The following is a 53,614-nucleotide window of genomic DNA, read 5'->3' on the forward strand; positions in this document are numbered from 1 at the left end:
CCACAGTTTCGAGCATATCCTCTCCTGGAATTACACCATCAACGAGTAAGGGAACAATTGTAACCTTGCCTTCAGACGGAGAATAAGCATGTACATCCAAGATGGCAGCAGATGCAGATTTAGCCCAAAACTCATAAGATCCTTGTGGACCAGCGGTACTATAGGATTCTGGTGCAGTTCGAATGCGTGCACGAAAGGCTTCGTCTGTTTCTATTGCTGCTCCGCCACTGCTCTCGGTAGTGTTGGTAACCGATTGAACAAACGGTAAGGGATCCATCAATACATTGACCTGACCGGGCAAAAATCCGTTGCCTGCCGTGCCTACCGTCGAACACTCGCCTGTCACCATACCAGTTGTAGTGCCTGCCGGAATCTCCAAATACTCGGTTGTTGCAAAATATATGGATCCATCCCCACCTTGCGCCCCGACTCGCGTCCCCGCAGGGATGGTTGTTACTGATGCCAGCGGAATAGAGAGGGTAAAGCGCAAGTTAGTAATTGATGGGGCAGCATCCAACCGGATTAAACCAAAATCGGCACCTTTGTAGTCCAATACAATTCCAGTTGCATAGCGCAACGAATTGCTTTTAGCCGTCTGGTTTATCAATACACGTTGCTGGACGATAACCGTAGCCAAAGACGATAAAAACAGCCTCACCGGATCGGCGGGCTGCAGTGTGCGTAAGGTTAACCCCTCATATACAGTTATAATGTTCTTCTCAATCTTTGCTGCATCTTCCGGAGTAAAAAGGATCTCCGGCAAATCTACATATTCCACCAAGTTACTCCACTCCTTCTGCCAGTGTAAACTTGATCACAGGCTTTAAGTGTCCTGTCAGAGCATCAGACAACGCTCCATTAAAGGATACTTGTACTACTTGTGCTCGCGGCTCTTGTATGGCTATAGCTGTCGTTACCTCTGCAACAGTTCTAGCTTCAGCAATCGGTCCAGGCTCGTCAATAATGGAGTAATCAATCCCGATGTCACGGGCAAGTGGCGAACTTCCGAGAGGAGTGGTTAATATTGTTCGGATGTTCTGAGCCACTTCCTCAGCTTTACTTATTGGTGCAAAATTGATTGTCGATGGCTGAGTCATATCAACGGTATAGATCATTTCACATACTCCTCCAGCGTAATATTCACAGTCGACGCGAGAACGTTGCCGATATTATCCATGGATTCCCAGGCCTGTGACATGTCCGTAATCACCCAAAGACCAGTGCCCACTCCCTACGTCCAATAATCAACGGTAGTGCCTTGCCTGCCCTCTCCAACTCAGTAAGTCGGTCCAGCTCTTTTCGGGGATTCAGTCCGAGCCGCGCATCTAACTGCACCGAAAACGACACCGAGTCAATTCCCGGTCCTAGCCACTCCTTTTTAGGCTTTTTACCGATGATATCATGCTGTGCCCAACGTCCACTAGTATCGCGCCTGAACTCATCAATTGTACGTATTGCCCCTTCTGAAACGACAAATACAACCGGACCAAGACTGCCAATCTTAGACATTACATAATCTTGGCTTCCCATGTCTTACCCCCACTCGCTATCGTGCCTGTTACGTTCAGATTTCCGTCAATCTGTACACCGCTGGCTGCTTTGAGGTTAATAGTCTTAGTAGCGCGATCATAATAGACATAGCTACCATCCTCGAACCATATACCACGCTGATCAGCTGTCCCGGGCATCTTATCCTCTGAACCGTAATAAGTACCTAGACAATAACCAGCGCTACGACTGTTATCCAAAAAGACACATAGCACAGTTTCTCCAGGCTGTGGCACGGCGTTCTCTTGCCCCCAGCCTCCCTGCGTAATAACAGGTAGCTCACCAGATACCAAGCCATCACGATCTGGAAAGGCGACCCGCACACTACCTGTTACTGCATTTGCGTTGAAACTTGACCAATTACAATCATACTACCACCCCAATACCCTTCTAATTTCTAAGTCAGTCGCAAACCCGTTGCCGCCTATAGCGTGATTGGCAGAGACGATAATATATTTACCATCAAATCGCCCCCAACCCTTAATATTGATTGTCAGACCTGCTGCCATTCGAATATCTCCCATGAGGCTTAACGTCCCTCTTCCTGCCTCCTTGTTTTTCTCACGCAGTCTTTTTCGGCCTAACTTGAGAGCCGATGCCTGAGAATCAGCCTGCTCGTTGATCTTAAGTATAGGCCCACTTTTGGGAGCTCCGGGCGGTGTATAGGTTACCTTTACAGTCTTTTTCGTTTTATTGTTTGTATAAGACACTTCACATGCTCGATAGGCTGTATAAGCTGTTCCCCATGAGAATCCATAACCTTTTACGTTATCTTCTCCACGTGTAATCGTTGCAATAACTGGTTTTTTCTCATAAGCGGACTCATCGAATAGCACAAGTGCTCCGTTTGATACTTTAATCGCAACACCTTCCTTGTTTGCTGTTTCTAATAGAAAAGCAAGATCAGAAAGTTGAGACTGTTCAAGGCGATCATAGGAAGGATTGTCTATGGATTCATATAATAATTTTAAACTCGCACGTTTGGCGATTTCCCCAGCTACCGTTTTAAGGGTCACCTTTTCCCAAGATTTTGAGCGCTTTTCTTGCCGAATATTTGCACTCACAGGTAAAGACACAGCTTTTATAGCTACCGTATCTGGAGGGCCGTTAAAATCAAAAGAATCAACTTCAAACGAGCCTAGGGGAAGTTTTTTAATCTCGCCTGGACCATCCCAGTTGATTGTGCGAATCTCTCCTGTAATCCGATCACCTTCAGTCGGTGACCAAGGACCTTGCCAGTTCCGTTCTCTGTCTTCCAAAGTAATAGAGAGATTATCAAGCGTACCTGGAGCCGCATCGTTAAACTGAAAATCAGTTAATGCTTTGGCGATGTCCTTCGTAACATCCTTGCCGTTGTATGATAACACTAGCACTGCTCTGCGAGCGTCTTGCATTAGTTCCATATTAGTTCTCCCTGCGCCACGGCGGAAGCGTCTCAGAGGCATCTGCTGGCATATCTGGCACAACTAAAATTACATTTCCTGAAAATACAACAGTTCCTACATGCTCTGGGTTTGCATTAATAAGCAATGTCATTAACTTTTCATTCTTGTACAACTTAAAAGCGATACCATCCCAGGTATCGCCTTGTAAAGTTCTATATTTGTTCATTGAAAACTCACCCGCCTTTGCTGTTGAACGATTTCATTTAAGCGCCGCTCCAAAGCGTTATTCGCTTGCTTTATCGCATCGTTTACCGATTGCATGATGGATGGATCGACCCCTGGGATGGTAATCGCCGGAGCGTTGTTCACCTGAATTACCGTTTCACCTGAGTTACTGTTATAGCCCATTAAATCATTAGCCATATCGAGTAAGGACCGAGATCGTTGCTTATTGTTAATTGGGATTGCGATTTCTGGACCAGCCTCACCAAAAATACTAGGTTTTGTCGCAATACCTCCTTCTGCATATTGATCCATTCGAAATTGTTTAGGCAATAGAGAGTTTGTTATATCTGTTACGTTTTTGGATGCTTCCGGCACGTATTGACCAGTATGTTTGTACAAAAATTCAATGTTTATTTTTTTCTCTGAAGGGATCAAACTCATTTGGTCATTAAGGTTCTTAGCCGCTGTAACCGATTCGTTAAACTTTAATTTCCCTTCGTCTGCTAGACTGCCGAATTTTTGAGCGTATTCCCCTAAGGTCCCACCTAGATTTAACTCTATTAACTTCCTCTGCTTATCGTAGAGTTCCTGGTAGCTCTGCTTTGTGTTCTCTAATTCTTTGGAAGAAGTTATTAAGGATTCAAGAGCAATCACTTGCTCTGAAGCTAATTGTTTAGAATATGAGTCTAATCCATTCAAATCTGTTGAGTTATTGATAAATATGCCAACTGCTTCGCCAGCTTCCTTCGCTTTCTGAACCAACTCATCAATTTGTTTTTTTTGTTCCTCAGTTCCGGGCATCATCATTAATCGCTCAAATTGCTCTGAGTACTCTTTGAACTTAGGAATAGCTTCAGATATGGCATCATTTTGAGCTTCAGCAGCAGCTACTTGTTTTTCTAAATCTTGAATTAGATTTGAAGTATCAGGCAACTTTTGTTCAGCTTCAGCAATTTCTTTTTCAAGCTGTAGTTTCGCCAACTTTTCATCAGCATCAACTATTTCTTTAGCGAGACCAGCCTTTTCGCGGAGCTTTCCATTCTCAATATCATATTGACTAATAGTTGTCGGATGCAGCTCCTGCAGCTTTTTTGTTATTTCTTCCATTCTTTCTTGCTGTGCTGCCAACTCTTCAGAACTATCTGCGCTGCTACCTATTTTTTGGGATAACTGATCATATTCCCAAATTAGTTCATTTGTAAGCTTAGCCTTATCCTTTGTTTCCTGGTACTGTTCACCTGTCTCTTTGAGTGTTTCGCCCATATGAATTAGTTCTTGTCTTGCATTCTCCTGATGTTTCTTATAAGCCAAAACACCTAAAGAAAGAGCAGCTACACCAGTAACAGCAAGTCCGACAGGATTAGTTAATAGCGCCAACGCTTTTGTGAAGCCTCCTGCAGCCCCTCCAGCTCCGTCAGCCGCTGTCGTAATCGTCCCAAAACCCTTAACGATTTTGGTTACAGACTTACCAATCAACGCCGCTGGTGCTGCAAGTGCAATAGCTTTTAATATTTCGGTATTATCGCCCATCCAGTCAGCGAATCCCTGAAGTGCTGGCATAAGATCCTCGCCGATCGGAATCACAAGCTCAGTCATGAGCTGCCGACCCACTGCCTGAAAGTCTTTGCTCAAGGTATCATATTTGACCTTTGCCACTTCTTCCATTGTGGCTTTAGTCATATCAAACTGTTTACGGGCAGTGCCTAAGGCAGCGATAACACCGGACTCCATGTCCTCAAACTGAGTACCAAACAATGCCACACCGATTGTGCTTTTTTGAATTGGGTCTTCAATCTCGCCAAGCTTATCAATAACTTGTTGCATGGCGTCTTTACCTTTGACTGATCCATCAGAAATTCCATCTAAAATATTAATACCTTGACCCATGATTCCTTGCAAAGCTTCATAAGCCTTTGCTGATTTAGTGCCGCCTTCTTTCAAGTTCTTGACTAATTCAGCAGCAGTATCTTTGGATACATGTTTGAGTAATTCCATGTACTCAGCAGACTTCTTAGATCCTTTTGTCAGCCTTTGCGTAAACTCTTCTATATCATCCGGTGCGAACAACATGGCCATTGCTGTTTGTGTGCTTTCACTGCCATCCTTAATCCGTATACCGAATTCTTTAACTGCATCTCCAACTTTATCTAGGTTAAAAGCACCTGCATCTAGTCCAGCTGCGAATTGGTCAAACATCTCCTCAGCATCGTAACCCAAAGTTTTAAAGTACACACTGTATTCGTTAGCAGTATCAATAAGTTCATCAGACTTATTAAGTCCATTCTGTGCTCCTTGAGCCAAGAGGTTGTACGCTTGCTCTGAGGTGACACCGAAGTTTCTCATCATCGTGTCTGATGCCTTGATACTTTGGGTAATATCCTCGCCAAACACATCTCTAAACACAATGGCGTTTTTAGTCGTACTTTCTAACTCAGCGCCCGTAGCCTGCGTTACCTGCCGAACTGTGGCAAGAGCAGCACCCAGATCGTTGAAATCCTCGCCAAGACGATCATTATAAAGGGATTCAGCGCTATCTTTCATCGCAAGCATTTCTTCAGCAGTTACCCCAGTCGCAGCCTGTAGCTGAGCCATAGCGTCAGACTGATCAGCAATGGTTCCTACGATATTTTGCATACCGCCAGCAGCACCTTGAATCAAGGCAAATGCTCCTGTGTACTCACCCACTTGTCGCAGTGTATCACCAAACCCACCAGCACTGTCCCTCAAATCTCGTAAAGAATCATCTGCTCGATCTGCATCACGCCGTACATCGTCCAAATCTCCGCGCCGAGACATTTCCCTTAATGCGCGTTCTAGTTCCTCGATATGACGCTCAGCATTGCCCATGGATTGACGGAACGAGGGATCCATGAGCCCGTTTAACCGAAAGGCGATATCATATTCTCTGCTTCTTCCTGCCACGGTCTATTTACTCCCCTTCCGTTTCCGTAATCTATTTACCCGCTCCACCGAGTCCCTGAGTTCATCAAGCGGCAAGCTCAAATAGTAAGAGACTGGTGTATAGGTAATCATGGCTAAAGAGACAGCGAGGTCTTTAATTCCCTCACTATCTCCACAGCCTACAGCAGCAAAAAATTTCTAGCCCTCAATGTCAACGCTGTAAAGTCCTTTGCTTTGGATGCAAGAACTAAGCTAACGTGCACACCAGCAGCCTTAGCAACTACATATGCTTGATATACCTTGTCTAATTCAGGAGAAAAGGACGTGCCGCCTTTCTGTTCTGCGCGATATTGCCGATCACACGCGATAATATCGTTTCCTGACAGATCATCGAAATTAAGTGTAATTTCTTTAACCTCTTGCCCTTCAAATGTAAACGGCTTGGTAAAGGTATATACCTCTGCCGCACCTTGTGTTTCTTCTGACATTCCATGTTCCTCCTCAAATTCCCAAGCGTTTGGGATTTATAATTTACAATGCCAGATTAGCTCGTGTTTTGGCTAAGTAATCTACACCAAGTACCTTGTAAATGTAAGCAAGCTTATCAATCTCCAGAATCTCCTCCCCATCAATAAAGACCTTGAGATAATTCACAGAAAATGCATTTGTCGAGCTCATTGCTGTTGCAGCCTCAAGACCACCCAATCCACCACTTAGAGGGCGTCCACGAATGGTGACTTTGAGTGCTGATTCCATATACTCGTTCGTTGCAGTATTAAATTTCTGGATTGATGCTCGAAGGTCAAGTGCGTGAACCACAGGAGCTAAAAGTTTTAGGGATGCCTTCTCCACAGTATTCCAATTCAACGTAAGCGTCATAGCACTTGTTTGCCCTGGAGAAGGAGCATCAATTTCACCTGCAATCCCAGCACCTTTGGTAGTTTCAGATAAAAATGCAATTTCAGGGAGGTCAGCAGTTGCCGTCCCTAAGTATTCTGAACCATTTAAAAACACTGAATAATCAATAACCCGTTCTGATCTTTCTGGCATGTTATTTTCTCCTTTTTACGCTGCGTACATTGCAGCTAGGTAAGTTGTGTCGTATTCAAGCAAGAAATCAATTTCCTGCGCTGGACCTGGCGGCGTGATATATACATGGAAAGCGATTTTCCCAGACATCAGGCTTGTTACAGGATTCTCGGATTCAAGGAATTCAACGCGTGCACCTAGTAACGCACCAGATGCTGAAAGCCCATTTAGCCAAATGTTCGCCGAATCCGTTACAGCAGCGATCAGGCGCTTATTCATCGGGTCATCAACCTTTTGCATGTAGGTCAGAATCAGGCTATTTCCAACCCAGTTAAACATACGGCGAATCGGGATGAAACTATCTTTTGGATCTGTCACGCCTGGAAACGCTCCGGTGTAGTTACCCCAAGACTTCCAACCGCTTACTCCAAGATTCAATGCAGTCATTATGCCTAGACTGTTAAGATAACTAGCTTGATCAATCCCCAGAAAAATGTCTTTTCCGCTAGCTAGTGCCGTTCCATCCGCTTGAAGTGATTTATTCGATGGAGAGGCAAACGGAATACCGCCATTTGCCGCGTCTGTCGCTGCAATTAGTCCGGCAAGTTGAGTAGAGTAATGAAAAACCTTATCTCCCAGCGTAAGTAGAGGGTAGGCTGGAATTTGTAATGGTCCAGTATAATTGTTGTCCGACTTCCAAACTCCTGCGTCAGTGTATGGCTGTGCTGGGTCAATGTCGGTCAAAGCCATTGTCTTAAAATTGCCGTTAATGTTACCTGATTTAGCTTTCATTACGGCTGCCACTGTTGGTTTATGTGACCAACCCGGAGCAACCAGCAAATCAGGTAGAATACCAAAGCGTGGGTATACCTGATTCACTAATTCAAATCCAGTATAGGAACCGTCAAGCGTTACCCCACCAATAATGTCGTCTGCGTCAACGGCTGCAGGGTTGAGTTTGTCATACCCCACTTGTAATGATGCAATTGCTGCCCCGATATCACCACTTGCCTTGGTGGTGATAACCACATGCCCAGCGTCATCAAAAGCCGCTGTATAATCTTTATCTTTGAGAAAGGTTTTGGTCCCATCCGAGGACTTAACTGTCAGTGTTGGAAGCATTACGCCGCTTACAGCTAATGTAGCCACTCGGTTTGCAAGGCTTATCGCAACCGGTTCTACTGTTGTCTTGTGTGTGGCTGGATCAAGCACATTGACCAAGATCATTGGAGCCATGGCATATAACGCAAAGTGAGAGTAAATCAGCTCGCAAAGCGTGTATTCCTTCCAATCGTCCGAGTATCCTAGTGCAGCCACTGCCTCCGCATACGTATGAACTAGTACGGGAGTGTTCACGGGCACTGCTGCCGATGCCAGGTTAACAGGAGCTGTACCTACCGCGAACGGAATTCCGCTGCTCGCCTGCGTTGGCGCAAGTACGGATGTGGCTTGCTCTATAATGCTTATACCGTGTTTAAATGCCATTGTTTTAGTTCACTCCTTTCAAAATCGCTTGATAGGCTACATATTCAGCTGTACCAGTTTTGCCAATGCGTTCTTGTACCTCCGACATAATGTCTACTGGAACAATTAATTCTTCTACATCCGGCAGCTCCTCAAGTAGTGGTTTTAAATACTCCGGAATACCACCACGAAATACGGTGGATTGTAGCAGACGTCCACCTGGGAGATTCGGACCTAAATAAATGCAGGTAGGACTCTGCTTCTCTACCTTTACAGACGCTTTAGGTGCGCTCTCAGGTTTACTCTTGGCTGCTTCTTTAACATCACTCATAAGTGTTTAACCTCCTGTCTAATTTGCGGAAGTGTCCAGGTTGTCACCGCTTGGCAAATCCATTGCGGTTCCGGCTGGTCCTCTAAAAACTGCCACTTCCAATTGGATTCAATCCGGAATTTTTTATCTATAACCCGTTGCCTCATCAGCAATATACGGACCCGCTCCATGAGGTTCAGGACATCAACAAAGCCGGAATCATCATCGGACTGTGTCCCAAACAATAATTTAACTTGAGCTCGGCTTTCTTTATCGTCGCTGTCACCCTCCATGGGGCGAACAATAATAAGAGGGAATACTGGATCATCCCGGTTTTCTGCAGTCTTGCTCGGCAACGCTCCAAGATGAACCGCTGGAATCGTCGCCGCTTCGTCGGCCAGTTCTTTTTTTAAAAACTCCTTGATAGCCATCATCAACATGACTGGCGTCATGACGTTCCACCTCCTAAACGGCGGTTAAGCTCATGCTCCAGCCGTTTGTCCATTTCTTCAATGGCCACATTCTCCAGGTACTCAGTAACTTCTAGATTATTGAGCATGACTGGCACTGCCGGACCATATAATTCCTCCACGGGTAGGCGGCGACGTGCGCTACGTCGGAAGACTCCGATATGCCCGTTTCTCATACGAGCGAGAAATGCACCATCCACTTTCTTGTTACCTCCTGCACGCTTAACCGCAGCTTTTAAGGCACGCGGACGTTTGGAGGAAAGTGCCTTAGGATTTGTTTTGAACTGCATCAGAGGAATGTTACCGCCCTTCCAGCGGAGTTCGCTGGATAGATTACTGACGCTGCCCCGCTTGAGCACCACCTGATCTGTAACCGCTTTGGACTTCACAATGTACGTTTCCTTTGCTTTGCGGCCAGACTCAGTTTTCAGACGTTGAGAGGTCCGGTTGAGCGCCGAATAAAAGGACTTGCGTACATCCGTATCCAATGACCCCACCCTTCTTAGCGCCTCTCGGATGCCTCTTGCCTCTGCTTGAACATCTATCATGCAATGTTCGCCTCCAATGAGATCGTAAGCAGGCCCATATCGTCACCTACGCGGTCCACGCGGTACCGCTGACCGTTAATAACCATCATCTCGTTAGGCTTGGGAGCGTACCCTAATTCTGCCTCACTCACATGTAGCACATGAGTAACCAAAGATACCCCCTCGGCATAGGCCAGGGGGTGATCGCTGTCAATGGCTTGATCAAGTACAGCGATAACTTCTTTTTTGTCGATTACAAATTTGTCTGCAAATTCTTCGCCGTTAAGGAACACGCCGATATCTTGGGAAACGTAATCTTTGAAGCTAACCACGTTTAGTCCCACGCTGTGATTTTGAGTCTTCAGACAAAGTATCTACTTCGTCCTCCGATTTTTCTTCCTCGCGCTCTTCCAGATGCCCCATTTCTTGTAGCTGCTGAGTGAGTTCCAAAGGTAAACGTCCCCTAACGTCTTCACCTACCTCAAACAATCTGCCCCCATAGTTTAGTGGTTCCTTTAAAATCAACACTATTCTCCACCCCCTGGAGCTACGCCAGCATTTTTAAACAAACCTCGGGAATCCAGTAGCGTTACACCGTAATCAAAATAGATACGGAAATCCATACCCAACCGATCAAAAGGAATGTCTGTTTCTAGGGTCGGTTCCTCTTGACCACGTAGATAAGTTACCTCCACAGTATCCGCAATGTTCGCATCAGCAGCTAGATACCAGGCGGTAGAAGAGTATTGATCCAGCTCCGCATCAACAATCACCTCATACGAATTCCGGAATACGTTAACCACACCGCTATGAGCTCCCGCCGGATCAGCTTCAGAACGCAAGTATTGTACGGCTGCAGTCTCCAACTCTGCAGGAGAAAGTAAATACTTTGGAGCGATATTGAGTGTAGAAATGCCTCGCTGATCCTTCTGTGTACGCATTTTTCTGCGGGCTTCACTCATAGAGACAGTATTAATCACGCTTGCCGTCCCCAAGTTATTATGATCTGCATGGAATAGGTTCTTGTTATCAAAAATCAGTGGATTGGATGCCAATAGCTGATAAACAAGTTTGTTTACACCACGCTTAGCCGCAATTACGTAAGCAGCAGGCACCCGGGACAACATGCTCAAATCATCATTAATAAACGCTTCCCGGGTAAAGCCCCACCGTTTGGAGTATGTCAGCACTGCTTTTGTGACCTTATCATCTTTCATCGCTGTATCATAAGGGATAACTCCATTTTGCGATGTCAGCTCCAAGTTCCCAGCTTCGGAAATGCGGTAATGTTCTGCTGCCTTGAAATCGGAGTTGCTACCCTTTCCTGTCCAATACTGGAATGTGGTTGGGGCTTCTTGGTACGACTGAGACAGCGTTTTATTAGCGGCATTAGAGATAATGCCTTGGAAAGTAGTATCTGGGCTCAGCGCACGCTTCAGCAGTTCTTCATCACGCAGCAGATGTGCTCCAGATTCACCAGCACGAATCAAGCATTCGACGGCCAGATCACGCAAGCGCAAACCACGTAGCTCCATTGCCCCCGCTGCTGGTTTTGAAACTGTACGCGCTGCCCGCAACAGCAACGCATCCGTTGCGGCTGCTCGGAACTTGTCCTGATCTTCCGCTCCTACCTGAATGGCTGACCGTTGTGGCGCCTTGTCCGCGATCTGTTTCTGAAGAATCGCATCCTTCACTTTGTCCACGGTGCTGCCGTCTTCAATATATGGTGTTGCGTCCATACCGAAGTTACGACATAGAGAATTAATTTCTGTGACCCGAGATCGTTCTGCTGTCGCCCCTTGTTGTGCAGATATTGCTGGATCAATTCCAGGCGGTGCAGCTGCTCGTTGCCCATCCCACTCTGGTGGTGTAGGCGTTCCAGCGCCGCCGCCAATTCCCGCTCCACCATCTGGTGCATACATTAATCCCTGTGCGGCCAAAGCCAGCATTTTAAGTCCCTTCATTCCTTCATCCTCGCTCTCATTTTGGTTATAACTACGCCCAACACCAACGGACGGATCTGCCGGAGTTGGTTCAATACTGATTTCAAATGGCTGCCACTTAAGTGCCACATAAGCAGGTCCAGCATGGCGGCCATTGGCTGATACCTTTCCGGCTTTAACTTCCTCCCACGAAGACACTTCGTACCCTACAGATACTCCCTTGATGATCCCTTTCTTTACTTTCTGGAATACCTTGTCACTGTCCTCATCATCATCAAACTGGACTAATGCCCTTGCCTTACGTTCGTTGTCGTCCACCCATACCTTTTGAATAACTCCAATCGGCATATTGCCGTATCTAGAATTACGGCCATGTGCAAATAACAAAACCCCGACGTCGGTTAACCTCTGTAGGTCAATCGCTCCGGGGTCATGGCTTAAAATTTCACTACCGAAATAGCGTTCATATGGTGCTTCCGACGAGAACGAAAGCTCAGCAGTACGATCTTCTTCATTAATGCTATCTTTGCTGAAGGTCAGCGTACGAGATAACTGATTCTCAGGCGGTCCAGCAGCTCTATGCAGCGTCGTCGGAAGACTCTTCTTCATCGTCCGGACTCTGTTTCTCATTAGGTTGTTCCTCCTTTCCTGACCGTTCCCCGATCAGCTCATTAATAAGATTAATCTCTGCGGCACGCTGTACCACTACATCCCGCCAATCCTCACCCCGCTCCGCACAAATACGGGCAAGCGTATCCTGGTTAGAGTCAAGCGCCGTCTTATTAGCGTCCGCTTCCTTTTTCGGATCAATCCAGGTGCTGCCCGGCGGAACCCACACATGAGCAGTGTAAATGCTCTTGTCCTTCGTGTATCCCGGGAGATCAATCTTCCCTTTCAGGTACATGGATTCCAAAAATTCCAGATATACGGGCCGCAGCACACGATCAATGATCATTTTCTGCAACTTTTTATACAGTTTACGATCTTCAATCAGTCCCTGCCGGGCTGAGGAATAATTAACTTGTGACAAATCCCTTGAGACCGCTTCATAACTTAATCCAAGACCGGCGGCAATCATGCGGACCAGCGTCGTAATAAACTCCTTGGTATTGGATGCTTGACCTGTTGGTATGACCGTCTGTACCTCGTCACCTGGATTTAGCTCTCCAATCATTCCGGGAGAAAGCGACACTCCACTGTAATCAATCTCTTGACCGCCTCCGCTCCGGACACCACGACCCAAGCCACTCTGCGGTGTACTCTTCTTAATAAATACGGACATGCAGGCAAGCACACGCTCTTTAATAGATACAGCTTCAATAAATTGGTTGGCATCCTTGATGCGCGGCAAGGCTGTAACGAGCTTAGATATTTCCCTCACTTGTCGCGGATCGGTCTTCTCGAAAAGAAAAATTACATCTTTAGCCGGAATGCGAACCGTTTCTGCCGGGTTCATAAAATAGCCATCCGATACCTTTTTGAAGTGATAAGCTAGCGGACGATTGTAGTCGTCTAGCTCAATTCCCTCTACAATTCGTTTACCCTCACTTGGTTGAACTAATGAATTCAGCTCGTCAACCGATCGGATTTGCAACTTAAATGGATACTCACTGTCCTTGACATAAACTTTGACGATACAGATTCCGCCATCAACATAAAAGCGCCGAATTATCATATCGGCCATCTCTTCCAGCGATTGAGTCCCTGTGATATCAATGTTTTCCGCCTTACAATATTCCTTCCAAAGATCTTCAATGTTCCGATTGATCTCACCTTGAGTGTTCCCAAGAACAGTATGAGGGACTTTAGCCTGCAGCATGATCCCGGTCCCGGTCACATTACGCTGAAACGCCTGCAGAATCCCCCCGGCAATATCGCTATTGTGTTCTAAATCCTGTGCTCTTGCGCGGATTAAAGCACGTTCTCCCCGCTTCTGTTGTTCATTTGGAGAAGCAGACGGGTTCCAACCTTGATTGAGCCGCCCGCGCCCCCCTGCATCGAATACGCTTATCCCATTACGCCAAGCCAAACGCTTATAGGCCCACCGTGGGCTTACCGTCGCAATAGATCGGTCTAACCAGTTCAGTTTGTTCACCTCCCTTCAAAATAAGCGACACGGAAAATACCGCCGCCGCCTTCAATGGCGCTAATTTCCTTTTCTAGCCTTGTCTGCTCTTCATAAAGCCGCCCAAGATCCGGCCGCTTAATACTGCGGCTGCCAATACGATATTCCTGTGCACCACCGAGTATAGCGCTGATTGCCTTTCTCACTTCTACCAGCTGTTCACGGAGCAAAGCTAAACGTTCTTCTTCCGTCATAACCACGAATCACCCCCTTGTAGCCAAGACTTTTTACTTTCTGTCGGCTTCTCTGTCTGAGGCTTGGGTGCCTCTTCCGGCTCTTCATACCGCATATACCGGATACCCAAACAATCAGCAGCAAAAGCAGCGTACACTTCGCAGTCAAGATAGTGGTTATCGGCATGGGCTGTTTTCGGGCGCCACACCTCTATTTCAACACGCCCCCGCTTCTCCTTGATCTTCTCCTCAGCGGTGACTTGCTCCGCATATTCCAAATCACAATCTTCATATACAAACCATCCACCAGTTTCATCTGGCTTGCGGACCAAACGATTCGAAATGAAATCTTTATAATATCCGCCATCAACCAGGTATAGGGATATTCCATACATCCCCTTTTCCTCCCGGTCAATCTTTGTCAGCTTGTACTTTGCTGGCAATGGATTGTTTGCACCCTTGATAGAAACGGCCCATTCGCTATTTTTAACACAAAAATCATAGGTGTCATCGGCGTTATAACCCGAGTCAACCGCACAAAGGTTAACGAAATACTCCGTTCCGTCCCGGCTGCAATAAGAAATGTTCATCACATCCTCGACTTGTGGCCATGTTTCAACGACACCATGTCGGATATTGTGACTCGTCATGCCCTCACTCCAAGCACGAATCGAATAATAAAAACGATCCTTCTGAACATCCACACCTCCGGTCAGCAAAATAGTCCTATCTGGAACAATCCCTTCGTCATATCCGCTAGTTTTGTCCAGCACCTTATCGCTATTTAGTTTGATTTGAGTGTTTTCCCAAGGTTCCGCCAGCCAGCTATTAATAAAGTTCATCAGCTCTTCAGGAACGCGTTTGGATGTAATGAATTCAGAAGCAACGTCTCCGAATCTAACCCATGGGCTATATATTGCATTCATCCAAAATCCAGTTTTTCGCTTTCTCATGGTGGAACCTTCCGGTGTTCGCCATTCGCCAGCGCGCAGCATGGTTGGCTTGTGAGCATCACGTATAATCCCATTACAGCTTTCACATTCATAATAGGCGGTAGCCTTGATATCCTCCGGTTCAAGCGCCTTGTCAAACCTAATTTGCTTGAACTTGAACGTGTGAAACTGGCCGCAGTGCGGACATGGGACGTAGTATTGCAGTTTGACGTCTGCCCCTTCCCATGCTTGCCAGATCGGACCATTACGCAATGTCGGCGTCGAAGTCTGCATGATTTTTTTATTGAAGGGAAAGGTCTTCGTCCGCTCGCGAGCAAGCGATCTCGGGTCAGCTTCTTTACCAGATGTTCGCGGGTACTTATCCACCTCATCCATGAATAAAAACCTAATTGGCCTACTGGAAAGGGATGCAGGGCTGTTTGCCCCAGCGATAACGGCGTACATCCCATCAAACTGCAGCTCCAGATCCTTACTCTGATTGCTGTGGAATCTCTCCTGCAGTGCCGGACTCAGCTCCATCATTGGCTGCAGCCTATTCTCTGATGTGAATTTGGCTAATTCAATATGCGGATAAACGACAAGGGCCGGGTTAGGGTCCTGAGCAACCACGTAACCCAACATGTTATTTAGGCATTCAGTTCCTCCGACCTGCGTAGGTTTAAGGAAAATAATCTCCTCCACGCGAGGATCTGTAAAAGAATCCATGATTCCGCGCAGATATGGCGTCCGATCAGTGGACCATTGCCCCGGTTCAGCAGCACTTTTGCTGTCTAAAACTCTGTACCGATCAGCCCATTCAGAAACTGTTAACTTTTCAGGTGGTCGAAGAACCTGGAAGGCTGATGCCAGCCAATCAGGCCATTTACTTTTTGCCTTTTCTGGCACTGTAAACACCCCTGACGGACATCTGCAGAAGGACTGCATTTGTCGTGTCATTGATGCTTTGTTCAATGACGCGCACCTGATCCGGATCAACGAATGGTGCAATCTCCATTGCAATCCGGCGGCTGTAGCCAGTCATAGAACGCTTCAACGTTGTAAAGAAACGTTGAAGTTCACTGACAACTTCTTCCCTAGGGATATATTCACCCTTGGAAATAGCATTCTTCAGCTCTGCCGCTTCCGCTTGCTGCTCCTTTAATTTCGCTTCATAGTGAAGCTTCTTCCCCGCTGTCGTCTTTGGTGTGGCTTCATCTTCATCCTCGGAATCCGAGGTTCCGCGATAGTTCTGCACCCAATCAAAACACTCTTTTAGAGGGTACCAGCCATTGGTAGCTTTAGGCATTCCCAACTTGACCCACTGTGCAAGTGTGTTCCGGTGGACCCCAAACAGTTCAGATGTGTACGATGCGCTGATACATAAGGTTTTATCAATCATTTTCACTATGGAATCCAAGCCAAAAACACCCCCTCAAGATGCACAGTGCACAGTGATTTTTTTCAATAAAAAATAGTCAAAGATCGGGCTCACACGCACCCGCACCCCACCCCCGCCCCGGGAAGGACCCAAATCTTAATTTCCAACCTAAAATCCGATAAATCGGGCTCGTTTATCCCTCCAGCACCCACAAGCACAGCTAAGATCATGAACGGGATGCCGTTTCCCTTGTTTGGGTGGCAGCATAGCCGTGGGTTTTGAGTAAGGTCTGTTTGCAAACTGCAATCTGCCCTCCTGATATTCGATCTCATCAAGAATCTGCCTGATCTGAGCTCGTAGCTTAATCCTTTTGAAGAAGCCTGCAGTGTTCATATCATCTGCAATAACCAGCGCCTCGATCTTTAACTGCACCACATTGACCATCGGCTTCACCTCTCCTAAACTGGTGTACAACAAAAAGAGCCGCATTTCAGCGACCCGCTCCTGCATATTAAATTCCCAAACGCTTGGGATTATTCCTGAGCATTATGCGCTCAGTAAAGGGCTGCTAACCGCGACTCACACACGGCTTGGGTGGATTGTTGCTCTCTTTGCAGCGCCTTACTCAATTCATAATGTAATGCCCGTATTTGCATGGTGACGTCCGGTAGTTGCCGTAACATATCCCCTATGCTCATAACGCGCCCGGGCGGAGCGCGTTGAGAGTGATATTAAACTCTCTTCCCCCGCATCAGGCCGCCGCTATAACTGCTACTGGCTACTTGTGCTTACAGTTCCGCCCCATGGTATCTGCTGCTATTGCAACGGGCATCATCACTGATTCAGCTCTGACGAGTCCTGCCAGCGATAAGGGGCAGCAGGGACACCCGGACGTTGTTCCGTCCTATGTCCCTTACTGTAAGTCTGTTTTTGTATCATATTAGTCTCAACTTAGTATCAATTTAGTATCATAATTTCGCCGTGCATTCGTAATGTTCAATACGCTTGCCCTGCATCCAATTCTCCATACTCTGCCAGTAGGTCGTACTCATAGTGTTCGCAAATTGCTCGTATACCTAGCGCGACATAATACTGCTTTTGCTCTGCTGTCCGGCACTCGTTCGCTTTTTCAATACAGGTACATAATTGGTCAATAAACGAACGTTCCTTTGATTCAGCGTCTTCATTTGCGTTTGCTAGCTTTTCATATCTATCTGCTTTAGTCTTGATAGCTTGGAAACTTTCATAACCGATCGTTACTGTGGCATCTTTCATTTCGTTTATCCTCCTTCGTTATATGCGTCAATCCATTCCCCAAACCTTGTCTTTACCGCATCGTAGACAATAGCTGTGCCAAATACCTCTCTTGTTGAGGATCTTATGTCCTAGCAATTTGCAGATGATTTTACGCATAAGGTAAATGCCCTTTCTTTACAGTTTCTTCGTACTGTGCAATAGAATATTTTTTCTTCTTAAAGAGATACTAATCAAAAATTGTTTATTTCACAGGAGGCAACAATGCTGAAAAAACTAATAATTCTCTTTGTTTTTTGCTTTATAGCCGTTGGAATTTCTCCATATGCTGCCGTAGCATCAAATGATCTCTACAAAACACCTACATCAAAACAATCTGATCAGTGGAAAGTTGAAATCAAAAAAGTTGAGAAATATACCTCCAAGATGTCAAAACCTCGTGAAAATGAAAGTGAAATGTACAACATTATCATCACCAATATCGGAGCTGGATTAGAAAATGTCGTATTTAACTCCTATAGAGATGAACCAAATACCCAAACAAAGTATGGATTAAGCATTTCAGACGATCATCATAAGAATTTTAAACATGGTGAGTTAGTCGACTTTTCTAACTTCCCTATTTCAGTTGATTCAAAGGAACTTCAAATCGAAATTAGCTGGTACGGAAAACCTTCAAACAACGAAACCCATCATAGAAAGTACAAAGAAACCTTTACTTTCACACCAGAAAAATAATAGAAACTTGTTGGGCACTTCGGTGCCCTATTAGTTCACAGTTTGCGTCTAACGCTCATCAAATGATCCCGGCCAGCTTCAGATGATCGGCTATGGTCGCAACACCAACCCTGATCCGCCGGTTTATGGTTGCAGTGCTAGTATTCGCGGTATATTTCAGCAGTGTAAGCTTATGCTTACGGGCGTTTACATAACGATGCTTGATTATGGCCATCACCTCATCGTCTTCAATAAGCTCAAACGCTCTATCGATCTCTCTCACCTTACGAGAAAAGTCCTTAAATTCTCTTGCTTCCAGCTCCGTCAGAGACTCCTTTTTCCCGTAAACACCGATTTTCCTGAGCATTTTCGGATATTTCTTTAGCAATTCTCTTGTGGCCACTTTGTCCGCTGCCGTCACGCCGGGAAAGAACTCCATCTGTACCACCGCCCCCACAAGAACACTCCCCTTCTTGCTTATATACTCCATCTAAGCCCATAGCGAACGTCCGTATGTTGGTTGATATCCAGTGAGCCATGATAGGCGACTTATATCTAACCCATGCGTTCCCCCAAGCAATCACTTCAACCGGATCTTTCAATTTCCAATCTTTAAAAAATCGCTCACCTGCCTTTAATGCAGCTTGAACTTCCTTAACCTTCATCGCGCAGCGCTCTCCTCTTGTTGTATTCAAATATTGGAATTGGCTTCTTAGCATTTAAGAGAGTAGGATTAGCCTGTCTAAATGCTGCCAGCTCCTCCGGTGTAAGCTGAGAACACTTTATCTCTCCCTGTCCTCCAGCTGCCTGCTCTACTGCCTTGTCCTTATTTGCAAAATGCCAGTTATTCATGACTTTGGCCTACAATCTTATCTACCAGCTTTTCCCCTTCAACCCGCTGCCTTAGATAATCTTTGTTGGCCGGGTCATTGTTCCAACCAAGGTACTCTTTAGGCGACTTTTCAAGAGCAGTTTTAAACATATCGAACATGCTTTTTAATTTCATGTCTCGTAGAAATTGCGGCTGTGGTTGGTCTCGCATCAATTCTTCCCGCAACTGACGATGCTCAATATTGAACATGGAGCAGTACACCAACAAAGCGTAAAGGAGTTCATTATTCTCTGGACTTTTACCATCCTTAGCGTCTTCCACAATTTCAAACAGTGTCCGCATTGTTTGTGTCTCCTTCCTTATTTCCTCGGGCTGCACGTGCCTTAGCTCCGCCATCTTTCATCACTTCTGACGGCATTACTTCATCCAGACCGCCAATCCACCAGTTGTTGTTATCCTCTAAAGCGTAGAATTCCAATGCTCCCTGTTGCTGGGCTATGGTCTGCTGTGCCTCTACCAGCTTCCTCTCTGCCGATTCCTTGAATACTCGTTGACGTCCAGCTTCGTAATTTGCCTTTTCCAAAAGCATGCGTTTTATTTCAAGTGCATTACCTGTATCGCCATGCTTACGCTCTACCTCTTCTAGAGCAGTCCGAGCGGTTTTCACATCAGATATTAGCTTTACAATATAGCCACGTGCTATCATCCCTTCGTACTCTGGTTCAATGGCATATCCTTCGCCATCTGTAGGCATCGTCCGATACTCACGACTCAATTCATCTAATTGCTCATTCGTGAAATAGGGCTTGATCTCTTCTATCCGTTCTGATGTCATGCATTCGCCGCCTCTCCCCCGAGCAATTCCGGGTTGTCGTGAATGTTTCCTATGACCGTAGTTTCAGCCGTTTCACTAAACAGGTAGTCTCCGTCCTTACCGTCCATATTTTCAAGCAGAAACGAACCATCATGATACTTCACGATCCCTGTCCGAGTACCAGAAAGGGGAAATAGCATTTCTTCGGCGTTGCATATATCTTTCTCATAGATCTCACGGTCGTTCCGGTCATTTAAGCCGCTGTATTGACCCTCAGTCCCCTTGATAATTTCATGCAGCTTAAGGTGCCCTTTATTGTCTAAAGTGGCTATTGCCAAAGATCCAGCGATACTCACCTGCACCAGACCTCCATACACCCATTGGCCTGTTTCTTTCGACTTACCGCGAAACTTAATAGCTCTGCTCATACTGGTTATACCTCCCTAGGATCATTTTGTCGCCAAAGGTAGAGGACGGAGAACTGATGAAGCTCCCGCGTCCATTTTCCCGCTGGCTTGTCCTTCAAACGGTTATATATGACTCTGTAATCTATGATTTCACATGGTGGCCGCTCCTCTTGGAAGAAAAAGAACATCGGCCTCCTCCTCTACTTCGCAAGCCGCAGGACCAGTGCCGCCTGCTTTGAGCTCAAAGGCTTAAGCCAGTCTGTCCGGTAGGGTTGAGTACTTGTCGGCCTTCTGCCTATTTGAATCTCATACCCCCATACCCAGCCAGCTGGATCGGTAGCCGATTCCGTAATCATGACTTCCCGGCCTATCTTGTCCGGATAAAGCTTCGGCATGATTTCATGTCGCTTATCATTACGGATGATCTGGCAAACCACGCCTGGACGGTACTTGTCTTTGGAAACCGATGGAGCTGGTGGATCAAAAAAGAAGAACATCGCTCCTCCTAATCCGCTTGGCGGTATGTGAGAACGTCCCACCCTCGCCCAGCTAACTCCTTATACATCACTGTCACAGCCTCGCAGCGCTTATCTGCTTGCCCTCCGCTGTTCGGGTTGATCATATACCCCTCTCCAATCCAACGCCGTTTAGAACGGCAATAGAGCCCGGCTTTTCGGATGGCTTCCAACACCTTTCTTTCAGACTGGCGCGGAACACAGAGGAACACTGAATCTAAATTTGCACTTCCGCCGTCTGGAATAGCTTCGGCTGCCGCTTTGGCCAAATCGTTCGACTCTCGGAGATCCTTGATAAACTTATCCCAATTCATGTTATTCACCCTTTCTTAAATCTCTCTGCGAAATATGCGATTCAGGGGCGAGTTTTCAGCCCCGCGGAAATAATCATTGTCCCGCTCCATGATGGAACGATCATAACGAGCAAATATACGGCTATAATTCGAATCCTCAGCAATGGATAAGTCATACAGTGAATCAGCGGTCAGAGCGTAATAATGAGTTATTTGCCCTACATGTGTTTGATAGCAATGGTATTGCCTCATTATCTGAATGCTCTCGCCTAAGAGGTTTTCAATGGCGGTTGCCTCAGGATCATTGATACTAAAGAAAAAGAACATTATTCAGACGCTTTCTGCGTAACGACAACCAACATCTTTTGCATCCGCTCGATTGCTCCAACTAGGATAGTCCCGCACTTATCTGAAACCTCAGTGTCCTTTCCCTTCAACGTTGTAATGACCCCGATAACTGCGTTAAAGCTATCCTGTAGGCTCTTGACATGTACCTTGAACATTGCCGTATCTTCACCTGTAGCTGAAGCGGCTTTCTTCCGGAGTGCTTCCAACTCTGCAAGTACTTCCGGCGAGGTTTCGAATACCGTCTCCGTTGCTGTAGCCACCTCTACGGGCTTCGCCTTCAGAGCCTCTTCTAGCTCCTTGACACGCTTCTGAGATTCAATCAATTGTTCATCTGACTTGGACAGGCTTGCCCGGAGCTGTTCAGCGGCTTCCTCTGCTTCAGCAGCTGCACCTTCATCACCAGCGGCAGAAGCGGCTTGTGCGGTGTCCAGTTGTTCCTGCAGGCGCTGGACAATGGCAGCATGGTCCTTCTGCTGGGTCTCCAGCTTCTCCCGGGCCTTCCGCTCCTGCTCCGCTGCCTTCTCGGCCTTGGCAGCAGCTTTTTCGGCTGCTTCCTTCTCCTTAATGGCCTGCTTCCGATCTTTTACTGCCTCCTGCAGCTCACGGGTGGACATCTCTTCAACCTTTTGATCAACCACAAATGCCTCCCGCTCCTCTTCGGGTACGCCCAGCAAGGCCAGTGCTTGAGTCGGTGTCAAATTCTCAAACGTTTGGGATTTCAAATTCTCTCCGAACATGTCAAGCTGCTGCGAACCATAGCCGTCAAAGATGGCCATCATGTTATTGGCCTGCGATTGAGAGAATCCCACATGATCAGCCAACCAATCCCCAAATGCTCCATGTGGCAGCATCTTCTTGGCCTCTGTCAGCTTACGGCCGATTTCGATAGCCCCATGTATGGCCGTCCGCTGAACGTGGTCCCGAATACTAATAATCTCAATGGCAATGACTTCTGGTGTTCTCAAAGATAATTGCGTCATACTGCTACCCCCTGCGGTTTATTTGAATTTTTGGTCTTTCTCTTACCCTTAACGAGCTTTTCAGCTTTAAAAGCATCTATGAGTTCTATCAAATCTCCACTCATGCGAAGGTTTTTATAACCGTACACTTGCTTTACTTGTCCATCCTTCAGTTCCAATGTGAAGAATGGTGTATCCTGATCAGCGTATTTGCGAATCATCAGGATACTTGTTTCCCCTTTCGCATGACGCTGCGCATAACCGCCAACACAGTGGCTCAAAACCTTTCCCTCGTCAATAATCTCTTGACCCGATTGAGCAGGACGAATGATGTAATCTCTCCAAGCAAACCGATAAACTTCCAGTTCCTGCGCCCGTTGGGCAATTCGCCGCTTTTCAATTTCCGACATTTGGATTTTGACCTGAGACATGGTGCTGTCATGTGCGGTAGCTAGATTGTGGGGAAACACGATTTCCAACCGCTTTAAATCAAACCCCAATGTCTTACACTCTTCCATGTAATCCTTCCACATCGTCACGACACTAGTTTGGTCATAGAAGACTCGACGATTTTTTTTGAATTGTTTCTCGATGTATCTAGCGCACGCCCTTACATTTTGAAATTTAAACATTGGTTTCATTTGGGAAAAATACGGATTCACGTTCGTTGCAATACGCTTCAGTTCTTCAAAATCGGGACGATTGCTGTCATTCAGAGTCAACTGGTAGAGCCGTAACGTGAGCGCCCCTATTCCGTCCCGCTCCAGAATGGTCGATTTATTGCTGATGAACTGCTTTAGATCCTTTTTGCGGAGCCGTAATACATCTTCTATGGTTTTGCCGCTCCATTTGATGGCATCATAAGTGCGCATATCATAAAGCTTCGCCCAGACAAAATATTCAAATTTCAGCTTTGTGAGGTATTCAATACACGGATACTTAGAATACAAGCCAAAAAACTTGGTCATATCTGAGTCACTGCCGTCCCAATAATTTTCCCAGGTGCTATACTGCATTGACGTACCCTTCACTGCCGCTTTAATACTGTCCAGAGAGCAGTAACACGGAACACCATTTTTGTATAACGGATATTCAGAGGTGATGTTATCCCTCTTATACCACTGAGTGTCACTGTAATAGCCTGTATAGTACATGGTGCTTTCACCATTCGCCTTGAACACATAGCTGCAAGATGCCTTATAGTAGGTTGTAACGTTCTTGTAATCGCCGCTATAGTCCCGCCTAACGTAAAACCCGACTGCAGTCATTACTTGAGGATCAATAATTGATTTCTCATAGAAAACAACATAGGCCTTGTCCTGCAAGTATTTGCGGCCAACATGACTCTTCTTTACCGTGCATTGAGAATTACAGTGAGGACAAACCGCTTTCTGACAATGCTTTAACGGTTCTTCTGGACGATGGCGCTGATTGCAATGAGTACAATAAGCATATTGAACACGCAAAACAGTTTGAGTGAATAAATAGCGACTATGAAGCAGGACTTTGTTTTCGACATAATCAATCATTTCTTTGCTGATCGGTCCGAAATGGGCTGTGTGTGCTTCTGATGCTACATTCATTCTCCCGCTCCCCCTTTACAGATCGCCAAACAGATCATCAACAGAAATGCCAAGCGTTGGCGGTGAGGTAACCGGAGCGGGTGGCGGCACAGGAGCTGCCTGAGCCGGTGCTACTGCAGGAGCGGGAATCGTTCCGGTAAATCCGAAATACTTCAACGCAATGGCATAACCCTCTTCATCCGTCAGCATTGCCATGCCATCAAATTTCTTCTTAGAAGCTTCAGTTTTCATTGCAGTTAACGCTCCCGCAATGTTCTTACCCTCAGCCAGTACCTTCTCAGCTGCAGCAGGATTGATCTCCAACACCTTGAGTAGATGTTCTCCAACTACTTTCACATAGGGGTTCTTCGACGCTTCCATTTCCGTTCTAAGCTTATTTACTGCTTGTTCCATCCCTTTGACCTCCCATATCCACGGCTTTACCGTGTGTAAATTGAGTTTTGCGCCACATATGCGGCATTCGCGGACCATCGTATGATCTATAATTTGCAGCTTCCCGTTTGTGGAAGCACAACAGAAGCAGAATCCGGGTATCTCCCGTAAAGGTATGAGTGCGGTTTTCTCTGAACATTGCGGACATTTATCAACGGGGTTTTTAGCCTTCTTATCCCGCTGGGGCTTACCTTCCCAGCCACAGATGCAGCGGTGCATCCCAGGAGCGCGTAAAAGGTAGCTCATCGGTTATTGAATGCCTCCTTTTCCCGAAGTTTTGAAGCCTTCAGGTCCGCTGCCTTCTTCATCATGGCATCAAATTCCGATGTTGAAGGCGTTCCGGCCGTCCCATCATCTTGTGAAATCGGAATCACTTGCTTTTGGTTGCCGTAACCTCGGCCCCCGCCGCCGGAACCCTTATTGGACGTAGATGTTTTACCAGAGCGCATTTCAACAAGCAACGTCGTCCATTTATCCCGAAATGTACTTGCACTTAACACATTTTTGCGCCAAAATTCATGCTTTGGCAGCCAGTCCATTACATCCACGATCAGACGCTTGTCAGTTTGCTTGTCCAGTTCTACCAACTTCCGGAAATCGTCTGCCCACGTCTGCATGTTCGCTTTCGGTGCCAGATCATCTACTTCTAACACTTTTGCCAGCTCGTCAAGCTTACTTTTGAAGTACACGGCCATTTTCATGTACGGGCTGTCCGGTTCGTAGACGGGTTTTTGCCGCCCTTTTGAACCATTTTTCCCGCTTGTAGGCGCCTCGTTCGTCGCTTTCGATTCGTCGGCGGTTTGTTTGGACTTCGTTTCTGTATTTTGATTTGGCTCTTGATCTGACTTTTGATTTGGATCTGCATCACCGTATATCTTTAAATCTTTATTTATATCTAGTTCTAAATCTAAATCTAATTCTTTATCTATAGAGCGGACTTCTGGTGGAACTCCATTGGATGTCCCTGTACTGTCAGATGGATGTCCAGTGGACGTCCCTTGGACATCCAAAAGCCCCTCCTTCTTTAACCGCTTCTTCTCCCGAGCTTCGGCCTTGCGTTCAGCATCCTTTTTCTTGGACTCAATGATCTGTCCACCGATTTTGAACCAGTTCGCAATCTCGCGCCCAGACTGGTTTTCGACGACATACCCCGCATCTATCAAAGCTCTCATGAGTACTTCTGGTTCACCTTCGAAACTAACTGCATCAGCGATATCAATGTCGTGGTATTTGCTGATATCTCCGTCCTGCGCCCAGTCCAACACCCACCACCAGAGCATGTGTAGTGTGCCTACTGCGGCAGGGGTACTAAGACCAGTTGAACGACAAAATCGTCGTGTAATGGGGTCTCGATCCGTCGCTTGATAGCTCTTGATCCATAACCTTTGGGCTTCTGTTGACTCACTCAATTGCTATTCACCGCCTCCTGCACGGACAATGCCTGGACATACTACGGACGTCCGCGCGTTGTCCGGTTGTTATCCGATGGATTTCCATAGGACATCCGCCGGACACAATGCATGCCCTTATTTCCAATATTGCTGACCTTCTCCAGCCGTGTAGTAAAGGTAAAGCTCTGCTTGCTTCCGTGCCTTCCAGTCTCGCCCTTCAATGGTCTCATCTGCCCAATGATGGCAACTCCCGTTGTCATTACGGGGACCACACAAGATAACCACGTTCCAGGGAGCCCGGCCTGTCCCATATTGGGAGGCATTGAGCATGTGACACCTCTCAAACCGAAATCTCGGTACGCTGCAGCCGCAATGCTCACAGACGGTATACCCTTCCTCGCTTGCCCGACGGTATATCTCTTTGTCTACCTTAGCTGTAATGGCTGTCTCCTGGCCCTGCTTACGCTTAGCACGCTTATGTTCCGGTTTGGGAACCGGGCGAAAATCAAAGCTACCCATTAGCCATACCTCCTGTTTGCATATCAATTCGGACACGCATTCTAAGTTCGTATATTTTTTCTTTTACGGATTCCCTTTCGTTACGCCAGAACATTTTCTGTTCGTAGGCTTCAGCCTCAAGATTACGAAGCTCCATTGTGGCCAGTTCAGCAGTCAAAATCTTATCGCCCTTCTTTGCCTGAGATTTGGCTAACGTGAATGTGTTCTGACGTAGGGTATAGACTTTTTCATAGTCTCCGTCCATCTGTGCGGAGATCCGACCCATAAGATCATAGGCTGCCGTTAAGAGGCGAACGATCTCAACCATTGCACCTGGTGCGTCTTCGTCGTATGCCTTCGCCTGATCCCGCAGTTTATTGCTTTGTTCGATGTGCCAGTCTAATTCTTCATCCTTCATAGCTTCCTCGCTTTCCGAACCCCCGGACGCTGTGGAGTATCTTTATGAATAGATCTATGGTCCACCTTGGCCAGTGCGGCTTTTGCTTTGTCGATCTTAAAATTAATCGCCGTAGATGGTTTACTGTGATTCAAAAGATAAGCTGATTGATCGAGATAAAGATCGCGAAGCTTCTTACGAAGTTCCGTCCGCTCCACAGATCGCACTCTCTTTGCCATTGCCAACACCTCCCGGCAGTGGTATTCTTGTCTTAATTGTTATTTTCCAACTAAGTGACGGCTGTCCGGCTCCTACCCCGGATGGCCGTTTTTCGTACACCTGGTTAAGTAATTCGCGATAGAAACGATATCCCTTAGTGGCGTTTTCAGCTGCTTGGCTTAATCCCTCAGCTTCTGCCTGATCGCGAAGTGTCAGGTACATAGCGCATACATTGCGAAGCATGTTGACTGTAAGTTTCAAGGTATTTCCTCCTTGTGAATAGATTGTGTATAAGTGGTTATGATAGCCACATATTATCGCGCCAGTTTTGAAGGGGTGCAATTTAGGACTTCAAAATTTTGATCGAGGAATTGCCTCATCCCATGCGCTTTAAACATCCATCGTCCACCCTCTCCCCCGTTTGAAACTAACTTCATTTCCTGCTTAAAAGAAGGATTTAGAAGAATGTTAGCTAGTAACCAATCACGTTTACGACATGTTTCTGCTTCAAGACGTTTCATATCCCACCAACTGCCCTCAGAAGATTGTATTATTCGTTTTATCTCCTGCTTGGCAAAATTTTTAATAGCTTCCTCATCTATGAGAAGCTTGATATCCAAGATAATCACTCCTCTCGCGGTATTTTAAATACCCTTTTTATTAAAAAAAATTCCATTATTAAACAAAGGTATTGACGATACCCCTAAATGAATATATACTAACAATAGGTATTATAAATACCCCTAAGGATCAAAAAAGTTCTTCTACTTTACTATTTAACGCAGTACAAATTTTAATCATTAAATTAAAACTTGGATTAACACGACCATACTCTAAGCTTTTAATTTGTTCTTTAGAAACACCAACTATCTTAGATAATTGATCTTGAGTCAAACCCTTTTCCAAACGTTTTGTTTTTAAGTTTTCTCTTTTCTTAATATCCATCAACTTTAATTTCACCTCCTAAACGAATAACTTGATTATAGACGGTATTTATAATACCGTCAAGTATTTAGAATACCCTTTTTTCGAAAAAATTTATCTGGAGGTATATTATGTCGCTAGGAAATAGAATACGCAGTCGTCGAAAACAATTAGGATTAACGCAAGTTGAAATTGCTGAACAATTGAAAATGGGGCGCTCTAACTTTGGACATATTGAAAATGAACGTGTTGTTCCTTCCAGCTCGGACCTTAATATGATAGCTGACATTCTTAAAACATCACCTGATTATTTACTAGGTAAAACGGATGAACTTTCCACTCATCAGAGTAATTCATACTATGCATTAACATCAAAAGATGAAAAGGACATAGCTGAGGAATTAGAAAAGATGATGGCAAGACTGGATAGTGACAGTGCTATTTCCTATCATGGGGAACCTTTAGAAATGGACGACAATGATAGAGAGCTACTAAGACTTTCATTTGAAAATTCTCTACGTGTTGCCAAACAAATCGCTAAAAAGAAGTTTACTCCTAAAAAATATAGAAACTAACTGGGGGACAACTAGATGGAATTACCGGAGAGTAAAGCAAAACGATTGATAAAACTTTGTGGATCTAACGATCCTCTTATAATTGCATCCCAACGTGGAATCATAATATCTTATGAAGATTTAGGTAAGGTTTGGGGTTACTTTCATTATTTTAATCGAGTACCCCTGATACATATTAATAATAATCTAGATGAGTTCGGATCCCGTTTCACATTAGCACATGAAATTGGGCACTACATGCTACATCCAAACATAAATACACCATACTTAAAAGCAAATACTTTGTTTTCAATCGACAGGATCGAAAGGGAAGCAAACCAATTCGCGTTAAATTTACTCATAGGCTCCAGAATACCTGAGTACAACGAAACAATGAAGAGCTTTTTACTCCGTTGCGAAATCCCTGAAGATTACCATTCTTTTTATTAGACTTGCGCTTTCTCGCCGCAAGGCGATTTAATATACCCAAAAATAGAACATATATTCGTAAGGAGGAACAATATGGCAAGCTTTCAAAAGTACATGACTAAAGATGGCCCACGATGGTTGTATAAGTATTATGGAGAGATTAATCCAAACACCGGAAAGAAAAAACCTTCGACAAAACGAGGATTCAAAACGAAAAAAGAGGCACAGCTTGATGCAGCACAAATAGAGAAGGAAGTTGCTGAAGGAAGTTTCGTTACTCAAGATAAAACAACAACATTCCAGCAAGTCTATGAACAATGGTACGAAACCAATTCCCCCAACTTTAAGCCCAGCACAAAAAAAGCCGTCTTGTCTAAATTTAAGCGGCAGTTGCTCCCTCACTTTGGGGCAATCAAGATGCGGGATATCACTCGCTCCTATTGTCAGGATGTTATTAACAAGATGGCAAAGGAAATTAAAACAATTGATAACATGAAGATGTATGCCAATCAGATATTTGAGTATGCGATCCGTATGGACATTCGTACAACCAACCCCATGAAAGGTGTGGTAATCCCCATGAAGGAAAATGACCATCTGGCAGATGAGGACGGGATGAATCGGAATTTTTGGGAAAAGCATGAGATTAAAAAGTTCCTTGGTTTAGCGAAAACGGAATGCTCACAGCGCGATCATTTAATGTTTCATTTACTGATCTACACTGGTGCACGCAAGGGGGAGATTCTGGCGCTTCGTTGGAATGATATTGACTTTAGGAATAAACAACTTTCATTAAACAAGACTTTGTTTCAGGATAAGACAGGCTTTATGTCCCTGACCTCCAAAACAGCCGCTTCACGCCGTATTCTTAGTTTAGACGACACTAGTATAGGGTTACTGAGAAAACGCCGCTCAGAGCAAAATAGAGGCACTGTAACGCCCATCGGTACAAAAGATGATCGTTTAATTTTCGCACGAGAAGATGAAACACCTATTCGCTTAGCCTACCCTAACGACAAGCTTGCTGAGATCATCCGTTTACACAAGCTCCACCCTGTCACAGTCCACGGCTTGCGTCATACCCATGCTTCGCTACTCTTTGAGGCTGGAGCAAGCATTAAGGAAGTGCAGGAGCGCTTGGGACACTCTGATATTAAAATGACCATGAACATATACACGCACGTAACCAAGTCGGCGAAAGAGAAAACAGCTGACCGCTTCGAAAAATTCATGGAGCTTGACGAACAAATTACTGCTTCTGATGTGGTCACGAATGGTCAGGAAATATAAATATGGTCAAAATATGGTCACGGCACTTTTTGTGGGCAAAATTAAAGCCCCTGACCATAAAGGCCAAGGGCTGAAATTCCTTGATACACAAGGGATATTAACGTTTCGAGAACTGAGGCGCACGACGTGCAGCCTTCAAGCCGTATTTCTTACGTTCCTTCATACGTGGGTCACGAGTCAGGAAGCCGGCTTTCTTCAATGCACCGCGATATTCAGGGTCAACTTTAAGCAATGCACGGGAGATACCGTGACGAATTGCTCCAGCTTGACCGGAAATGCCGCCACCATGTGCAAGAACGATTACATCGTAGTTGCCCAGTGTTTCAGTCAGGTTCAAAGGTTGTTTTACGATCATTTTCAGTGTTTCCACACCGAAATATTCGTCCATCTCACGTTTGTTAATGACAATGCGTCCTTCACCCGGTACAAGGCGAACACGTGCTACCGAATGTTTACGACGACCTGTCCCATAGTATTGTACTTGTGCCATGAAACTGTCCTCCTCTATTCTTATCCGCGAAGTTCGTAAACTTCAGGTTTTTGTGCTGCATGTGGATGCTCGGCGCCTGCATATACTTTCAATCTCAGCTTCATGTGGTCCCCTTGACGAGTCTTAGGAATCATACCATGAACCGCGAATTCAATTACGCGTTCTGGTTTAGTGTTCAGCAGAGTTTCAGCATTAGTAACTTTCAAACCACCTGGGTGCATCGAGTGACGGTAGTATTTTTTGTTTTGCAATTTCTTACCGGTCAAGTGAATTTTCTCAGCGTTGATTACGATAACGAAATCTCCTGTATCAACGTGTGGAGTGAATTGCGGTTTGTGTTTGCCACGGATCAAAGCAGCGGCTTCGCTGGCCAAACGACCGAGTGTTTTGCCTTCGGCATCAATAATGTGCCAATTGCGTTCAACTTCGTTCGGCTTCGCCATATAGGTGGTACGCATGAATGTTTCCTCCTTGTTCTCGTACGAAAATCTTCTGTTTCGTATATCTTGTTTCTCATTGAATTACGATTATGTGAGTTAAGCAAAGCATTTTCTTGGCATTTTCCTGATCGGGGCTGTGGGATAGCCATCAAGAAAACACAACTTTTATATTACAGTATAAACATAACAAGTGCAAGTGATTTTTAAACATTTAGCCTATTAATTAGGAAGAAATTTATAGAAAAAACTATTCACCTTCAATCTCGTCATATTCAACACTCCACAAAGCTAACCCCATGGCCACAGCTGTTGGACCAGCATGTGATCGATCACATGCTGCCAATATTTCAGCAACCTTATCAGCAGGTATTTTACCTTCCCCCACATGGATCAAAGTCCCCATAATAATGCGAACCATGTGCTGAAGAAATCCACTACCCGTTATATAAGTATGGATAACTCCTTGATCTGATGAAGAGGGTCGGCACATACTGCGATCTACTTCCATATGAGCTTCAAAGATCGTTCGTACATGAGAAGTCTTCGTAGACCGTCGTGATGCAAACGAAGTGAAGTCATGTGTCCCTATAATTTGCGTTAAGCCTTGCTGCATCGCAGGAATGTCCAACTTCACTGGATGGTGAAGCTGCCAGCGCCGTTGAAACGGATCTGGAAACCTGTTGCCATTAATCGTGTATCGGTAAGTTTTACGCTTAGCCCCTCTACGAGAGTGAAACGTTAGCGGAACTTCCCTAGCCTCTGTAACCACGATGTCTTGTGGCAGCCGGGCATTAAGCGCTAGACACCAACGTTCAGTTGGGATTCGAGAGGAGGTTGTAAAGTTAAAAGGCTGGCCATAGGCATGTACTCCGGCATCTGTGCGGCCTGAAGCAGTAATCTTAAGCTTCTCACCTGTCAGATGGAGTATGGCTTGCTCCAGCCGATCCTGAATCGTATTGCCCTGAGGCTGGGTCTGAAAGCCATCATAATTCGTTCCGTCATAATTGACCTTCATCAATAGATTACGCATTCCGTTCTCCTTTTTAAACCGGTCAGCAGAACGTCGATCGAAGCACTGTCTGATCTTCTATTTGAAGAAATGGCTTCGCCGTCCCTAGTAGGACGGCATCCATTTTTCATATATAGAACTAAAAGAGTCCTATAGGATCCTTAATTTCAAAAAAAAGAGCCCCTGCGGGAGCTCCTTCAATTGAACCAAGGTGATTCCCACGGTTATTAGTACAGCAGAGTCTTGCGCCTCTGCAGCACAATAACGCTGATATTTCCCCCATCTTTACTCCAAAGAGGGCTGGATGAAAGGGAAGCATCGGAAATCAATACTTGTGATACTACGCGCGGTCTACCAATTCAAGATAAACCATAGGCGCAGCGTCGCCACGACGAGGTCCTAGTTTAAGGATACGAGTGTATCCACCTGGACGCTCAGTGTAACGAGGAGCAATGTCAGAGAACAATTTTTGAATTGCATCTTGTTCACCATCAACAGTCTCGCGGCGAACAAATGCAGCTACTTGACGACGAGCATGAAGATCACCTTTTTTAGCTTTAGTGATCAGCTTTTCAGCGATAGAACGAACTTCTTTCGCTTTAGCTTCCGTTGTTTGGATGCGCTCGTATAAAAACAGATCCGTTACCATGTCGCGAAATAACGCTTTACGCGCACTGGAATCACGGCCCAATTTTTGGTATGCCATTGTGTTTTCCCTCCTTTACTAAAGCAATCTGCAGCTATTCTTCTGTGCGGAGACCCAAACCAAGTTCCTCAAGCTTTTCCTGAACTTCTTCCAAAGATTTGCGACCAAGGTTACGCACCTTCATCATATCTTCTTCAGTCTTCGTGGTAAGCTCTTGTACGGTATTAATACCAGCACGTTTGAGGCAGTTGTAGGAACGAACAGAAAGATCAAGCTCTTCGATTGTCATCTCAAGTACTTTTTCTTTTTTGTCTTCTTCTTTTTCAACCATAATTTCGGCGTCTTTCGCTTCGTCCGTAAGACCTACGAACAGAACGAGGTGCTCGTTCAAAATTTTGGCTCCGAGGCTTACAGCCTCTTCCGGTCTGATACTTCCATCCGTCCAAATTTCAAGCGTCAATTTGTCGTAGTTGGTCACTTGACCAACACGTGTATTGTCTATGCCGTAGTTAACGCGTGAAATTGGAGTGTAGATGGAGTCAACTGGAATAACACCAATTGGCTGATCGTCACGTTTGTTCCGGTCCGCTTGGACATAGCCGCGACCACGGCCTGCAAAAATACGCATATGAAGTCTCGCACCAGGTCCCAGCGTTGCAATGTGAAGATCCGGATTGAGGATCTCAACATCGCTGTCCGCACGGATATCACCTGCGGTAACGATGCCTTCCCCTTCAGCATCAATCTCGAACACTTTTTCCTCGTCTGAATGAATCTTCAGAGACAAGGCTTTAAGGTTCAGAATGATTTCCGTCACATCTTCCATTACGCCTGGAACGGTCGAGAACTCATGCAGAACGCCGTCAATTTGGACCGAAGTCACTGCGGCTCCTGGAAGCGAAGAAAGCAATATCCGGCGAAGCGAGTTCCCCAGAGTCGTGCCATACCCACGTTCCAGCGGTTCAACTACGAATTTCCCATAGGTACCTTCATCATTAGCTTCTACGGTCTCAATCTTCGGCTTTTCGATTTCTATCACGAGTTTACCCCTCCTTCAACGTCGCTCCTATATGAAACTGTCACCCCATCAGGTGCATCATGTAGTATGCCTAAACACCTATTATTAGCAGATGCGTCAGAATTATACCACATTCACAATACTGATTTCACTATACGCGACGACGCTTAGGCGGACGGCATCCATTGTGAGGAACCGGAGTTACGTCTTTAATAAGGTTAACTTCAAGCCCTGCAGCTTGAAGGGAACGGATGGCTGCTTCGCGGCCCGCGCCCGGTCCTTTAACCATAACCTCAACCGACTTCATGCCGTGCTCCATAGCTGCTTTAGCTGCTGATTCAGCTGCCATTTGCGCTGCGAATGGAGTGGACTTACGGGAACCTTTAAATCCTTGGCCGCCGGAGCTTGCCCAGGAAATTGCATTTCCGTGAGGATCCGTGATGGTAACGATGGTGTTGTTGAACGTGGAACGAATATGTGCCACGCCGGATTCGATATTTTTACGGTCGCGACGTTTGGTACGTACGACTTTTTTCGGTTTAGCCATTGTCTCTTATCCCCCCTTATTATTTCTTTTTGTTTGCTACCGTACGACGCGGGCCTTTCCGGGTACGGGCATTCGTTTTAGTACGTTGACCGCGAACAGGCAATCCACGACGGTGGCGAACACCGCGGTAACAGCCGATCTCAGTAAGACGTTTAATATTTAAGGAAATTTCACGACGCAGGTCACCTTCAACCTTAACCGTTTTGTCGATCGTTTCACGCAGTTTGCTGACTTCATCTTCCGTCAAATCACGGACACGTGTATTAGCGCTAATGCCTGTTTCATTAAGAATTTTCTGAGAAGTCGTTTTACCGATTCCGAAAATATAAGTCAAGGCGATCTCAACGCGTTTGTCACGTGGCAAATCCACTCCAGCTATACGAGCCATTTTACGCTACACCCCCTTCTTAACCTTGTTTTTGTTTGTGTTTCGGATTTTCGCAAATCACCATAACAGTCCCTTTGCGGCGGATTACTTTACATTTCTCGCAAATGGGCTTTACAGAAGGTCTTACCTTCATGTTAATTACCTCCTCAAAGTTTTGCGAAGCAAAACTTTTTTCGTAGTTCCCATCTATTTACGGTAAGTTATACGACCTTTTGATAAATCATAAGGCGATAACTGCACGACCACTTTGTCTCCGGTCAAAATACGGATAAAGTGCATCCGCAATTTACCGGATACATGGGCAAGTATTTGATGACCGTTCTCAAGCTCAACCTTAAACGTTGCGTTTGGCAACGGTTCAAGGACAGTACCTTCTACTTCAATGACATCTTCCTTAGCCACAGTTAGTCTCCTTTCTCATCAGCACTTATTCCGGTGGGTCCAGCATACTTCATGACTGCGAATCGCAGCTTTCCGTTTGTTACCCGCCCAGTTTCCTTCAAACTGTCCACAACCTCACTGCTGATGAAGGGTATGAGCTCAAGATGAAGAATATTCTTCTTCTTTGGCCCATCAAACTTACGTTTGTCTCCATCTGCAATGTATACAAATCTGCTATCAACAACTGCGATAACAACGGCTGCCTCTCCGGCATCTTTGCCTTTGAGAATTCTCACTAATTGACCAACCTGCGGGCTGCTCACAGTATTCAAGAGGAGATCACCTACGCATTCAGTTTTGTGAAAATTTCCATGCCGTCCGGAGTAACTGCTACTGTATGCTCGAAGTGAGCACATAGTGAGCCATCAACCGTAACGACAGTCCAGTTATCTTCCAGTGTTCTGACATGTCTCTTTCCTGCGTTTACCATCGGCTCAATCGCGAGCACCATACCCGGTTTCAGACGTGGTCCGCGGTCCGCTATGCCATAATTCGGAATTTGCGGTTCTTCATGCAGTTTTGCCCCAATACCATGACCAACATACTCACGTACGACTGAGAAACCAGCCTCTTCGATGTACTGCTGAATAGCATGGGAGATTGTAAACAAGCGCACATCCGGCTTAACTAACGCCAGTCCCGCGTACAAGGAGCCTTCCGTAACGTCCAGCAAACGCTGAGCCTCTTCGGAAATGCTGCCCACACCGTAGGTCCAGGCGGAATCACCGTGATAACCGCGGTACTCTGCACCGATATCCAGCGTAACAATATCGCCTTCGATCAGTTTACGTTTACCTGGAAATCCATGCACCAATTGTTCGTTGACTGAAGCGCAAATGCTGGCAGGAAAACCGTTGTAGCCTTTGAAAGACGGCACAGCATCTTGACTGCGAATGTATTGATCGGCGATTCTGTCGAGCTCGCCCGTTGTAATGCCAGGCTCAATGGCCTGAGCAATAAGACGGTGACTCTCGGCAACAATTCGACCAGCTTCCCTCATAAAGGCAAGTTCCTGTTCGGATTTACAAATGATCATTACATTAACCCCGCATTAAAGACACGATTTCAGAAGTAACGACATTAATTTCGTTTTCCCCGTTTACCTGACGCAAAAGACCTTTATTATCATAAAACGCAAGCAGCGGCGCTGTTTTATTATCATACTCATCCAGGCGCTTGCCTACACTTTCTTCGTTGTCATCCGGACGTTGATATAACTCACCGCCATCAATGTCGCAAATGCCATCTTGCTTCGGCGGGTTGAAGATTAAATGGTAGGATGCTCCGCAAACGCTGCAGATACGACGTCCAGTAAGACGCGCCATTAGCAATCCACGGTCAACATTCAAGTTGATGACATGATCCAAAGAAGTGTTCAAACGGCTAAGAATATCATCCAGCGCTTCCGCTTGCGAAAGAGTTCTTGGAAAACCATCCAATAGAAATCCTTTTTCGCAATCGGACTGCTGCAACCGTTCTTCGACTATCCCAATGGTCACATCATCTGGTACAAGCAAACCTTGATCTATAAATGATTTGGCCTTCAATCCTACCGGAGTTTCCTGTTTGATTGCCAAACGGAAAGCATCTCCTGTCGAAATATGAGGAATACCAAATTCTTTAACGATTTCTGCCGCTTGTGTTCCCTTGCCTGCCCCAGGAGGGCCCATGAATAAAATGTTCACGATTTCTCTCTCCCCCCAAAAGTTCGCCACCAAGCAAGAAACAGCATAATAGGTGCCGGGAAGAATAAAAACTTAAGCTTCACCGGAACCTATCACCTATTTATTGATGAAGCCTTTGTAATGGCGTTTGATCAAATGGCTCTCGATCTGCTTCATAGTATCCAATGCCACACCGATTACGATAAGCAGCGCAGTGCCACCAATTCGAACTTCTTTGGGCAATCCAGATATAGCACCGAAGAACATCGGTAGTACAGAGATCAAAGCTAGGAACAACGCGCCTGACATAGTCAAACGAGACATTACTCTAGTCAGATATTTCTCTGTAGCTTTACCAGGACGGATACCTGGGATGTAACCACCATTCTTCTTCATGTTATCGGCCATCTGTTGAGGATTCATCTGCACGAACGTATAGAAGAACGTGAACCCGATGATCATCACTACATACAGAAGCATACCAAGCGGAGCATCGGTTGCCAAATATTTGGTAATCCATTGTGCCCAGGCATGTGTTGACCAGAAACTGGAGAGAACAACTGGGAACTGAAGCAATGATACGGCGAAGATTACCGGAATTACACCTGCCGCATTAATTTTCAATGGGATATGTGTATTCTGTCCACCGTACATTTTATTGCCGACTACGCGTTTAGCGTATTGAACAGGAATCTTCCGAATACCTTGCTGTACGAAGATAACTGCTGTAATAATCGCTACAATCACAATCAGCACGATAACGACTTTAAGAATATTCAGGAACACCTGATCCGGCTGAATAAAACTTGAGTTAGCCGTACTTGTGATATACCCCGGAATGGCGGCGACGATTCCCGCAAAAATCAGGATCGAAATCCCGTTCCCGATTCCCTTTTCGGTAATCTGTTCACCAAGCCACATCAAGAAAGAAGTACCCGCCGTCAAGATAATGGCAACCAGCAAGTAATCAGCAAATGTCGCATTCGGCATCATTTGAGTTCCATAAATCCGGTTAAACCCTATCGACGTAGCAAAACCTTGGATCAGGGCTAATATCACTGTACCGTAACGAGTGATTTGCGCCAATTGTTTTTTCCCGTGCTCCCCTTGTTTAGCCCATTCAGCAAACTTAGGAACAACATCCATCGACAGCAATTGCACGATGATGGATGCTGTAATGTACGGGTAAATACTGATCGCAAATATCGAGAAGTTTTTGAGCGCTCCGCCCGAAAAGGTGTTCAAGAGTCCCATCAAAGCGTCACCACTCTGATTTGCTGTTTGCAGTACATCTTTGTTCACACCAGGAACCGGAACAAACGAACCGATACGGTAGATAATCAGAATGAACAAGGTAAACAGGATCTTTTTGCGCAAATCTTCAACATGCCAGATATTCTTAAGCGTCTTGAACATTAGATCACCTCGGTTTTACCGCCGGCAGCCTCGATTTTCTCTACCGCAGATTGAGAGAACTTATTTGCTTGTACAGTCAATTTTACGGTCAACTCACCGTTGCCGAGAATCTTGATGCCGCTTTTGGAATTCTTGACAACACCAGTTTCAAGCAACAACTGCGGAGTCACTTCAGTTCCTTCTGCAAAGCTATTCAGATCTTCCAGGTTCACAATCGCATACTCTTTACGGGTAGGATTGACGAAACCACGTTTAGGCAGACGACGATAGAGCGGATTTTGTCCACCCTCGAAGCCCGGACGAACACCACCGCCAGAACGTGAGTTTTGACCTTTGTGACCGCGACCGGAAGTTTTACCATTTCCGCTACTAGGACCACGACCAACGCGATTGCGTTCTTTGCGGGAACCAGGAGCTGGAGCAAGTTCATGTAACTTCATCGTTTGCACCTCCTTATGTTTGTTAATTTATGCGAGGCGTTTAGCCTTCAATTTCAGTTACAGATAGCAAGTGACTCACTTTATTGATCATTCCGCGAATTGCAGGACTGTCATTGTGAACCACTGTCGTGTTGAGTTTACGCAGGCCGAGCGTCTTAACAGTAACACGTTGTGTTTCTGGACGTCCGATTACACTACGTACGAGGGTAATTTGCAATTTTGCCATTGACGTTCCCCTCCTTAACCGCGCAATTCTTCGACAGATTTGCCGCGAAGTTTCGCGACCTCTTCAATGCGTTTCAGACGGGAAAGTCCCTCCAAAGTTGCATTGACCATGTTCATGGAATTCGAAGAACCCAGTGATTTTGTCAAAATGTCGCCAACGCCTGCCAATTCCAATACCGCACGAACTGGACCGCCAGCGATAACGCCAGTACCCTCTGATGCTGGTTTCAGCAACACGCGTCCTGCGCCGAAGTGTCCAGTAACGAGATGGGGAATCGAAGTTCCTACGATTGGGATGTGAATCAGGTTTTTCTTGGCGTCTTCAATGCCTTTACGGATGGCATCCGGAACTTCGCCGGCTTTACCGATACCAGCACCGACGTAGCCGTTGCCGTCGCCCACAACAACAAGTGCACTAAAGCTGAAACGGCGTCCGCCTTTTACAACTTTTGCAACACGGTTAATGTGTACAACTCTTTCTGTCAGTTCTAAACTGTTCGGATCTACACGCAAGTCGTTAACCTCCTTTTAAGAATTATTCTAGAATTCAAGACCAGCTTCACGAGCTGCATCAGCCAATGCTTGAATCCGTCCATGGTACAAGTAACCTCCGCGGTCGAATACGACCACTGCATAGCCTTTTTCTTTGGCACGCTCAGCGACCAATTGGCCAACTTTCGCTGCAGCTTCAACGCTGCCGCCATTACCGATATTAGCGCTCAGATCTTTATCAAGTGTAGAAGCGGATACGATAGTAACCCCTTTAACATCATCGATCAGTTGAGCGTAGATGTGTTTCGAAGAACGGAATACGTTCAAACGTGGACGCTCAGTAGTTCCCTGGATCTTCTTACGAACACGCAGGTGTCTTTTGAGACGAGCCTTGTTTTTATCTTCTTTTGTAATCATGACTTCCCTTTCACTCCCTTCAGTTTGCCGTAAACAGCTTCACTTTAAGATGCACGGGGTATCTTACAATTAAGTTTAAACTGGTTATTTCTTCTTACCAGCTTTACCTTCTTTGCGGATGATACGCTCGCCTTCATATTTGATACCTTTACCTTTATACGGTTCTGGTTCACGAACGGAACGGATTTTAGCAGCGTATGCGCCAACGCGTTCTTTATCGATACCTTTAACGATGATCTTCGTGTTCGCAGGAACTTCGAACTCGATACCAGCTTCCGGTGTAATTTCAACCGGGTGGGAATAACCAACGTTCAGAACGATTTTATCTCCGGATTTGCTTGCACGATATCCGACCCCAACCAGTTCCAGAGATTTCGAGAAACCTTCAGTCACACCTGCTACCATGTTGTTGACAACGGAGCGGGTTGTGCCGTGAAGTGAACGATGCAATTTGTTATCCGACGGGCGAACAACGGTAATTTCGTTATTTTCAACTGTAACCTTCATGTCTTTATGAAGCTCACGAGTCAAAGAACCTTTTGGACCTTTTACTGTAATAACGGCGTTGTCCAAAGTGACATCTACACCGCTAGGTACTGCGATTGGTTTGCGACCAATACGAGACATGTGTTGCACCTCCTTATCTTGTGACGTTTATTACCAAATGTAGCAGACAACTTCTCCGCCAGATTTTGATTGACGAGCTTCTTTGTCGGTCATAACTCCCTTAGATGTGGAGATAATCGCGATTCCTAGACCACCGAGTACACGAGGCACTTCATTGCTCTTCGTGTATACGCGAAGGCCTGGTTTACTGATTCTTTTCAAACCAGAAATAACACGCTCTTGGTTAGGGCCGTATTTCAAGAAGATACGGATAATCCCTTGTTTGCTATCTTCAACGAATTCCGCATCGCGGATGAAACCTTCACGCTTCAAAATGTCAGCGATTTGTTTCTTCATAGTAGAAGCAGGCATTTCTACCGTCTCGTGACGCACAATGTTAGCGTTACGAATACGAGTAAGCATATCTGCAATAGGATCAGACATAGTCATGTGTGTAAACCTCCTTCCCGTTTATAAACTTCTTACCAACTTGCTTTTTTCACGCCAGGGATCTGGCCTTTATAAGCTAATTCACGGAAACAAATTCTGCAAATTTTGAACTTTTGCAGTACCGAATGTGGACGACCACAACGTTCGCAACGTGTATATGCACGTACTTTAAACTTAGGCGTACGTTGTTGTTTAACTTTCATCGAAGTTTTTGCCACTTAGCCTGACACCTCCTAAACATTTTCGGAGAAAATGGATTAACCGACTTTATTTTGCGAAAGGCATTCCCAGCTGACCCAGCAGCTCGCGGGATTCCTCGTCCGTCTTAGCAGTCGTTACAATAACGATGTCCATACCGCGGACTTTATCCACTTTGTCATATTCGATCTCGGGGAAGATCAATTGTTCTTTAAGACCAAGTGTGTAGTTACCACGGCCATCAAAGGCTTTAGTGGAAACACCACGGAAGTCACGTACACGTGGAAGTGTTACGTTGAACAATTTGTCCAAGAAGTAATACATACGCTCTCCGCGCAGTGTTACTTTAACCCCAATCGGCATATTTTCGCGTAGTTTGAAACCAGCGATGGATTTTTTAGCTTTAGTGATTACTGGTTTTTGACCAGCGATCAACTGCATGTCATTAACTGCAGCATCAAGTACTTTGGAGTTTTGAACAGCGTCACCCACACCCATGTTGATGACAACCTTCTCGATCTTAGGCACTTGCATAACAGTTGTATAGTTAAACTTCTGCATCAAAGCAGGTGTAATTTCGTTAAGAAAACGTTCTTTCATTCTTGCTGCCATGAAGATTTAACCTCCTTTCTTAAGGGCTAGATTAGTCGATAATCTCTCCGGATCTTTTAGCAATCCGAACTTTTTTACCATTGTCCAAAACTTTGTAACCGATACGGGTTACTTTGCCGGTCTTCGGATCGATGTGCATTACGTTGGACACATGAATCGAAGCTTCCTGCTCAATAATTCCACCCTGTGGATTCAGCTGGTTCGGCTTTTGGTGTTTTTTCACCATATTGACGCCTTCTACCAGAACGCGGTTTTCACGAGGATAAGCAGCGATGACACGGCCTTTTTTGCCTTTGTCTTTACCACTAATCACAAGCACCACGTCATCTTTCTTCACGTGCAGTTTATTGTTATGGGATTCCAGAACTTTTTTCACTCTAGGCATTTATTACACCTCCTATAACTAACCTTCAACTTATTGGTGCCGTGTTTATTAGATAACTTCCGGTGCCAAGGAAACGATCTTCATGTAGTCTTTATCGCGAAGTTCGCGAGCAACTGGTCCAAAGATACGTGTTCCACGAGGGCTTCTGTCGTCTTTAACAACAACAGCTGCATTTTCGTCGAATGCGATGTAAGATCCATCTTTACGACGAACGGAACGTTTCGTACGAACAACTACCGCTCTAACAACATCACCTTTTTTGACAACGCCGCCTGGTGTTGCTTGTTTAACGGAACAAACGATCAAATCACCGATTGCTGCTGTACGGCGTCCAGTACCACCCAGTACGCGGATACACATCAGTTCCTTCGCACCAGAGTTGTCAGCCACATGCAAACGTGTAAATGGTTGAATCATTATAATTTCCTCCTTCCGGAAAAACTCTCTTGATTATCTTAGATGATAACCGCTGCTTCTACCACTTCAACTAGTCTCCAACGTTTGTCCTTAGACAACGGACGAGTTTCCATGAGTTTTACGGTATCGCCAATCTTTGCAACATTTCCCTCATCATGTGCTTTGAATTTCTTCGTAGACTTGATGCGTTTGTGGTACAAATTGTGTTTTTTATAGGTTTCAACAGCAACTACGATGGTTTTATCCATTTTATCACTGACCACTTTACCGATTAGCACTTTACGTGCATTACGTTCTTCACTCATTAGTTAGCCTCCTTCCTGAATACGGATCTGCGATCCGTCTCACTTAACTAATCCCAAGCACTCTTTGATGGATCACGGTTTTAGCACGAGCTATTTCCTTACGCACGTCACGAATCCGAGTTGGGTTGTCCAATTGGCCAGTTGCCAATTGAAAACGGAGATTAAAAAGTTCCTCTTTGAATCCAGCGATCTTTTGTTCAATCTCAGCAGTGGTTAAGTTGCGAAGTTCATTAGCTTTCATTTGCTTCACCACCCAATTCTTCACGTTTCACAAACTTAGTCTTTACAGGCAGCTTGTGAGCGGCAAGACGCATCGCTTCACGAGCGATTTCTTCCGACACGCCTCCGAGTTCGAACATAATCTTGCCCGGTTTAACTACGGCTACCCATTTCTCAACGTTACCTTTACCACTACCCATACGAACCTCGAGAGGCTTTTGAGTAATAGGTTTATCTGGGAAAATCTTGATCCAAACTTGACCGCCACGTTTGATATAACGTGTCATCGCGATACGAGCAGCTTCGATCTGACGGTTAGTGATCCAAGACGGTTCAAGTGCAACCAGGCCGAATTCGCCGAAGTTCAATTCAGTACCGCCTTTTGCCATACCCTTCATGTGTCCGCGTTGTTGCTTGCGGTGTTTTACGCGTTTTGGTACCAACATGATTAGTTGCCTCCTTCCTGAGCAGCTTGTTTCTTAGCTGGGGGAAGAACTTCTCCACGGTAGATCCATACTTTTACGCCGATAAGACCGTAAGTTGTATGTGCTTCAGCCGTTCCGTAATCGATATCGGCACGAAGCGTATGAAGTGGAACTGTTCCTTCGCTATAACCTTCTGAACGAGCAATCTCAGCTCCGCCAAGACGTCCGCCCACTTGAGTTTTAATCCCTTTTGCGCCAGAACGCATAGTTCTTTGAATCGCTTGTTTGAGGGCACGACGGAACGATACACGACGTTCCAATTGTTGAGCAATGCTCTCAGCAACAAGAATTGCATCCAATTCAGGGTGCTTGATTTCATTGATGTTGATGTGTACTTTTTTGCCACCAGCGATTGCTGTAACTGCGCTGCGAAGTACTTCTACTTCTGCTCCGCCTTTACCAATAACCATACCTGGTTTAGCTGTATGAATTGTAACGTTCACGCGGCTAGCCGCTCTTTCGATCTCGATATGGGAAACAGCGGAATCCTTCAATTTGCCTTTAAGGTATTCCCGGATTTTGACGTCTTCCATCAGAAGAGTACCGAAATCTTTTCCTGCATACCATTTAGATTCCCAATCGCGAATAATACCGATTCGGAGTCCGATTGGATTTACCTTTTGACCCACGTGTTATCCCTCCTTATTTCTCAGATACCACCAGTGTAATGTGGCTCGTGCGTTTATTGATCCGACTTGCGCGGCCCATGGCGCGCGGACGGAAACGTTTCATAGTAGGTCCTTGGTTAACGAAAACCTCGCTAACGAACAAACTGTTCACGTCCAAAGAATAGTTATGCTCAGCATTCGCAATTGCCGAATTAAGCAACTTTTCAACGACCGGAGAAGCGGATTTCGGAGTGTGGCGAAGAATAGCAATTGCTTCCCCCACTTGCTTACCGCGAATCAAGTCAACAACCAGTTTCGCTTTACGAGCGGAAATTCGCACCGATCTTGCATGTGCTTTTGCTTCCATTGTTTAACCTCCTTTCAAACAGAGACCTTATTATTATCTTCTTGTTTTCTTATCGTCACCCGCGTGGCCTTTGTAAGTACGTGTTGGCGCGAACTCGCCCAACTTGTGACCTACCATATCTTCTGTTACGTATACAGGCACGTGTTTACGGCCGTCATATACACCAAACGTATGTCCGATAAACTGAGGGAAAATGGTTGAGCGACGGGACCAAGTTTTAACTACAACCTTTTTTTCAGCCTCGTTCAGTTCCTCAACTTTTTTAAGCAGGTAGCCATCGATAAACGGCCCCTTCTTTAAACTGCGACCCATGTGTGAATCCTCCCTTCATCCGGTTCTTCAAACCGCGAATCGACGCTTCGCGCTTTATTAACTTGCCAGAAGCGTCTTATTTAGTGCGGCGGCGAACGATATATTTATCAGATGCCTTGTTTTTCTTACGCGTTTTGTAACCAAGGGTTGGTTTGCCCCATGGAGACATTGGCGATTTACGTCCGATTGGAGCGCGACCTTCACCACCACCGTGTGGGTGATCGTTAGGGTTCATTACTACCCCGCGAACTTCAGGACGACGGCCGAGCCAGCGACTACGTCCAGCTTTACCGATTTTGATCAATTCGTGATCTTCGTTACCTACGGAACCGATAGTTGCACGGCATACGCTAAGGATCTTACGAACCTCACCGGATGACAAACGAACGGAACAGTATTTTTCTTCTTTACCAAGCAATTGAGCTTCTGTACCAGCTGCACGAACCAATTGTCCGCCTTTACCTGGTTTCAACTCAATGTTGTGGATAACTGTACCTACTGGAATGTTTTCCAGTGGAAGACTGTTACCAATTTTGATGTCGGCCGCAGGACCGGACTCTACTTTATCCCCAACTCTTAGACCTTTAGGAGCGATGATATAACGTTTCTCTCCATCAGCATAGTGGATCAAAGCAATATTAGATGTGCGGTTCGGGTCATACTCGATTGTAGCAACGCTACCTGGTATGCCGTCTTTAGTCCGCTTGAAGTCGATAATACGGTATTTACGTTTATGTCCGCCGCCATGGTGACGAACCGTAATTTTACCTTGGTTGTTGCGTCCCGCATGTTTGAACAGCGGAGAAAGCAACGATTTCTCTGGCTGGTTTGTTGTAATTTCTTCAAACGTAGACACGGACATAGCGCGTCTTGCCGGAGAGGTCGGTTTGTACTTTTTGATTGGCACTGTAGTTCCCTCCTTACTTCAACAGAGTATTATTCTACCGCTTCAAAAAATTCAAGCGGTTTGCTGTCCGGGCTAAGCTTAACGATGGCTTTTTTCCACTCTGGAGTGTAACCAGAATATTTACCATAACGTTTCAGTTTGCCAGGTACGCGCATTGTGTTCACATTTGTTACTTTTACTTTGAAAATAGCCTCGACAGCTTTTTTGATTTCGGTTTTGTTAGCACGGATATCCACTTCAAAAGCGTATTTCATTTCGCTCATGTAGTCGGAAGTACGTTCCGTAATCACCGGACGTTTGATAATATCACGAGGATCTTTCATTACGCGAACACCTCCTCTACCTTCAGAACTGCTTCTTTAGTGATGATCAGTTTGTCGTACGTCAGTACGTCAAGAACATTAATGCCGTCAGCCGCTACGAATTTCACCCCAGGGATGTTACGAGCGGAAAGTGCTACGTTATCATCATAGCTAGTAGCTACGATCAACGCTTTACGATCTACTTTCAGATTGTTCAAGATTGCTGCGAATTCTTTCGTTTTCGGAGCATTCATTGTCAAGCTATCCAATACGATAATGTCATTCTCGAGTACTTTCGAGGACAAAGCGGATTTGATCGCCAAACGACGAACCTTCTTAGGCAGTTTCCAGGAATAGCTACGTGGTGTTGGTCCGAAGACAACGCCGCCGCCTTTCCATTGTGGAGAACGAATGGAGCCTTGACGAGCGCGACCTGTACCTTTTTGTTTCCAAGGTTTACGTCCACCGCCACGAACTTCAGAACGTCCTTTTACTTTGTGTGTACCACGACGTAGGGAAGCTCTTTGCATAAGCGCAGCTTCATGTAGAACGTGCTCATTCGGTTCAATACCGAATACTGTATCGCTCAGTTCCACTTCACCAACTTCGTTGCCACTAATATTAAAAAGTGTTACTTTTGGCATTTCATGTTCCTCCTTTCTTCAATAATTATTTCTTAACGGTTTGTTTAACTTTCACGAAGCTGTTTTTAGGACCTGGGATAGCGCCTTTAACCAGCAATACGTTACGTTCAACATCAACCTTGATAATTTCAAGCTTTTGAACCGTAATAGTCGTGTGACCCATATGTCCTGGAAGGCGTTTGCCCTTAGGAACACGGTTAGCTTGGATAGAACCCATGGAACCCGGTCTTCTGTGGTAACGCGATCCGTGTGCCATTGGTCCGCGGCTTTGTCCCCAACGTTTGATGTTACCTTGGAAACCTTTACCTTTAGATGTACCAGTTACGTCAACAAATTCGCCCTCAGCAAAGATATCAGCCTTCAGTTCTTGTCCAACCTCGAGAGACCCGAGATCAACACCGCGAATTTCACGAACGTAGCGCTTAGGTGTTGCATTTGCCTTTTTGGCGTGACCCTGTTCAGGCTTATTGGAGCGTTTTTCTTTTTTATCAGAAAAGCCCAATTGCACTGCTTCATATCCGTCGATATTCAGGTCTTTCTTTTGCAGTACTACACAAGGTCCTGCTTCGATAACAGTAACAGGAATTACGTTACCTTCTGGAGTAAACACTTGAGTCATACCGAGTTTTTTTCCTAAGATACCTTTCAATGTTGACACCTCTTTTCTTTTCCTAAGTTACTTAAAATAGAATTACAATTTGATTTCGATATCTACACCGGACGGTAGATCCAAGCGCATCAAGGCATCCACAGTTTGTGGTGTTGGGTTCACAATATCGATCAAACGTTTGTGAGTCCGTTGTTCAAACTGTTCACGGGAATCCTTGTACTTGTGTACCGCACGGAGAATAGTAATGATTTGCTTCTCAGTTGGTAACGGAATCGGCCCGGACACACCTGCACCCGAACGTTTTGCTGTTTCAACAATCTTCTCAGCGGATTGATCAAGAATTCTGTGGTCGTATGCTTTCAAGCGAATACGAATTTTTTGCTTTGCCATTTTAGTCCCTCCTTCTATCGCCCAATTTGGTATCGGACATACTCCGTGAAAATTTTCTGACCTCGTCCCCATGGCAAAGGGGCCGGGTGTGTCAGTAACCTCTCACATCATCGCAACGTCTCAGAACAACATTTATTATTATATATAATAGGCAGCAGTATTGCAAGCAAAAATAGAAAAACAACGCATATTTTTTTCATGCGCTGTTCTTCTACTATATATATGTTAAAGATTCGCTGTCGCAGACTTAAAAATCTCTGCGGAGGAAGCAGTCTGAGCCGTTGCAGTTCCGATCCCCTCAATGGTTTGGATTAAGGTTCTTATTTCTTCTTCCACTATTACAATCTCCTGTGTACTGCTACGCATAGCGTCTACAATATCAGAGAACGAAAGACTAGTCTCGACCGATTGGTGTTTCCCATTCTTAGTTAAGTCCTGCACCTTACGAATCTCTTCTACAACCTGCTGAGTGAGGAGTCCTGATTTATTTGTTAGCTCTACGATCTGAATCACAGTATTCTTAGTATCCTCCGCAAGCCGGCTAACTTCTTGAGCAACCACACTAAACCCTCTACCATGCTCACCAGCTCTTGCGGCTTCAATCGTTGCATTAAGTGAGAGGATTTTAGTCTGATCAGCAATTTCCCTTACTGAGTTCACGATTTTTTGAATTTGTTTAGAGGAATCGCTTAACTCAATGATCGAGTCTTCCATCTCACTGGTGGTCTGATATATGAGATTAATTTGCTCAGTCAAATCGTCCAAGTGTTCATGCCCATCTGCAGCTAATCCCTGTGACTCCAGAGCGGATGAAGCCGTACGTTGGAATGTTCTACTTACTTCATTGCTGCTTGCCACTGGCTGCTTCACAGCAGCATTAGTATCGATGCTATAATCTATCAGTTCAACGCTAAACTCTGAAATTTTTTGTTTCAATTCATTTTTTACTAATAAATATTGCTCCTCCTTCTCTCTTATATTCTCCTTCTCATATTCTTCTAGCACCAATTGCTGCTCAAGATTAAGCAGTTTAGTCACCGTCTGAACCACTCGAAGGCGTATATTGTCATCGTTTGTTTCATTATATATAACGCGTATAAATACGTTCTGAAGATTCTGAAAAGCAGATAAGTACCATTTAGGCTCAAGCCCTACTCTTTTATGAATATTAGCGATCATTAGACGCTTTGCTATGTACTCATCGTCAACCTTTCCATTAAAAATCTCTAGGATATGACCACGCAGAGTAGTTTTTAACCTATCTATACTGCTATGTTCCAAAATAATAGCTTCGAGTTTATTTACACCTAATACAGAATTGTAAAATTGATCAATGATATAGTCTATATTCTGCTCAACAACAGGTTTCACCCTGCGTAGTAAGTTCAGATCTGCTTCAGTTAGATCAATCATCCTCATCTGCTCGTTAAGTTCGCCATGTCCTTCCAGTTTATGAAAAGACTCCGCAACAGAATGATTCTGATCCTTGAAGTCTAAGGAACGAGAGGCAGGAGAATCCACATTATTATTACGTGCAGTTAACGCATGCATGAAGGAAAAAGGACATTTCCCCATATTAACACCCTCCCACAACTCCTATTATTTTACATTATTATACCTCCTTCATTTTACTCTAAGATTAGTATAATTGTAAACAATCGATTGTTGTAATTTGACGAATTATGTAGAAAAAGATCATATTGTTATGCTTTATTATCAATTGGTGTCGAATAATAAATCTTTCTCAAAAAAAAAAAATAAAAAAAAGCCCCTGATTCTCCGCAAGAAGAATCAGGGGTGTTTGTAATTCGGAATCTACCCGCAGATAGAAGTCGAATTATTATTTTTGGATAGAAGCTACGCTACCAGCACCAACTGTACGGCCACCTTCGCGAATGGAGAATTTAGTACCTTCTTCAATAGCGATTGGGGAGATCAGTTGTACGGTTACGGAGATGTTATCACCAGGCATAACCATTTCAGTACCTTCTGGCAAGTTGATGATACCAGTTACGTCAGTTGTACGGAAGTAGAACTGTGGACGGTATCCAGTGAAGAAAGGCTTGTGACGGCCACCTTCTTCTTTTGTCAAAACGTAAATTTGAGCAGTGAACTCAGTGTGTGGTTTAACGGAGTTCGGCTTAGCCAATACTTGGCCACGCTCGATCATGTTACGGTCAACACCACGAAGCAATGCTCCGATGTTGTCCCCAGCTTGAGCGGAATCCAGCAATTTACGGAACATTTCTACGCCCGTAACTACGGATTTCTTAGTATCTTCATGAATACCAACGATTTCGATTTCTTCTCCGACTTTAACTGTTCCGCGTTCTACGCGACCAGTTGCCACAGTACCGCGGCCAGTGATGGAGAATACGTCTTCGACAGGCATCAAGAAAGGCTTGTCAGTTTGACGCTCAGGAAGTGGAATGTACTCATCGATTGTTTCAAACATTTCGATGATTTTTTTAGCGTAATCGCCATCTGGGTTTTGCAGAGCTTCACGAGCAGAACCACGGATGATTGGAGTATCGTCGCCTGGGAAGTCATACTCGCTAAGCAAGTCGCGAACTTCCATTTCAACCAATTCCAACAACTCTTCGTCTTCAACCATGTCGCATTTGTTCAAGAAGACAACGATGTAAGGAACGCCTACTTGACGGGACAACAGGATGTGCTCGCGAGTTTGTGGCATTGGGCCATCAGCTGCGGATACAACCAGGATAGCTCCGTCCATTTGCGCTGCGCCAGTGATCATGTTTTTAACATAGTCGGCGTGACCAGGGCAGTCTACGTGAGCGTAGTGACGGTTAGGAGTTTCATATTCAACGTGGGAAGTGGAGATTGTGATACCACGTTCGCGCTCTTCAGGAGCTTTGTCGATTTGATCGAATGCGATAGCTGCGCCACCGTAAGTTTTGGACAATACAGTAGTGATTGCAGCAGTCAGAGTCGTTTTACCATGGTCGACGTGACCAATAGTACCGATGTTAACGTGCGGTTTGTTACGTTCAAACTTTGCCTTTGCCATTTGAACAGTTCCTCCTTAATGTGGGGTTCCTTATATTTGAGCCGCCCGCATACGTGTAATCTTAGATGACTGAGTGTTTATACCCGGGACGGCAAGTTAAAACTGGTAATTATTCAGCGCCTTTGTTCTTTGCAGCGATCTCTTCCGCAATGGATTTAGGAACTTCTTCATAGTGAGAAAGCTCCATTGAGAATACGCCACGTCCTTGTGTACCAGAACGAAGTGTTGTAGAGTATCCGAACATTTCGGAAAGAGGCACCTTAGCACGGATAATTTGCGCTCCACCACGGGAATCCATACCTTCGATACGGCCACGGCGGGAGTTCAGCATACCCATTACATCACCCATATATTCCTCAGGAACAGTTACTTCTACTTTCATGATTGGCTCAAGCAGGACAGGCTTACACTTGTCTTTAGCTGCTTTGAGTGCCATCGAACCGGCAATTTTAAATGCCATTTCGTTGGAATCGACATCATGATAAGAACCATCTACGATGGTAGCTTTAACGTCTACTAGCGGGAAGCCAGCAAGTACGCCGTTTTTCATTTGTTCTTCAATACCCGCAAGTGCAGGAGCGATGTACTCTCTAGGAACCGAGCCACCAACAACTTTACTTTCGAATTTGCTACCAGTACCTGGTTCGAGGGGTTCAAATTCAACCCATACGTGACCGTATTGACCACGACCACCAGATTGGCGTACAAATTTACCTTCGACGCGAGCAGGTGCCTTGAACGTTTCGCGGTAAGCAACCTGTGGTTTACCCACATTGGTTTCTACTTTGAACTCACGACGCATACGGTCGATGATGATGTCCAAGTGAAGTTCACCCATACCAGCCAGGATTGTTTGGCCTGTTTCTTCATCAGTGTGAGCACGAAGAGTTGGATCCTCTTCAGTCAACTTTCCGAGAGCAACGCCCATTTTATCTTGGTCAGCTTTAGTTTTTGGTTCAACAGCGATCTCGATAACTGGATCAGGGAAGTTCATTGATTCCAGAATTACTGGATTCTTCTCATCACACAGTGTATCACCTGTACTGGTATCTTTCAAACCAACAGCAGCTGCGATGTCGCCAGAATACACGATGGAAATTTCTTGACGGCTGTTCGCATGCATTTGAAGGATACGACCAATACGTTCACGCTTGTTCTTAGTTGCATTAACTACGTATGATCCGGACTCAAGTACACCTGAGTAAACACGGAAGAACGTAAGTTTACCAACATAAGGGTCTGTCATGATTTTAAATGCCAAAGCTGCAAACGGCTCTTCATCCGAAGAGTGACGAACAGCTTCTGTACCGTCATCAAGATGTCCAGTAATAGCTGGAACGTCAAGAGGAGATGGCAAGTAATCAACAACAGCATCCAGCATAAGCTGAATCCCTTTGTTTCGGTAGGAAGATCCAGCAATTACAGGGAACAATTTAACTTCAACTACGCCTTTGCGAATTGCAGCTTTAATTTCCGGAATTGTAATTTCTTCGCCTTCCAAATACTTCATAGTCAGATCCTCATCAAGTTCAGCAACTTTCTCGATCAACTCGAGACGCAGCTCCTCAACTTTGGCCAAATATTCTTCCGGAATATCCGTTACTTCGATGTTTTGGCCCAGATCATCTCTGAACATGTGTGCTTTTTGCTCAACTAGGTCGATAATACCAGTGAAATCACTTTCTGCACCAATTGGCAATTGAATAGCAACTGCGTTGGCTTGAAGGCGATCACGCATAGTTTCGATTACGTTAAGGAAATCCGCACCGATAATGTCCATTTTGTTTACATATGCAATCCGGGGAACGTTATAACGGTCAGCCTGTCTCCATACGGTTTCAGACTGAGGCTCAACGCCCTCTTTTGCACTAAATACACCAACTGCCCCATCCAATACACGCAGGGAACGTTCAACTTCAACAGTGAAGTCAACGTGTCCTGGGGTATCAATGATATTGATGCGGTGACCTTTCCACGCAGCAGTCGTAGCAGCGGACGTAATCGTGATTCCGCGCTCTTGTTCTTGCTCCATCCAGTCCATTGTAGCAGCACCCTCGTGAACTTCACCGATTTTGTGCGTACGGCCTGTATAGAAAAGAATCCGCTCTGTGGTAGTTGTTTTACCAGCATCAATATGCGCCATGATCCCGATGTTACGTGTATTTTTTAAGGAGAACTCTCTAGCCATGAAATGGATCTCCCTTCAAAATATAAGTTATTTGAATGACCTTAATCCTACCAACGGTAGTGAGCGAACGCTTTGTTTGCTTCAGCCATTTTGTGTGTATCTTCACGTTTCTTAACAGAAGCGCCTGTGTTGTTGGAAGCGTCGATGATCTCAGCCGCCAAACGCTCTTCCATAGTCTTCTCACCGCGGTTGCGAGAGTAGTTTACGAGCCAACGTAATCCCAGAGCAGTACGTCTCTCTGGTTTAACCTCGATAGGTACTTGATAGTTAGCACCACCGACACGACGAGCTTTGACTTCCAAAACCGGCATGATATTCTTGATGGCAGCTTCGAAAACTTCCATCGGATCTTTACCCGTACGTTCTTCAATCAATTTGAATGAATTGTACAGAATGCTTTGAGCGACACCTCTTTTACCACCCAGCATAATGCGGTTAATCAAACGAGTAACCAACTTGCTATTATACAACGGATCTGGCAATACGTCTCTCTTTGTAACTGGACCTTTGCGTGGCATGGATATCCCCCTTTCTTAAATGTTTATTATTCAGATATTGTTATCTTACTTCTTAGCTTTAGGACGTTTTGCACCGTATTTAGAACGAGCTTGCATCCGGTTAGCTACACCTGCTGTATCCAAAGCACCACGAACGATATGGTAACGAACCCCTGCAAGGT

The 53,614-nt window shown here is 45.3% G+C and carries 83 protein-coding genes (2 of these 83 cut by a window edge); 4 read left to right on the plus strand and 79 right to left on the minus strand.

Annotation, left to right across the window (positions count from 1 at the left end; genetic code table 11):
- The 22 genes from MKZ16_RS29255 to MKZ16_RS29360 form a co-directional block, all read right to left on the minus strand.
- Positions 1-778, minus strand: the 5' portion of a protein-coding gene (locus MKZ16_RS29255) for a baseplate J/gp47 family protein (protein WP_256715547.1). Its footprint begins 350 nt before the window's first position; the window shows 778 of its 1,128 coding nt (coding positions 1-778); its start codon is at positions 776-778; its stop codon lies beyond the left edge, outside the window.
- Positions 779-782: 4 nt separating this feature from the next.
- A complete protein-coding gene (locus tag MKZ16_RS29260) occupies positions 783-1,115 on the minus strand; it encodes a GPW/gp25 family protein (protein ID WP_076106965.1) in 333 nt (110 codons plus the stop codon).
- Positions 1,116-1,206: 91 nt separating this feature from the next.
- The gene (locus tag MKZ16_RS29265) at positions 1,207-1,530 is read right to left on the minus strand and encodes a phage tail protein (RefSeq protein ID WP_339815082.1); all 324 of its coding nucleotides are present in this window, start codon (positions 1,528-1,530) and stop codon (positions 1,207-1,209) included.
- Positions 1,509-1,871: a phage baseplate assembly protein V gene (locus MKZ16_RS29270; protein ID WP_339815084.1), complete on the minus strand. Its 363-nt coding sequence runs from the start codon at positions 1,869-1,871 to the stop codon at positions 1,509-1,511. Before MKZ16_RS29270 ends, MKZ16_RS29265 begins: the two co-directional genes overlap by 22 nt.
- A 48-nt stretch (positions 1,872-1,919) precedes the next feature.
- The gene (locus MKZ16_RS29275; RefSeq protein ID WP_339815086.1) at positions 1,920-2,951 is read right to left on the minus strand and encodes a late control protein; all 1,032 of its coding nucleotides are present in this window, start codon (positions 2,949-2,951) and stop codon (positions 1,920-1,922) included.
- A gap of 1 nt (position 2,952) precedes the next feature.
- Positions 2,953-3,159, minus strand: coding sequence for a tail protein X (locus MKZ16_RS29280; protein ID WP_076107138.1), 207 nt, complete (start codon positions 3,157-3,159; stop codon positions 2,953-2,955).
- Complete coding sequence (locus MKZ16_RS29285) at positions 3,156-6,080, minus strand: phage tail tape measure protein (RefSeq protein ID WP_339815087.1); 2,925 nt, start codon at positions 6,078-6,080, stop codon at positions 3,156-3,158. The genes MKZ16_RS29280 and MKZ16_RS29285 overlap by 4 nt, the downstream gene beginning before the upstream one ends.
- A 158-nt stretch (positions 6,081-6,238) precedes the next feature.
- On the minus strand, positions 6,239-6,547 hold the full coding sequence (locus MKZ16_RS29290) for a hypothetical protein (RefSeq protein WP_076107293.1): 309 nt from the start codon (positions 6,545-6,547) through the stop codon (positions 6,239-6,241).
- Positions 6,548-6,590: 43 nt separating this feature from the next.
- Complete coding sequence (locus MKZ16_RS29295) at positions 6,591-7,109, minus strand: phage major tail tube protein (RefSeq protein WP_076107295.1); 519 nt, start codon at positions 7,107-7,109, stop codon at positions 6,591-6,593.
- A gap of 15 nt (positions 7,110-7,124) precedes the next feature.
- Complete coding sequence (locus MKZ16_RS29300) at positions 7,125-8,573, minus strand: phage tail sheath family protein (RefSeq protein ID WP_339815090.1); 1,449 nt, start codon at positions 8,571-8,573, stop codon at positions 7,125-7,127.
- 4 nt (positions 8,574-8,577) lie between these two features.
- Entirely contained in the window at positions 8,578-8,883 is a 306-nt protein-coding gene (locus tag MKZ16_RS29305; RefSeq protein ID WP_081393466.1) for a hypothetical protein, read from the minus strand.
- Positions 8,880-9,314 carry a hypothetical protein gene (locus MKZ16_RS29310; RefSeq protein ID WP_076106928.1) on the minus strand — a complete coding sequence of 145 codons (435 nt, stop codon included), beginning with the start codon at positions 9,312-9,314 and terminating at the stop codon, positions 8,880-8,882. Before MKZ16_RS29310 ends, MKZ16_RS29305 begins: the two co-directional genes overlap by 4 nt.
- Positions 9,311-9,880 (minus strand): phage tail protein, encoded by a 570-nt coding sequence (locus MKZ16_RS29315; protein WP_076106926.1) that lies wholly within the window; start codon positions 9,878-9,880, stop codon positions 9,311-9,313. The genes MKZ16_RS29310 and MKZ16_RS29315 overlap by 4 nt, the downstream gene beginning before the upstream one ends.
- Positions 9,877-10,203 carry a hypothetical protein gene (locus tag MKZ16_RS29320; protein ID WP_339815093.1) on the minus strand — a complete coding sequence of 109 codons (327 nt, stop codon included), beginning with the start codon at positions 10,201-10,203 and terminating at the stop codon, positions 9,877-9,879. Before MKZ16_RS29320 ends, MKZ16_RS29315 begins: the two co-directional genes overlap by 4 nt.
- On the minus strand, positions 10,184-10,387 hold the full coding sequence (locus MKZ16_RS29325; protein ID WP_076106922.1) for a hypothetical protein: 204 nt from the start codon (positions 10,385-10,387) through the stop codon (positions 10,184-10,186). Before MKZ16_RS29325 ends, MKZ16_RS29320 begins: the two co-directional genes overlap by 20 nt.
- Positions 10,387-12,432 carry a prohead protease/major capsid protein fusion protein gene (locus MKZ16_RS29330; protein ID WP_339815095.1) on the minus strand — a complete coding sequence of 682 codons (2,046 nt, stop codon included), beginning with the start codon at positions 12,430-12,432 and terminating at the stop codon, positions 10,387-10,389. The genes MKZ16_RS29325 and MKZ16_RS29330 overlap by 1 nt, the downstream gene beginning before the upstream one ends.
- Positions 12,380-13,897, minus strand: a complete 1,518-nt coding sequence (locus MKZ16_RS29335) for a phage portal protein (RefSeq protein WP_143759108.1) — start codon at positions 13,895-13,897, stop codon at positions 12,380-12,382. The genes MKZ16_RS29330 and MKZ16_RS29335 overlap by 53 nt, the downstream gene beginning before the upstream one ends.
- A complete protein-coding gene (locus MKZ16_RS29340) occupies positions 13,894-14,121 on the minus strand; it encodes a hypothetical protein (protein WP_076105475.1) in 228 nt (75 codons plus the stop codon). The genes MKZ16_RS29335 and MKZ16_RS29340 overlap by 4 nt, the downstream gene beginning before the upstream one ends.
- Positions 14,118-15,938, minus strand: coding sequence for a terminase gpA endonuclease subunit (locus MKZ16_RS29345; RefSeq protein ID WP_339815098.1), 1,821 nt, complete (start codon positions 15,936-15,938; stop codon positions 14,118-14,120). Before MKZ16_RS29345 ends, MKZ16_RS29340 begins: the two co-directional genes overlap by 4 nt.
- Positions 15,916-16,449 (minus strand): hypothetical protein, encoded by a 534-nt coding sequence (locus tag MKZ16_RS29350; protein ID WP_339815100.1) that lies wholly within the window; start codon positions 16,447-16,449, stop codon positions 15,916-15,918. The genes MKZ16_RS29345 and MKZ16_RS29350 overlap by 23 nt, the downstream gene beginning before the upstream one ends.
- A gap of 129 nt (positions 16,450-16,578) precedes the next feature.
- Positions 16,579-16,899 (minus strand): hypothetical protein, encoded by a 321-nt coding sequence (locus MKZ16_RS29355; RefSeq protein WP_143759104.1) that lies wholly within the window; start codon positions 16,897-16,899, stop codon positions 16,579-16,581.
- 507 nt (positions 16,900-17,406) lie between these two features.
- Positions 17,407-17,685, minus strand: coding sequence for a hypothetical protein (locus MKZ16_RS29360; RefSeq protein WP_076106848.1), 279 nt, complete (start codon positions 17,683-17,685; stop codon positions 17,407-17,409).
- Positions 17,686-17,928: 243 nt separating this feature from the next.
- On the opposite strand from MKZ16_RS29360, the gene MKZ16_RS29365 reads away from it, so the two are divergent.
- Positions 17,929-18,402, plus strand: coding sequence for a hypothetical protein (locus tag MKZ16_RS29365; RefSeq protein ID WP_036681919.1), 474 nt, complete (start codon positions 17,929-17,931; stop codon positions 18,400-18,402).
- 58 nt (positions 18,403-18,460) lie between these two features.
- Here the strand turns inward: MKZ16_RS29365 and MKZ16_RS29370 are convergent, their stop codons facing one another.
- The 18 genes from MKZ16_RS29370 to MKZ16_RS29455 all read right to left on the minus strand — a co-directional run bounded on the left by MKZ16_RS29370 (position 18,461) and on the right by MKZ16_RS29455 (position 28,014).
- Positions 18,461-18,664 carry a hypothetical protein gene (locus MKZ16_RS29370; RefSeq protein ID WP_143759105.1) on the minus strand — a complete coding sequence of 68 codons (204 nt, stop codon included), beginning with the start codon at positions 18,662-18,664 and terminating at the stop codon, positions 18,461-18,463.
- Positions 18,665-18,680: 16 nt separating this feature from the next.
- On the minus strand, positions 18,681-19,046 hold the full coding sequence (locus MKZ16_RS29375) for a hypothetical protein (protein WP_143759106.1): 366 nt from the start codon (positions 19,044-19,046) through the stop codon (positions 18,681-18,683).
- Positions 19,036-19,233 carry a hypothetical protein gene (locus MKZ16_RS29380; RefSeq protein WP_076106852.1) on the minus strand — a complete coding sequence of 66 codons (198 nt, stop codon included), beginning with the start codon at positions 19,231-19,233 and terminating at the stop codon, positions 19,036-19,038. The genes MKZ16_RS29375 and MKZ16_RS29380 overlap by 11 nt, the downstream gene beginning before the upstream one ends.
- Positions 19,226-19,555, minus strand: coding sequence for a hypothetical protein (locus tag MKZ16_RS29385; RefSeq protein WP_076106854.1), 330 nt, complete (start codon positions 19,553-19,555; stop codon positions 19,226-19,228). Before MKZ16_RS29385 ends, MKZ16_RS29380 begins: the two co-directional genes overlap by 8 nt.
- A complete protein-coding gene (locus MKZ16_RS29390; protein WP_076106856.1) occupies positions 19,539-20,048 on the minus strand; it encodes a hypothetical protein in 510 nt (169 codons plus the stop codon). The genes MKZ16_RS29385 and MKZ16_RS29390 overlap by 17 nt, the downstream gene beginning before the upstream one ends.
- Positions 20,045-20,455: a YopX family protein gene (locus MKZ16_RS29395; RefSeq protein ID WP_076106858.1), complete on the minus strand. Its 411-nt coding sequence runs from the start codon at positions 20,453-20,455 to the stop codon at positions 20,045-20,047. Before MKZ16_RS29395 ends, MKZ16_RS29390 begins: the two co-directional genes overlap by 4 nt.
- A gap of 179 nt (positions 20,456-20,634) precedes the next feature.
- Positions 20,635-20,931 (minus strand): hypothetical protein, encoded by a 297-nt coding sequence (locus tag MKZ16_RS29400; RefSeq protein ID WP_076106860.1) that lies wholly within the window; start codon positions 20,929-20,931, stop codon positions 20,635-20,637.
- Positions 20,932-20,939: 8 nt separating this feature from the next.
- A complete protein-coding gene (locus tag MKZ16_RS29405; protein ID WP_076106862.1) occupies positions 20,940-21,263 on the minus strand; it encodes a hypothetical protein in 324 nt (107 codons plus the stop codon).
- A gap of 305 nt (positions 21,264-21,568) precedes the next feature.
- A complete protein-coding gene (locus tag MKZ16_RS29410) occupies positions 21,569-22,570 on the minus strand; it encodes a DUF3102 domain-containing protein (protein WP_076106866.1) in 1,002 nt (333 codons plus the stop codon).
- Entirely contained in the window at positions 22,567-24,132 is a 1,566-nt protein-coding gene (locus MKZ16_RS29415) for a PcfJ domain-containing protein (RefSeq protein ID WP_076106868.1), read from the minus strand. Before MKZ16_RS29415 ends, MKZ16_RS29410 begins: the two co-directional genes overlap by 4 nt.
- Before the next feature lie 15 nt (positions 24,133-24,147).
- Positions 24,148-24,525: a Cas9 inhibitor AcrIIA9 family protein gene (locus tag MKZ16_RS29420; RefSeq protein ID WP_143759107.1), complete on the minus strand. Its 378-nt coding sequence runs from the start codon at positions 24,523-24,525 to the stop codon at positions 24,148-24,150.
- 281 nt (positions 24,526-24,806) lie between these two features.
- Positions 24,807-25,973 (minus strand): hypothetical protein, encoded by a 1,167-nt coding sequence (locus tag MKZ16_RS29425; RefSeq protein ID WP_076106872.1) that lies wholly within the window; start codon positions 25,971-25,973, stop codon positions 24,807-24,809.
- A 117-nt stretch (positions 25,974-26,090) separates the two neighbouring features.
- Complete coding sequence (locus MKZ16_RS29430; RefSeq protein WP_076106874.1) at positions 26,091-26,474, minus strand: hypothetical protein; 384 nt, start codon at positions 26,472-26,474, stop codon at positions 26,091-26,093.
- A complete protein-coding gene (locus tag MKZ16_RS29435; RefSeq protein WP_076106876.1) occupies positions 26,467-26,871 on the minus strand; it encodes a hypothetical protein in 405 nt (134 codons plus the stop codon). The genes MKZ16_RS29430 and MKZ16_RS29435 overlap by 8 nt, the downstream gene beginning before the upstream one ends.
- Positions 26,868-27,089 (minus strand): hypothetical protein, encoded by a 222-nt coding sequence (locus MKZ16_RS29440; RefSeq protein ID WP_339815108.1) that lies wholly within the window; start codon positions 27,087-27,089, stop codon positions 26,868-26,870. The genes MKZ16_RS29435 and MKZ16_RS29440 overlap by 4 nt, the downstream gene beginning before the upstream one ends.
- Positions 27,046-27,330, minus strand: coding sequence for a hypothetical protein (locus MKZ16_RS29445; RefSeq protein WP_339815110.1), 285 nt, complete (start codon positions 27,328-27,330; stop codon positions 27,046-27,048). The genes MKZ16_RS29440 and MKZ16_RS29445 overlap by 44 nt, the downstream gene beginning before the upstream one ends.
- Positions 27,331-27,383: 53 nt before the next feature.
- Positions 27,384-27,689, minus strand: coding sequence for a DUF771 domain-containing protein (locus tag MKZ16_RS29450; RefSeq protein ID WP_256715520.1), 306 nt, complete (start codon positions 27,687-27,689; stop codon positions 27,384-27,386).
- 130 nt (positions 27,690-27,819) lie between these two features.
- Positions 27,820-28,014 (minus strand): helix-turn-helix transcriptional regulator, encoded by a 195-nt coding sequence (locus tag MKZ16_RS29455; RefSeq protein WP_076105943.1) that lies wholly within the window; start codon positions 28,012-28,014, stop codon positions 27,820-27,822.
- Positions 28,015-28,124: 110 nt separating this feature from the next.
- On the opposite strand from MKZ16_RS29455, the gene MKZ16_RS29460 reads away from it, so the two are divergent.
- The 3 genes from MKZ16_RS29460 (at position 28,125) to MKZ16_RS29470 (ending at position 30,266) form a co-directional block, all read left to right on the plus strand.
- Positions 28,125-28,568, plus strand: a complete 444-nt coding sequence (locus MKZ16_RS29460) for a helix-turn-helix transcriptional regulator (RefSeq protein WP_076105921.1) — start codon at positions 28,125-28,127, stop codon at positions 28,566-28,568.
- 15 nt (positions 28,569-28,583) lie between these two features.
- The gene (locus MKZ16_RS29465; RefSeq protein ID WP_076105923.1) at positions 28,584-28,997 is read left to right on the plus strand and encodes an ImmA/IrrE family metallo-endopeptidase; all 414 of its coding nucleotides are present in this window, start codon (positions 28,584-28,586) and stop codon (positions 28,995-28,997) included.
- Between the two features lie 72 nt (positions 28,998-29,069).
- Positions 29,070-30,266 (plus strand): site-specific integrase, encoded by a 1,197-nt coding sequence (locus tag MKZ16_RS29470; RefSeq protein WP_076105925.1) that lies wholly within the window; start codon positions 29,070-29,072, stop codon positions 30,264-30,266.
- Positions 30,267-30,363: 97 nt separating this feature from the next.
- Here the strand turns inward: MKZ16_RS29470 and rpsI are convergent, their stop codons facing one another.
- The 39 genes from rpsI to rpsL all read right to left on the minus strand — a co-directional run.
- A complete protein-coding gene (rpsI, locus tag MKZ16_RS29475) occupies positions 30,364-30,756 on the minus strand; it encodes a 30S ribosomal protein S9 (RefSeq protein WP_025706574.1) in 393 nt (130 codons plus the stop codon).
- Between the two features lie 20 nt (positions 30,757-30,776).
- Entirely contained in the window at positions 30,777-31,214 is a 438-nt protein-coding gene (rplM, locus tag MKZ16_RS29480) for a 50S ribosomal protein L13 (protein WP_036680589.1), read from the minus strand.
- A gap of 229 nt (positions 31,215-31,443) precedes the next feature.
- The gene (gene truA / locus MKZ16_RS29485; protein WP_076105927.1) at positions 31,444-32,226 is read right to left on the minus strand and encodes a tRNA pseudouridine(38-40) synthase TruA; all 783 of its coding nucleotides are present in this window, start codon (positions 32,224-32,226) and stop codon (positions 31,444-31,446) included.
- A 319-nt stretch (positions 32,227-32,545) separates the two neighbouring features.
- A complete protein-coding gene (gene rplQ, locus MKZ16_RS29490) occupies positions 32,546-32,911 on the minus strand; it encodes a 50S ribosomal protein L17 (RefSeq protein WP_019908254.1) in 366 nt (121 codons plus the stop codon).
- Between the two features lie 34 nt (positions 32,912-32,945).
- The gene (locus MKZ16_RS29495) at positions 32,946-33,890 is read right to left on the minus strand and encodes a DNA-directed RNA polymerase subunit alpha (RefSeq protein WP_036680585.1); all 945 of its coding nucleotides are present in this window, start codon (positions 33,888-33,890) and stop codon (positions 32,946-32,948) included.
- A gap of 130 nt (positions 33,891-34,020) precedes the next feature.
- On the minus strand, positions 34,021-34,416 hold the full coding sequence (gene rpsK, locus MKZ16_RS29500) for a 30S ribosomal protein S11 (protein WP_019908251.1): 396 nt from the start codon (positions 34,414-34,416) through the stop codon (positions 34,021-34,023).
- 19 nt (positions 34,417-34,435) lie between these two features.
- On the minus strand, positions 34,436-34,804 hold the full coding sequence (gene rpsM, locus MKZ16_RS29505; RefSeq protein WP_036680583.1) for a 30S ribosomal protein S13: 369 nt from the start codon (positions 34,802-34,804) through the stop codon (positions 34,436-34,438).
- A 19-nt stretch (positions 34,805-34,823) separates the two neighbouring features.
- Entirely contained in the window at positions 34,824-34,937 is a 114-nt protein-coding gene (rpmJ, locus tag MKZ16_RS29510) for a 50S ribosomal protein L36 (protein WP_003322638.1), read from the minus strand.
- Positions 34,938-34,990: 53 nt separating this feature from the next.
- Positions 34,991-35,206 (minus strand): translation initiation factor IF-1, encoded by a 216-nt coding sequence (gene infA, locus MKZ16_RS29515; protein ID WP_036652996.1) that lies wholly within the window; start codon positions 35,204-35,206, stop codon positions 34,991-34,993.
- A 2-nt stretch (positions 35,207-35,208) separates the two neighbouring features.
- Positions 35,209-35,517 carry a KOW domain-containing RNA-binding protein gene (locus tag MKZ16_RS29520; protein ID WP_036680581.1) on the minus strand — a complete coding sequence of 103 codons (309 nt, stop codon included), beginning with the start codon at positions 35,515-35,517 and terminating at the stop codon, positions 35,209-35,211.
- Positions 35,518-35,528: 11 nt separating this feature from the next.
- Complete coding sequence (gene map, locus MKZ16_RS29525; RefSeq protein ID WP_038573450.1) at positions 35,529-36,281, minus strand: type I methionyl aminopeptidase; 753 nt, start codon at positions 36,279-36,281, stop codon at positions 35,529-35,531.
- 4 nt (positions 36,282-36,285) lie between these two features.
- The gene (locus MKZ16_RS29530) at positions 36,286-36,930 is read right to left on the minus strand and encodes an adenylate kinase (RefSeq protein WP_038573451.1); all 645 of its coding nucleotides are present in this window, start codon (positions 36,928-36,930) and stop codon (positions 36,286-36,288) included.
- 96 nt (positions 36,931-37,026) lie between these two features.
- Positions 37,027-38,325: a preprotein translocase subunit SecY gene (gene secY, locus MKZ16_RS29535; RefSeq protein ID WP_076105929.1), complete on the minus strand. Its 1,299-nt coding sequence runs from the start codon at positions 38,323-38,325 to the stop codon at positions 37,027-37,029.
- On the minus strand, positions 38,325-38,765 hold the full coding sequence (gene rplO / locus MKZ16_RS29540) for a 50S ribosomal protein L15 (RefSeq protein WP_036680569.1): 441 nt from the start codon (positions 38,763-38,765) through the stop codon (positions 38,325-38,327). Before rplO ends, secY begins: the two co-directional genes overlap by 1 nt.
- Before the next feature lie 40 nt (positions 38,766-38,805).
- Entirely contained in the window at positions 38,806-38,991 is a 186-nt protein-coding gene (rpmD, locus tag MKZ16_RS29545) for a 50S ribosomal protein L30 (RefSeq protein WP_036680567.1), read from the minus strand.
- 14 nt (positions 38,992-39,005) lie between these two features.
- Positions 39,006-39,503, minus strand: coding sequence for a 30S ribosomal protein S5 (rpsE, locus tag MKZ16_RS29550; RefSeq protein ID WP_036652980.1), 498 nt, complete (start codon positions 39,501-39,503; stop codon positions 39,006-39,008).
- A 27-nt stretch (positions 39,504-39,530) separates the two neighbouring features.
- A complete protein-coding gene (rplR, locus tag MKZ16_RS29555) occupies positions 39,531-39,899 on the minus strand; it encodes a 50S ribosomal protein L18 (protein ID WP_036680564.1) in 369 nt (122 codons plus the stop codon).
- An 84-nt stretch (positions 39,900-39,983) separates the two neighbouring features.
- Positions 39,984-40,526, minus strand: a complete 543-nt coding sequence (rplF, locus tag MKZ16_RS29560) for a 50S ribosomal protein L6 (RefSeq protein ID WP_036680562.1) — start codon at positions 40,524-40,526, stop codon at positions 39,984-39,986.
- Positions 40,527-40,556: 30 nt separating this feature from the next.
- Positions 40,557-40,955 carry a 30S ribosomal protein S8 gene (gene rpsH, locus MKZ16_RS29565; RefSeq protein ID WP_036680560.1) on the minus strand — a complete coding sequence of 133 codons (399 nt, stop codon included), beginning with the start codon at positions 40,953-40,955 and terminating at the stop codon, positions 40,557-40,559.
- Between the two features lie 32 nt (positions 40,956-40,987).
- Positions 40,988-41,173 carry a type Z 30S ribosomal protein S14 gene (locus MKZ16_RS29570; RefSeq protein WP_013312154.1) on the minus strand — a complete coding sequence of 62 codons (186 nt, stop codon included), beginning with the start codon at positions 41,171-41,173 and terminating at the stop codon, positions 40,988-40,990.
- 49 nt (positions 41,174-41,222) lie between these two features.
- The gene (gene rplE / locus MKZ16_RS29575) at positions 41,223-41,765 is read right to left on the minus strand and encodes a 50S ribosomal protein L5 (RefSeq protein ID WP_036680558.1); all 543 of its coding nucleotides are present in this window, start codon (positions 41,763-41,765) and stop codon (positions 41,223-41,225) included.
- Between the two features lie 31 nt (positions 41,766-41,796).
- On the minus strand, positions 41,797-42,150 hold the full coding sequence (gene rplX / locus MKZ16_RS29580) for a 50S ribosomal protein L24 (protein WP_076099615.1): 354 nt from the start codon (positions 42,148-42,150) through the stop codon (positions 41,797-41,799).
- A gap of 48 nt (positions 42,151-42,198) precedes the next feature.
- Positions 42,199-42,567, minus strand: a complete 369-nt coding sequence (rplN, locus tag MKZ16_RS29585) for a 50S ribosomal protein L14 (RefSeq protein ID WP_036680556.1) — start codon at positions 42,565-42,567, stop codon at positions 42,199-42,201.
- Between the two features lie 38 nt (positions 42,568-42,605).
- Complete coding sequence (gene rpsQ / locus MKZ16_RS29590; RefSeq protein ID WP_036680554.1) at positions 42,606-42,872, minus strand: 30S ribosomal protein S17; 267 nt, start codon at positions 42,870-42,872, stop codon at positions 42,606-42,608.
- A 43-nt stretch (positions 42,873-42,915) separates the two neighbouring features.
- On the minus strand, positions 42,916-43,113 hold the full coding sequence (rpmC, locus tag MKZ16_RS29595; RefSeq protein ID WP_019908232.1) for a 50S ribosomal protein L29: 198 nt from the start codon (positions 43,111-43,113) through the stop codon (positions 42,916-42,918).
- Entirely contained in the window at positions 43,103-43,537 is a 435-nt protein-coding gene (rplP, locus tag MKZ16_RS29600) for a 50S ribosomal protein L16 (RefSeq protein WP_036680552.1), read from the minus strand. Before rplP ends, rpmC begins: the two co-directional genes overlap by 11 nt.
- A 2-nt stretch (positions 43,538-43,539) precedes the next feature.
- Positions 43,540-44,205: a 30S ribosomal protein S3 gene (gene rpsC / locus MKZ16_RS29605; RefSeq protein ID WP_038573452.1), complete on the minus strand. Its 666-nt coding sequence runs from the start codon at positions 44,203-44,205 to the stop codon at positions 43,540-43,542.
- Positions 44,206-44,218: 13 nt separating this feature from the next.
- Positions 44,219-44,551: a 50S ribosomal protein L22 gene (gene rplV, locus MKZ16_RS29610; RefSeq protein WP_036680546.1), complete on the minus strand. Its 333-nt coding sequence runs from the start codon at positions 44,549-44,551 to the stop codon at positions 44,219-44,221.
- A 33-nt stretch (positions 44,552-44,584) separates the two neighbouring features.
- A complete protein-coding gene (rpsS, locus tag MKZ16_RS29615; protein ID WP_036652940.1) occupies positions 44,585-44,863 on the minus strand; it encodes a 30S ribosomal protein S19 in 279 nt (92 codons plus the stop codon).
- A gap of 76 nt (positions 44,864-44,939) precedes the next feature.
- Positions 44,940-45,770, minus strand: coding sequence for a 50S ribosomal protein L2 (rplB, locus tag MKZ16_RS29620; RefSeq protein WP_036680541.1), 831 nt, complete (start codon positions 45,768-45,770; stop codon positions 44,940-44,942).
- Between the two features lie 29 nt (positions 45,771-45,799).
- Positions 45,800-46,093 (minus strand): 50S ribosomal protein L23, encoded by a 294-nt coding sequence (rplW, locus tag MKZ16_RS29625; RefSeq protein WP_036680537.1) that lies wholly within the window; start codon positions 46,091-46,093, stop codon positions 45,800-45,802.
- Positions 46,093-46,716, minus strand: a complete 624-nt coding sequence (gene rplD / locus MKZ16_RS29630; protein WP_036680536.1) for a 50S ribosomal protein L4 — start codon at positions 46,714-46,716, stop codon at positions 46,093-46,095. Before rplD ends, rplW begins: the two co-directional genes overlap by 1 nt.
- A 25-nt stretch (positions 46,717-46,741) precedes the next feature.
- Entirely contained in the window at positions 46,742-47,365 is a 624-nt protein-coding gene (gene rplC, locus MKZ16_RS29635; protein ID WP_036680532.1) for a 50S ribosomal protein L3, read from the minus strand.
- Between the two features lie 42 nt (positions 47,366-47,407).
- Complete coding sequence (rpsJ, locus tag MKZ16_RS29640) at positions 47,408-47,716, minus strand: 30S ribosomal protein S10 (protein WP_017692074.1); 309 nt, start codon at positions 47,714-47,716, stop codon at positions 47,408-47,410.
- Between the two features lie 225 nt (positions 47,717-47,941).
- Positions 47,942-49,291 carry a globin-coupled sensor protein gene (locus tag MKZ16_RS29645; RefSeq protein ID WP_076105931.1) on the minus strand — a complete coding sequence of 450 codons (1,350 nt, stop codon included), beginning with the start codon at positions 49,289-49,291 and terminating at the stop codon, positions 47,942-47,944.
- A 265-nt stretch (positions 49,292-49,556) separates the two neighbouring features.
- Positions 49,557-50,747 (minus strand): elongation factor Tu, encoded by a 1,191-nt coding sequence (tuf, locus tag MKZ16_RS29650; protein WP_036680523.1) that lies wholly within the window; start codon positions 50,745-50,747, stop codon positions 49,557-49,559.
- A gap of 109 nt (positions 50,748-50,856) precedes the next feature.
- A complete protein-coding gene (gene fusA, locus MKZ16_RS29655; protein ID WP_036680521.1) occupies positions 50,857-52,935 on the minus strand; it encodes an elongation factor G in 2,079 nt (692 codons plus the stop codon).
- A 47-nt stretch (positions 52,936-52,982) separates the two neighbouring features.
- The gene (gene rpsG, locus MKZ16_RS29660; protein WP_036680520.1) at positions 52,983-53,453 is read right to left on the minus strand and encodes a 30S ribosomal protein S7; all 471 of its coding nucleotides are present in this window, start codon (positions 53,451-53,453) and stop codon (positions 52,983-52,985) included.
- 45 nt (positions 53,454-53,498) lie between these two features.
- On the minus strand, positions 53,499-53,614 hold the end of the coding sequence (gene rpsL, locus MKZ16_RS29665; RefSeq protein ID WP_036680518.1) for a 30S ribosomal protein S12. It continues 304 nt past the right edge of the window; 116 of the gene's 420 nt are visible here — the last part of the coding sequence; its start codon lies off the right edge, out of view; the stop codon is at positions 53,499-53,501.

Origin of the sequence: Paenibacillus sp. FSL R5-0928 (genome assembly GCF_037970385.1) — a bacterium.
Taxonomy (GTDB): domain Bacteria; phylum Bacillota; class Bacilli; order Paenibacillales; family Paenibacillaceae; genus Paenibacillus_AQ; species Paenibacillus_AQ odorifer.

Coding starts and splice junctions, on each gene's coding strand:
- MKZ16_RS29260 (WP_076106965.1), bottom strand. CDS start 1,115: ATGATCTATACCGTTGATATGACTCAGCCATCGACAATCAATTTTGCA.
- MKZ16_RS29265 (WP_339815082.1), bottom strand. CDS start 1,530: ATGGGAAGCCAAGATTATGTAATGTCTAAGATTGGCAGTCTTGGTCCG.
- MKZ16_RS29275 (WP_339815086.1), bottom strand. CDS start 2,951: ATGGAACTAATGCAAGACGCTCGCAGAGCAGTGCTAGTGTTATCATAC.
- MKZ16_RS29280 (WP_076107138.1), bottom strand. CDS start 3,159: ATGAACAAATATAGAACTTTACAAGGCGATACCTGGGATGGTATCGCT.
- MKZ16_RS29290 (WP_076107293.1), bottom strand. CDS start 6,547: ATGTCAGAAGAAACACAAGGTGCGGCAGAGGTATATACCTTTACCAAG.
- MKZ16_RS29295 (WP_076107295.1), bottom strand. CDS start 7,109: ATGCCAGAAAGATCAGAACGGGTTATTGATTATTCAGTGTTTTTAAAT.
- MKZ16_RS29300 (WP_339815090.1), bottom strand. CDS start 8,573: ATGGCATTTAAACACGGTATAAGCATTATAGAGCAAGCCACATCCGTA.
- MKZ16_RS29305 (WP_081393466.1), bottom strand. CDS start 8,883: ATGAGTGATGTTAAAGAAGCAGCCAAGAGTAAACCTGAGAGCGCACCT.
- MKZ16_RS29310 (WP_076106928.1), bottom strand. CDS start 9,314: ATGACGCCAGTCATGTTGATGATGGCTATCAAGGAGTTTTTAAAAAAA.
- MKZ16_RS29315 (WP_076106926.1), bottom strand. CDS start 9,880: ATGATAGATGTTCAAGCAGAGGCAAGAGGCATCCGAGAGGCGCTAAGA.
- MKZ16_RS29330 (WP_339815095.1), bottom strand. CDS start 12,432: ATGAGAAACAGAGTCCGGACGATGAAGAAGAGTCTTCCGACGACGCTG.
- MKZ16_RS29340 (WP_076105475.1), bottom strand. CDS start 14,121: ATGACGGAAGAAGAACGTTTAGCTTTGCTCCGTGAACAGCTGGTAGAA.
- MKZ16_RS29355 (WP_143759104.1), bottom strand. CDS start 16,899: ATGCGGCTCTTTTTGTTGTACACCAGTTTAGGAGAGGTGAAGCCGATG.
- MKZ16_RS29360 (WP_076106848.1), bottom strand. CDS start 17,685: ATGAAAGATGCCACAGTAACGATCGGTTATGAAAGTTTCCAAGCTATC.
- MKZ16_RS29365 (WP_036681919.1), top strand. CDS start 17,929: ATGCTGAAAAAACTAATAATTCTCTTTGTTTTTTGCTTTATAGCCGTT.
- MKZ16_RS29375 (WP_143759106.1), bottom strand. CDS start 19,046: ATGAAGGTTAAGGAAGTTCAAGCTGCATTAAAGGCAGGTGAGCGATTT.
- MKZ16_RS29380 (WP_076106852.1), bottom strand. CDS start 19,233: ATGAATAACTGGCATTTTGCAAATAAGGACAAGGCAGTAGAGCAGGCA.
- MKZ16_RS29385 (WP_076106854.1), bottom strand. CDS start 19,555: ATGCGGACACTGTTTGAAATTGTGGAAGACGCTAAGGATGGTAAAAGT.
- MKZ16_RS29390 (WP_076106856.1), bottom strand. CDS start 20,048: ATGACATCAGAACGGATAGAAGAGATCAAGCCCTATTTCACGAATGAG.
- MKZ16_RS29395 (WP_076106858.1), bottom strand. CDS start 20,455: ATGAGCAGAGCTATTAAGTTTCGCGGTAAGTCGAAAGAAACAGGCCAA.
- MKZ16_RS29400 (WP_076106860.1), bottom strand. CDS start 20,931: ATGTTCTTCTTTTTTGATCCACCAGCTCCATCGGTTTCCAAAGACAAG.
- MKZ16_RS29405 (WP_076106862.1), bottom strand. CDS start 21,263: ATGAATTGGGATAAGTTTATCAAGGATCTCCGAGAGTCGAACGATTTG.
- MKZ16_RS29410 (WP_076106866.1), bottom strand. CDS start 22,570: ATGACGCAATTATCTTTGAGAACACCAGAAGTCATTGCCATTGAGATT.
- MKZ16_RS29415 (WP_076106868.1), bottom strand. CDS start 24,132: ATGAATGTAGCATCAGAAGCACACACAGCCCATTTCGGACCGATCAGC.
- MKZ16_RS29420 (WP_143759107.1), bottom strand. CDS start 24,525: ATGGAACAAGCAGTAAATAAGCTTAGAACGGAAATGGAAGCGTCGAAG.
- MKZ16_RS29430 (WP_076106874.1), bottom strand. CDS start 26,474: ATGGGTAGCTTTGATTTTCGCCCGGTTCCCAAACCGGAACATAAGCGT.
- MKZ16_RS29435 (WP_076106876.1), bottom strand. CDS start 26,871: ATGAAGGATGAAGAATTAGACTGGCACATCGAACAAAGCAATAAACTG.
- MKZ16_RS29440 (WP_339815108.1), bottom strand. CDS start 27,089: ATGGCAAAGAGAGTGCGATCTGTGGAGCGGACGGAACTTCGTAAGAAG.
- MKZ16_RS29455 (WP_076105943.1), bottom strand. CDS start 28,014: ATGGATATTAAGAAAAGAGAAAACTTAAAAACAAAACGTTTGGAAAAG.
- MKZ16_RS29460 (WP_076105921.1), top strand. CDS start 28,125: ATGTCGCTAGGAAATAGAATACGCAGTCGTCGAAAACAATTAGGATTA.
- MKZ16_RS29465 (WP_076105923.1), top strand. CDS start 28,584: ATGGAATTACCGGAGAGTAAAGCAAAACGATTGATAAAACTTTGTGGA.
- MKZ16_RS29470 (WP_076105925.1), top strand. CDS start 29,070: ATGGCAAGCTTTCAAAAGTACATGACTAAAGATGGCCCACGATGGTTG.
- rpsI (WP_025706574.1), bottom strand. CDS start 30,756: ATGGCACAAGTACAATACTATGGGACAGGTCGTCGTAAACATTCGGTA.
- rplM (WP_036680589.1), bottom strand. CDS start 31,214: ATGCGTACCACCTATATGGCGAAGCCGAACGAAGTTGAACGCAATTGG.
- truA (WP_076105927.1), bottom strand. CDS start 32,226: ATGCGTAATCTATTGATGAAGGTCAATTATGACGGAACGAATTATGAT.
- rplQ (WP_019908254.1), bottom strand. CDS start 32,911: ATGGCATACCAAAAATTGGGCCGTGATTCCAGTGCGCGTAAAGCGTTA.
- rpsK (WP_019908251.1), bottom strand. CDS start 34,416: ATGGCTAAACCGAAAAAAGTCGTACGTACCAAACGTCGCGACCGTAAA.
- rpsM (WP_036680583.1), bottom strand. CDS start 34,804: ATGGCTCGTATAGCTGGAGTGGATTTGCCACGTGACAAACGCGTTGAG.
- rpmJ (WP_003322638.1), bottom strand. CDS start 34,937: ATGAAGGTAAGACCTTCTGTAAAGCCCATTTGCGAGAAATGTAAAGTA.
- map (WP_038573450.1), bottom strand. CDS start 36,281: ATGATCATTTGTAAATCCGAACAGGAACTTGCCTTTATGAGGGAAGCT.
- secY (WP_076105929.1), bottom strand. CDS start 38,325: ATGTTCAAGACGCTTAAGAATATCTGGCATGTTGAAGATTTGCGCAAA.
- rplO (WP_036680569.1), bottom strand. CDS start 38,765: ATGAAGTTACATGAACTTGCTCCAGCTCCTGGTTCCCGCAAAGAACGC.
- rpmD (WP_036680567.1), bottom strand. CDS start 38,991: ATGGCAAAATTGCAAATTACCCTCGTACGTAGTGTAATCGGACGTCCA.
- rplR (WP_036680564.1), bottom strand. CDS start 39,899: ATGATTACAAAAGAAGATAAAAACAAGGCTCGTCTCAAAAGACACCTG.
- rplF (WP_036680562.1), bottom strand. CDS start 40,526: ATGTCTCGTATTGGTCGCAAACCAATCGCAGTACCTAGCGGTGTAGAT.
- rpsH (WP_036680560.1), bottom strand. CDS start 40,955: ATGACTATGTCTGATCCTATTGCAGATATGCTTACTCGTATTCGTAAC.
- rplE (WP_036680558.1), bottom strand. CDS start 41,765: ATGGCAGCAAGAATGAAAGAACGTTTTCTTAACGAAATTACACCTGCT.
- rplX (WP_076099615.1), bottom strand. CDS start 42,150: ATGCCTAGAGTGAAAAAAGTTCTGGAATCCCATAACAATAAACTGCAC.
- rplN (WP_036680556.1), bottom strand. CDS start 42,567: ATGATTCAACCATTTACACGTTTGCATGTGGCTGACAACTCTGGTGCG.
- rpsQ (WP_036680554.1), bottom strand. CDS start 42,872: ATGAGTGAAGAACGTAATGCACGTAAAGTGCTAATCGGTAAAGTGGTC.
- rpmC (WP_019908232.1), bottom strand. CDS start 43,113: ATGAAAGCTAATGAACTTCGCAACTTAACCACTGCTGAGATTGAACAA.
- rplP (WP_036680552.1), bottom strand. CDS start 43,537: ATGTTGGTACCAAAACGCGTAAAACACCGCAAGCAACAACGCGGACAC.
- rplV (WP_036680546.1), bottom strand. CDS start 44,551: ATGGAAGCAAAAGCACATGCAAGATCGGTGCGAATTTCCGCTCGTAAA.
- rpsS (WP_036652940.1), bottom strand. CDS start 44,863: ATGGGTCGCAGTTTAAAGAAGGGGCCGTTTATCGATGGCTACCTGCTT.
- rplW (WP_036680537.1), bottom strand. CDS start 46,093: ATGAAAGATCCTCGTGATATTATCAAACGTCCGGTGATTACGGAACGT.
- rplD (WP_036680536.1), bottom strand. CDS start 46,716: ATGCCAAAAGTAACACTTTTTAATATTAGTGGCAACGAAGTTGGTGAA.
- rpsJ (WP_017692074.1), bottom strand. CDS start 47,716: ATGGCAAAGCAAAAAATTCGTATTCGCTTGAAAGCATACGACCACAGA.
- MKZ16_RS29645 (WP_076105931.1), bottom strand. CDS start 49,291: ATGGGGAAATGTCCTTTTTCCTTCATGCATGCGTTAACTGCACGTAAT.
- tuf (WP_036680523.1), bottom strand. CDS start 50,747: ATGGCAAAGGCAAAGTTTGAACGTAACAAACCGCACGTTAACATCGGT.
- fusA (WP_036680521.1), bottom strand. CDS start 52,935: ATGGCTAGAGAGTTCTCCTTAAAAAATACACGTAACATCGGGATCATG.
- rpsG (WP_036680520.1), bottom strand. CDS start 53,453: ATGCCACGCAAAGGTCCAGTTACAAAGAGAGACGTATTGCCAGATCCG.